Annotated in this window: 50 protein-coding genes and 1 pseudogene (1 of these 51 cut by a window edge); 22 read left to right on the top strand and 29 right to left on the bottom strand. The window is 52.9% G+C overall.

The features are described from left to right. The 4 genes and pseudogenes from KK078_RS09380 to KK078_RS09365 all read right to left on the bottom strand — a co-directional run. Window positions 1-389 (bottom strand): annotated as a pseudogene (locus tag KK078_RS09380) (hypothetical protein); the annotation flags it as partial. A 9-nt stretch (window positions 390-398) separates the two neighbouring features. Beyond that, complete coding sequence (locus tag KK078_RS09375; RefSeq protein WP_254090001.1) at window positions 399-983, bottom strand: adenylate kinase; 585 nt, start codon at window positions 981-983, stop codon at window positions 399-401. Window positions 984-1,064: 81 nt separating this feature from the next. After that, the gene (gene hpt, locus KK078_RS09370) at window positions 1,065-1,592 is read right to left on the bottom strand and encodes a hypoxanthine phosphoribosyltransferase (protein WP_254090000.1); all 528 of its coding nucleotides are present in this window, start codon (window positions 1,590-1,592) and stop codon (window positions 1,065-1,067) included. 73 nt (window positions 1,593-1,665) lie between these two features. Continuing rightward, window positions 1,666-2,589 (bottom strand): M20/M25/M40 family metallo-hydrolase, encoded by a 924-nt coding sequence (locus KK078_RS09365; protein ID WP_254089999.1) that lies wholly within the window; start codon window positions 2,587-2,589, stop codon window positions 1,666-1,668. 66 nt (window positions 2,590-2,655) lie between these two features. Here KK078_RS09365 and upp point away from each other — a divergent pair, with 66 nt between their 5' ends. Continuing rightward, window positions 2,656-3,303, top strand: a complete 648-nt coding sequence (gene upp / locus KK078_RS09360) for a uracil phosphoribosyltransferase (protein ID WP_254089998.1) — start codon at window positions 2,656-2,658, stop codon at window positions 3,301-3,303. 33 nt (window positions 3,304-3,336) lie between these two features. Then, window positions 3,337-3,789, top strand: coding sequence for a hypothetical protein (locus tag KK078_RS09355; RefSeq protein WP_254089997.1), 453 nt, complete (start codon window positions 3,337-3,339; stop codon window positions 3,787-3,789). Between the two features lie 22 nt (window positions 3,790-3,811). On the opposite strand, the gene sdaAA is transcribed toward KK078_RS09355, so the two are convergent. Beyond that, the gene (gene sdaAA / locus KK078_RS09350) at window positions 3,812-4,711 is read right to left on the bottom strand and encodes an L-serine ammonia-lyase, iron-sulfur-dependent, subunit alpha (protein WP_254089996.1); all 900 of its coding nucleotides are present in this window, start codon (window positions 4,709-4,711) and stop codon (window positions 3,812-3,814) included. A gap of 173 nt (window positions 4,712-4,884) precedes the next feature. Between sdaAA and KK078_RS09345 the strand changes: the two genes are divergently transcribed. Together KK078_RS09345 and KK078_RS09340 are read left to right on the top strand one after the other, a co-directional pair. Beyond that, entirely contained in the window at window positions 4,885-5,313 is a 429-nt protein-coding gene (locus KK078_RS09345; RefSeq protein WP_254089995.1) for a hypothetical protein, read from the top strand. Between the two features lie 2 nt (window positions 5,314-5,315). Then, a complete protein-coding gene (locus KK078_RS09340; protein ID WP_254089994.1) occupies window positions 5,316-6,692 on the top strand; it encodes a M28 family peptidase in 1,377 nt (458 codons plus the stop codon). Window positions 6,693-6,752: 60 nt separating this feature from the next. On the opposite strand, the gene KK078_RS09335 is transcribed toward KK078_RS09340, so the two are convergent. Both KK078_RS09335 and gcvP read right to left on the bottom strand, forming a co-directional pair. Then, window positions 6,753-7,262 carry a hypothetical protein gene (locus KK078_RS09335; RefSeq protein WP_254089993.1) on the bottom strand — a complete coding sequence of 170 codons (510 nt, stop codon included), beginning with the start codon at window positions 7,260-7,262 and terminating at the stop codon, window positions 6,753-6,755. Window positions 7,263-7,485: 223 nt separating this feature from the next. Next, the gene (gcvP, locus tag KK078_RS09330; protein ID WP_254089992.1) at window positions 7,486-10,377 is read right to left on the bottom strand and encodes an aminomethyl-transferring glycine dehydrogenase; all 2,892 of its coding nucleotides are present in this window, start codon (window positions 10,375-10,377) and stop codon (window positions 7,486-7,488) included. 437 nt (window positions 10,378-10,814) lie between these two features. Between gcvP and KK078_RS09325 the strand changes: the two genes are divergently transcribed. The 6 genes from KK078_RS09325 (at window position 10,815) to KK078_RS09300 (ending at window position 16,862) form a co-directional block, all read left to right on the top strand. Continuing rightward, entirely contained in the window at window positions 10,815-12,326 is a 1,512-nt protein-coding gene (locus KK078_RS09325) for a M28 family peptidase (RefSeq protein WP_254089991.1), read from the top strand. Between the two features lie 297 nt (window positions 12,327-12,623). Then, entirely contained in the window at window positions 12,624-13,304 is a 681-nt protein-coding gene (locus KK078_RS09320) for a hypothetical protein (protein ID WP_254089990.1), read from the top strand. A gap of 63 nt (window positions 13,305-13,367) precedes the next feature. Next, on the top strand, window positions 13,368-14,033 hold the full coding sequence (locus KK078_RS09315; protein WP_254089989.1) for a collagen-like protein: 666 nt from the start codon (window positions 13,368-13,370) through the stop codon (window positions 14,031-14,033). Window positions 14,034-14,313: 280 nt separating this feature from the next. Further along, a complete protein-coding gene (locus tag KK078_RS09310) occupies window positions 14,314-14,988 on the top strand; it encodes a collagen-like triple helix repeat-containing protein (RefSeq protein ID WP_254089988.1) in 675 nt (224 codons plus the stop codon). A 42-nt stretch (window positions 14,989-15,030) separates the two neighbouring features. Further along, complete coding sequence (locus KK078_RS09305; RefSeq protein ID WP_254089987.1) at window positions 15,031-15,714, top strand: collagen-like triple helix repeat-containing protein; 684 nt, start codon at window positions 15,031-15,033, stop codon at window positions 15,712-15,714. Window positions 15,715-16,175: 461 nt separating this feature from the next. Next, entirely contained in the window at window positions 16,176-16,862 is a 687-nt protein-coding gene (locus KK078_RS09300) for a hypothetical protein (RefSeq protein WP_254089986.1), read from the top strand. Window positions 16,863-16,966: 104 nt separating this feature from the next. On the opposite strand, the gene lipA is transcribed toward KK078_RS09300, so the two are convergent. Together lipA and gcvH are read right to left on the bottom strand one after the other, a co-directional pair. Then, window positions 16,967-17,854: a lipoyl synthase gene (lipA, locus tag KK078_RS09295; protein ID WP_254089985.1), complete on the bottom strand. Its 888-nt coding sequence runs from the start codon at window positions 17,852-17,854 to the stop codon at window positions 16,967-16,969. A gap of 68 nt (window positions 17,855-17,922) precedes the next feature. After that, window positions 17,923-18,297 (bottom strand): glycine cleavage system protein GcvH, encoded by a 375-nt coding sequence (gene gcvH, locus KK078_RS09290; RefSeq protein ID WP_254089984.1) that lies wholly within the window; start codon window positions 18,295-18,297, stop codon window positions 17,923-17,925. Window positions 18,298-18,425: 128 nt separating this feature from the next. Here gcvH and kynU point away from each other — a divergent pair, with 128 nt between their 5' ends. Together kynU and KK078_RS09280 are read left to right on the top strand one after the other, a co-directional pair. Then, a complete protein-coding gene (gene kynU / locus KK078_RS09285) occupies window positions 18,426-19,688 on the top strand; it encodes a kynureninase (protein ID WP_254089983.1) in 1,263 nt (420 codons plus the stop codon). Between the two features lie 11 nt (window positions 19,689-19,699). Then, window positions 19,700-21,037 (top strand): FAD-dependent oxidoreductase, encoded by a 1,338-nt coding sequence (locus KK078_RS09280; RefSeq protein WP_254089982.1) that lies wholly within the window; start codon window positions 19,700-19,702, stop codon window positions 21,035-21,037. Here KK078_RS09280 and KK078_RS09275 read toward each other — a convergent pair. Continuing rightward, the gene (locus KK078_RS09275) at window positions 20,982-22,469 is read right to left on the bottom strand and encodes an MltF family protein (protein WP_254089981.1); all 1,488 of its coding nucleotides are present in this window, start codon (window positions 22,467-22,469) and stop codon (window positions 20,982-20,984) included. The genes KK078_RS09280 and KK078_RS09275 overlap by 56 nt on opposite strands. A 711-nt stretch (window positions 22,470-23,180) precedes the next feature. On the opposite strand from KK078_RS09275, the gene ruvA reads away from it, so the two are divergent. Both ruvA and sov read left to right on the top strand, forming a co-directional pair. Further along, window positions 23,181-23,774, top strand: a complete 594-nt coding sequence (gene ruvA / locus KK078_RS09270; protein ID WP_254089980.1) for a Holliday junction branch migration protein RuvA — start codon at window positions 23,181-23,183, stop codon at window positions 23,772-23,774. A 143-nt stretch (window positions 23,775-23,917) separates the two neighbouring features. Then, entirely contained in the window at window positions 23,918-31,261 is a 7,344-nt protein-coding gene (sov, locus tag KK078_RS09265; protein WP_254089979.1) for a T9SS outer membrane translocon Sov/SprA, read from the top strand. Between the two features lie 144 nt (window positions 31,262-31,405). Here sov and KK078_RS09260 read toward each other — a convergent pair whose 3' ends face one another. Continuing rightward, entirely contained in the window at window positions 31,406-31,936 is a 531-nt protein-coding gene (locus tag KK078_RS09260) for a 3-hydroxyanthranilate 3,4-dioxygenase (RefSeq protein WP_254089978.1), read from the bottom strand. Window positions 31,937-32,003: 67 nt separating this feature from the next. Between KK078_RS09260 and KK078_RS09255 the strand changes: the two genes are divergently transcribed. Further along, the gene (locus KK078_RS09255; protein WP_254089977.1) at window positions 32,004-32,789 is read left to right on the top strand and encodes an SDR family oxidoreductase; all 786 of its coding nucleotides are present in this window, start codon (window positions 32,004-32,006) and stop codon (window positions 32,787-32,789) included. Between the two features lie 2 nt (window positions 32,790-32,791). Then, entirely contained in the window at window positions 32,792-34,234 is a 1,443-nt protein-coding gene (locus tag KK078_RS09250) for an aldehyde dehydrogenase (protein WP_254089976.1), read from the top strand. Between the two features lie 23 nt (window positions 34,235-34,257). Here KK078_RS09250 and KK078_RS09245 read toward each other — a convergent pair whose 3' ends face one another. Then, window positions 34,258-35,022 carry a hypothetical protein gene (locus tag KK078_RS09245; RefSeq protein WP_254089975.1) on the bottom strand — a complete coding sequence of 255 codons (765 nt, stop codon included), beginning with the start codon at window positions 35,020-35,022 and terminating at the stop codon, window positions 34,258-34,260. A gap of 102 nt (window positions 35,023-35,124) precedes the next feature. On the opposite strand from KK078_RS09245, the gene pnuC reads away from it, so the two are divergent. Next, a complete protein-coding gene (gene pnuC / locus KK078_RS09240) occupies window positions 35,125-35,790 on the top strand; it encodes a nicotinamide riboside transporter PnuC (protein WP_254089974.1) in 666 nt (221 codons plus the stop codon). Beyond that, window positions 35,787-36,758 carry an AAA family ATPase gene (locus KK078_RS09235; protein ID WP_254089973.1) on the top strand — a complete coding sequence of 324 codons (972 nt, stop codon included), beginning with the start codon at window positions 35,787-35,789 and terminating at the stop codon, window positions 36,756-36,758. The genes pnuC and KK078_RS09235 overlap by 4 nt, the downstream gene beginning before the upstream one ends. Here KK078_RS09235 and KK078_RS09230 read toward each other — a convergent pair. Then, a complete protein-coding gene (locus tag KK078_RS09230; protein WP_254089972.1) occupies window positions 36,744-38,009 on the bottom strand; it encodes an RNA polymerase sigma factor in 1,266 nt (421 codons plus the stop codon). The genes KK078_RS09235 and KK078_RS09230 overlap by 15 nt on opposite strands. A gap of 107 nt (window positions 38,010-38,116) precedes the next feature. Further along, window positions 38,117-38,458: a YciI family protein gene (locus KK078_RS09225; RefSeq protein ID WP_254089971.1), complete on the bottom strand. Its 342-nt coding sequence runs from the start codon at window positions 38,456-38,458 to the stop codon at window positions 38,117-38,119. A 116-nt stretch (window positions 38,459-38,574) separates the two neighbouring features. Between KK078_RS09225 and KK078_RS09220 the strand changes: the two genes are divergently transcribed. The 3 genes from KK078_RS09220 to KK078_RS09210 all read left to right on the top strand — a co-directional run bounded on the left by KK078_RS09220 (window position 38,575) and on the right by KK078_RS09210 (window position 40,267). Next, the gene (locus KK078_RS09220) at window positions 38,575-38,847 is read left to right on the top strand and encodes an acylphosphatase (protein WP_254089970.1); all 273 of its coding nucleotides are present in this window, start codon (window positions 38,575-38,577) and stop codon (window positions 38,845-38,847) included. A gap of 65 nt (window positions 38,848-38,912) precedes the next feature. After that, the gene (locus tag KK078_RS09215; RefSeq protein ID WP_254089969.1) at window positions 38,913-39,272 is read left to right on the top strand and encodes a four-helix bundle copper-binding protein; all 360 of its coding nucleotides are present in this window, start codon (window positions 38,913-38,915) and stop codon (window positions 39,270-39,272) included. Window positions 39,273-39,409: 137 nt separating this feature from the next. Then, window positions 39,410-40,267 (top strand): methylated-DNA--[protein]-cysteine S-methyltransferase, encoded by an 858-nt coding sequence (locus KK078_RS09210; protein ID WP_254089968.1) that lies wholly within the window; start codon window positions 39,410-39,412, stop codon window positions 40,265-40,267. Window positions 40,268-40,269: 2 nt separating this feature from the next. Here the strand turns inward: KK078_RS09210 and panB are convergent, their stop codons facing one another. The 13 genes from panB to KK078_RS09145 form a co-directional block, all read right to left on the bottom strand. Continuing rightward, window positions 40,270-41,088, bottom strand: coding sequence for a 3-methyl-2-oxobutanoate hydroxymethyltransferase (gene panB, locus KK078_RS09205; protein WP_254089967.1), 819 nt, complete (start codon window positions 41,086-41,088; stop codon window positions 40,270-40,272). Window positions 41,089-41,097: 9 nt separating this feature from the next. After that, window positions 41,098-41,604 (bottom strand): phosphoribosyltransferase family protein, encoded by a 507-nt coding sequence (locus KK078_RS09200; protein WP_254089966.1) that lies wholly within the window; start codon window positions 41,602-41,604, stop codon window positions 41,098-41,100. A gap of 15 nt (window positions 41,605-41,619) precedes the next feature. Further along, a complete protein-coding gene (locus KK078_RS09195) occupies window positions 41,620-42,096 on the bottom strand; it encodes an Lrp/AsnC family transcriptional regulator (RefSeq protein WP_254089965.1) in 477 nt (158 codons plus the stop codon). A 133-nt stretch (window positions 42,097-42,229) separates the two neighbouring features. After that, window positions 42,230-43,399: a glycosyltransferase gene (locus tag KK078_RS09190; RefSeq protein ID WP_254089964.1), complete on the bottom strand. Its 1,170-nt coding sequence runs from the start codon at window positions 43,397-43,399 to the stop codon at window positions 42,230-42,232. A 96-nt stretch (window positions 43,400-43,495) separates the two neighbouring features. Beyond that, a complete protein-coding gene (locus KK078_RS09185) occupies window positions 43,496-44,386 on the bottom strand; it encodes a glycosyltransferase family 2 protein (RefSeq protein WP_254089963.1) in 891 nt (296 codons plus the stop codon). 110 nt (window positions 44,387-44,496) lie between these two features. Further along, a complete protein-coding gene (locus KK078_RS09180) occupies window positions 44,497-45,615 on the bottom strand; it encodes a glycosyltransferase (protein WP_254089962.1) in 1,119 nt (372 codons plus the stop codon). Next, window positions 45,612-46,514 (bottom strand): glycosyltransferase family 2 protein, encoded by a 903-nt coding sequence (locus KK078_RS09175; protein ID WP_254089961.1) that lies wholly within the window; start codon window positions 46,512-46,514, stop codon window positions 45,612-45,614. The genes KK078_RS09180 and KK078_RS09175 overlap by 4 nt, the downstream gene beginning before the upstream one ends. Beyond that, window positions 46,511-47,323, bottom strand: coding sequence for a glycosyltransferase family 2 protein (locus tag KK078_RS09170; RefSeq protein ID WP_254089960.1), 813 nt, complete (start codon window positions 47,321-47,323; stop codon window positions 46,511-46,513). The genes KK078_RS09175 and KK078_RS09170 overlap by 4 nt, the downstream gene beginning before the upstream one ends. Then, the gene (locus tag KK078_RS09165; RefSeq protein ID WP_254089959.1) at window positions 47,320-48,219 is read right to left on the bottom strand and encodes a hypothetical protein; all 900 of its coding nucleotides are present in this window, start codon (window positions 48,217-48,219) and stop codon (window positions 47,320-47,322) included. The genes KK078_RS09170 and KK078_RS09165 overlap by 4 nt, the downstream gene beginning before the upstream one ends. Next, the gene (locus KK078_RS09160; RefSeq protein ID WP_254089958.1) at window positions 48,216-49,175 is read right to left on the bottom strand and encodes a glycosyltransferase family 2 protein; all 960 of its coding nucleotides are present in this window, start codon (window positions 49,173-49,175) and stop codon (window positions 48,216-48,218) included. The genes KK078_RS09165 and KK078_RS09160 overlap by 4 nt, the downstream gene beginning before the upstream one ends. Continuing rightward, window positions 49,175-49,888 (bottom strand): class I SAM-dependent methyltransferase, encoded by a 714-nt coding sequence (locus KK078_RS09155; RefSeq protein WP_254089957.1) that lies wholly within the window; start codon window positions 49,886-49,888, stop codon window positions 49,175-49,177. The genes KK078_RS09160 and KK078_RS09155 overlap by 1 nt, the downstream gene beginning before the upstream one ends. Before the next feature lie 9 nt (window positions 49,889-49,897). Beyond that, window positions 49,898-51,055, bottom strand: a complete 1,158-nt coding sequence (locus KK078_RS09150; protein ID WP_254089956.1) for an ABC transporter ATP-binding protein — start codon at window positions 51,053-51,055, stop codon at window positions 49,898-49,900. Next, entirely contained in the window at window positions 51,052-51,885 is an 834-nt protein-coding gene (locus KK078_RS09145; RefSeq protein ID WP_254089955.1) for an ABC transporter permease, read from the bottom strand. Before KK078_RS09145 ends, KK078_RS09150 begins: the two co-directional genes overlap by 4 nt. A gap of 413 nt (window positions 51,886-52,298) precedes the next feature. On the opposite strand from KK078_RS09145, the gene KK078_RS09140 reads away from it, so the two are divergent. Continuing rightward, the gene (locus KK078_RS09140) at window positions 52,299-53,387 is read left to right on the top strand and encodes a glycosyltransferase family 4 protein (RefSeq protein WP_254089954.1); all 1,089 of its coding nucleotides are present in this window, start codon (window positions 52,299-52,301) and stop codon (window positions 53,385-53,387) included. Here KK078_RS09140 and KK078_RS09135 read toward each other — a convergent pair. Continuing rightward, on the bottom strand, window positions 53,330-54,658 hold the full coding sequence (locus KK078_RS09135) for a hypothetical protein (protein ID WP_254089953.1): 1,329 nt from the start codon (window positions 54,656-54,658) through the stop codon (window positions 53,330-53,332). The genes KK078_RS09140 and KK078_RS09135 overlap by 58 nt on opposite strands. Next, window positions 54,648-54,804, bottom strand: the final stretch of a protein-coding gene (locus KK078_RS09130) for a class I SAM-dependent methyltransferase (protein WP_254089952.1). 782 nt of this gene lie beyond the right edge of the window; only the last 157 of its 939 coding nucleotides appear in the window; its start codon lies off the right edge, out of view — the gene reads right to left on this strand; the stop codon is at window positions 54,648-54,650. The genes KK078_RS09135 and KK078_RS09130 overlap by 11 nt, the downstream gene beginning before the upstream one ends.

The following is a 54,804-nucleotide window of genomic DNA, read 5'->3' as shown; positions in this document are numbered from 1 at the left end:
CCCCCCCCGCGCCCTCTTTTTTGCAAGCCGACGCGGGCATACGCCAGTAGAAGAAGTCTCGGGGGCGCGGAGATGTGTATACGCGACAGGCTCATACCCGTGCCCAGGGGCACGGGTATGATCTCGTCTTTGCCCGAGGCGCCGGTGCGGTCCTGCTCTTCGCCCGGATTACCGTTGCTCGCGATGACGTGCTTGCGGTATTTTAAGTGCAGCAGCGTCCAGTGTTGCGCGTCACCGCGCAGGATAACACTTCCTCCCCGGCCTCCATCGCCTCCGTCGGGCCCACCCTTCTGGATAAATTTCTCGCGGTGGAAGTGCAGGCAGCCTGCGCCCCCCTTTCCGGAGCGTGAGCAAAATTTAACGTAGTCAATGAAGTTCGGTGCAGACACGATGCGGGGTTATTTTGCTAATAAGCTTTTGTCGATCTCGGTGCAGATGTTTTCGAAGATCTCGTCGATCTTGCCCACACCGATAACCGAGGCGTATTTCTTATGATCTTTATAATATTGCGCTACTGCTACCGTCTCGGACTTGTATACGGAGATGCGGTTTTCAATCACTTCCGGTTTGGCGTCGTCGGGGCGGTTCTCTTTGCGGGCGCGGTCGGCCAGGCGTGTACGCAGCTCTTCTTCGGGTACGACAAGCTCTACGAGGACTTTAATGGGCGCTTGCTTGGAGGCCAGCAGTTTGTCGAGTGCCTCGGCTTGGGGAATGGTGCGCGGAAAGCCGTCGAAGATTATACCGGTGATGTTGCCGCTGCTTTTAATCTTATCATCCACCATGTCGATCACCACCTGGTCGGGCACTAAGTTTCCTTTATCCATATACCCCTGGGCCAGCTTGCCGAGCGGCGTGCCTTCCTTCAGGTGTTTACGAAACAGATCGCCGGTAGAAATGTGCGTCAACGAGTACTTTTCGATGAGCTTGGCGCTCTGCGTGCCTTTACCAGCCCCAGGCGGGCCGAAGAGAATGAGATTGATCATGATCTGTGTAGTCGTTTAGAATTTTAGGTTACATAAGCCGCCCAAGATACGGAATGACGCACGAATTACAATCGCTTGCATTTAGTTGGCGGCTTTGTAAATCTCTTTCAGGTTTCGTCCCAGACCGTCGTAGTCCAGGCCATAGCCCACGACGAACTCGTTTTCGATTTCAAACCCCGTATATTTTACGTTGATCATTTTTTCGCGGGCATGCTCTTTGCGCAGCAGCGCGACGACCTCTACGGACTTTGTTCCCAGGCTTTTCAGCTCTTCTACGATCTTCTGCAACGTATGGCCGGTGTCGACAATGTCTTCCACCACGATGACATCCTGGTTAAACAGGCTGGCGTCCATGCCGATGAGTGTCTTGAGCTGGCCGGAGCTTACCGTGCCGGCATACGAAGAAACCTTTACAAATGATACCTTACACGGAATTTCTATCTGCTTTATCAGGTCGGCGGCAAAAATAAAGGAACCATTCAGGATGGGGAGGAATACGGGTGTCTTCTCTTTGTAGTCCGTGTTGATCTGCTGGGCAAGCCCGCGGACCGCTTCCTGGATCTTCGATTTATTGATGAATTGCTTAAATGCCAGATCTTTTATTTGCATAGTGCTCCCGCTAAGGGGGCACAAAGATAGAAGAATTTGTAACACCCAATAGACCAGGTGTTCTGTGCTATTTTTACAGGTCTTTCATAAGCCATTGATAGAGCTCGATCATGGTGCGGATGTCATGCTTATGCACCCGTTCGTCGGGCGTGTGTGGCCCGCTTTCGGGGGCGCCTACAAAGCACCAGTCAAACGGGTAGGGCGACACCTGCAGCTCGCGGCCATCGCTCGAGCCCATGCCTTCTACCTCCAGTTGAAAATCTACCTGTCGCTTGCGGGCGATCGCGATGATGCGGTCGACAAAGCTGCGCCGGGGTATGTTCCGGTCGCGCATGGAGATGGCTACGCCCTTGCCGGGCTCGACGCCGTCTGACACCCAGGTGATGTCTGATATCAATGCCTGGCGCACCTGCCATTGCTCATAAATAAATTTGGCCAGGTAGGGGACGCTGCCGCCGCCGTGCTCTTCCCAGCAGGTGAATACAATGACGCCGTCTTTTAACGTCTCGGCCACTTTCAGCGCATTGTAAATGCCCAGGCGGTCGTCGAGGTACGCCGACTGGATATACATCTTACTGTCGCGGAAGTTTACTTTATAGGTTAGCTCTGTGCCACGGTCGATCTGGCGGCCGAAGGAATAGAAGGCATGATTGTCTTTGTCGAACTCCAGCACGCATTCGATGGCGCCGAGGCTGTCTTCGCCTACCAGTACGGTGCCGGCGTCGGCGTCGGGGCTGCCGATGGGCAGGAGCTGGTTGAAGTAGCGCACGGTAAACCCGATGCTGTCCATGTGGGCAAAGATGGCGGTGCGCGGCTTGCCGAACTTCAGCACGATACAATCCTGAAATTCTTCACCGTGGTATACTTCGGGCTTCACTTTCCACTTCTTGCTTTCTTTGGCGATGTAGCGCAGGAGAAAATCTTTCATGGCCACCTCGCGGCCCGAGGGTGCGTGTACCTCGCACAGCTGCTTTAAAAGCTTGAATTCTTGTATCATTCGCGCACGGTTTAGCGTTTTTATCCACAACTTTATCCTAAATTTTGCTTAGAAAAAAACGCATCCATGGTTTTCAATCTCAGCGAACAGAATTCAATTGCCAATCAGTTCCTGGCCGAACTACGCGACCAGGACATTCAGCGCGACCGGATGCGCTTCCGGAAAAACATGGAGCGCCTAGGCGAGATCATGGCGTACGAGGTTTCTAAAAGGCTGCTGTACGGCACCCGTATCGTTGAAACGCCGCTGAGCAAAACGCGGATCAATGTGCTCAAACAGGAGCCGCTGCTGGTCACAATCCTGCGGGCGGGGTTGCCCTATTTCCAGGGGTTTATCAACGTCTTTGATCGCGCCGACGCCGCTTTTGTGGGCGCCTACCGCGACGAATTCGCCCACGAACTGACTGTACGCACGGAATATATCACCACGCCGCCCCTGACGGGCCGGGAGGTCATTCTCATCGACCCGATGCTGGCCACGGGGCGCTCGGCCACCGATGCCATCAACCTGCTGATCAAAAAGGGCGGCGTGCCCCTGCATCTGCACGTGGTTGCCCTGGTGGCGGCCCCGGAAGGGATCAAGCAGCTGGCCCAGCACGTCAACGTGCCGTACTCTCTGTGGACGTGCGCCATCGACGAAAATCTGAACGATAAGTTTTACATTGTGCCCGGTCTGGGCGATGCGGGCGACCTGAGCTATGGCACAAAATTATAGCACGCGAAACGGCAATCCGGCAACACGGCACGTATGTGGGAATCGATCCTGAAAGTTATACCCATCTATTTTTCCAGCATGTTCAAGTTTATCCTTGGACCGGTGGGCGGCTATGCGGCCGGGCTTACGCTTATGACGACCATTCTCGTAACGGTGGCGGGTATGATGACGGTAGTATTGCTCTTTTCATTCTTCGGCGATTTTATGCGCCGGCAACTTTTGCGGATCCGGACCAAGCGCCGTTTGTTTTCCAAACGCAGCCGTAAGATCGTTGTCATCTGGCAAAAGTACGGGCTGCTGGGCGTGGCTATCTTAACACCTGTTTTTTTAACACCCATCGGCGGTTGCGTGCTGGCGATCAGTTTTGGTACGCCCAAGGAGAAACTGATCTTTTATATGTTTGTCAGCGCAGCGTTCTGGTCGGTGATTTTCAGTAGTTTGATCTACTTTTTTGGGAATGAGGTGTTGCCGGATATAATTCGTTAGGGGGCTGTGGGAGTTATTGCGATTACACTTCATCGGGCAACACTTCGATGTCGTGTATTAGTACGCGCTTGGCAATGGCTTGTCCTGTTTTGGTGGCGGCCAGGCCGCCGAGGGCGGTTTCTTTATAGCGGGTTTCCATGCTGGCGCCGATCTCGCCCATGGCTTCGATCACTTCGTCTACGGGTATAACGCTGCTGACGCTGGCCAGGGCAATTTGCGCGGAGCTGTTGGCGATGGCGGCGGCGCTGGCATTTCGCACTACGCACGGTACCTCTACCAGTCCGGCTACGGGGTCGCACACGAGGCCCAGCATGCACTGTACGGTGATCGCCACGGCGTTGAATACCTGGTCGGTGTCGCCGCCTAGACAATGTACAATGGCTCCGGCGCCCATGGCCGCAGCCGTGCCGGTCTCGGCCTGGCATCCGCCGACGGCCCCCGCGATGGATGCTTTCTGCTCCATGATCAAAGCCACGCCGGCGGAGATCAGCATGGCTTCGAGGATGGTATGATCGTCGATCTTATGTATATCCTGTAATGTATACAGCACGCCGGGCATGATGCCGCTGGCACCCGCGGTGGGCGCCGCCACGATACGGCCCATGCACGAGTTCACTTCTTTTGCGGCCAGGGCGCGTGCGATCAACTGCTGAAACTCTACCGACAATACCGGCGTTGGATACCGGTATACTTTTTTGGCGCCGTTGTTGATCATACCGGATCGCGATACCATCTCGTCTTCCAGGCCCGCGCGCACGGCTTCTTTCATGACACTCCACGCCTGTGCCAGGCCGTCCCACGTTTCTTCTTCCCGGCGGCTCTTTTGCTCGCGTTCATACTCCAGTACCACCTGGTGGAGCGATAATCCCGTCTGTTCGCTATACTGCTTCCAGCCGGCAAACGATTCAAACAAAAATCCCATGCATGTGATGCGCTAAATGCAAGTACGAAGTACGAGGTTTGCCTGAGCCCGAACAAACAAAAACAGATTTTTCGGGTGGAAACACACGTTGTAGAAGCTATACTTTCAGAGATGCGGTATACCGCAACATTTACTTTCGCCAAAACATCAAAAATCCGTATCATTGAAATGTCATGAAGCATTTTATCTTTTCCGTCTTTCTCTTACTGCCCGTTGTGGTGGTGTCGCAGGATCAAAATTTCTGGGATACCCTGGCCAAGGTGCGGTTCGAGAACCGAAAAGATAAAAGCGGATACGACGTGGAGGTACCAGTCTTCAGTCCTCCCCTGCTGGCCTTCCACAACAAGAAGATCACCCTGAAGGGTTATATCATTCCGCTGGAAGAGCTCGGTGGCCAGGGCCGGTTCATGCTTTCGGCGTTGCCGTTCAACCTGTGTTTCTTCTGCGGGGCTGCGGGGCCGGAGACGGTCATTGAAGTGCAGACTCCGCTCAAGATCCCGTTCACGACCAAACCGATCACGCTGGAAGGTACGTTGTTGCTCAACGACAAGGATCCGAATCACCACATGTATATTCTCTCTGCTGCAAAACGATTAAACTAACTATGATAAAATTCTCTTTACGCTTGCTGTTGTTTGCTTGTATAGCCACCCCCGCGGTGGCCCAGTCGCCGGATGCGTCGGCCATCCGCCAGATCTTTGACACGGAGCTCAGCCAGGGCAAAAGCTACGCCGCGCTGGAATACCTTACTACCCGCATCGGCGCACGGCTGAGCGGATCGCCCGGTGCGGCGGCCGGCGTAGAATGGAGCCGTCACGAAATGGAGAACTTCGCCGACAGCGTTTGGCTGCAGCCTGTTATGGTACCACACTGGGTACGCGGCCAGCAGGAGCAGGCCCGGGTATTAAACTCCAAGAAACAGGGCACGATCGAAATGAATGTCTGCGCCCTGGGCATGTCTGTGGGCACGGGGCCGGAAGGCGTTACGGGCCAGGTGATCGAGGTAAAGAGCTTCGAAGAATTAAAACAGCTGGGTGAGAAGAAGATCAAAGGCAAGATCGTTTTCTTTAACCGCCCCATGGACCCGAAACAGATCAATACTTTTGCGGCGTATGGCGGTGCCGTAGAGCAGCGCGCGCTCGGCCCTTCGGAAGCAGCGAAGTATGGTGCGGTGGGTGTGATTGTCCGCTCCATGGGTGTCAACCTGGAAGATTATCCGCACACGGGGTCGCTGCGTTATGCGCTTAATATTCCCAAGATACCGGCGATTGCGATCAGTACGCGCCATGCCGAGCTGCTGAGCAAGTTACTGGTGTCGGAAAAAGATCTTCAATTCTATTTCGAGACGCACTGCGAGACGTTGCCGGATGCTCCGTCTTTTAACGTGATCGGTGAGATCAAGGGCTCGCAGTATCCGAACGAGATCATTGTCGTGGGCGGCCACCTGGACTCGTGGGACCTGGCACAGGGTGCACACGACGATGGTACCGGCTGTGTGCAGTCGATGGAGGTGTTGCGGATCATGAAGATGATGGGTTACAAACCCAAGCGCACGATCCGCGCGGTGATGTTTATGAATGAAGAGAACGGCTTGCGCGGTGGACTGGAGTATGCGCGCCAGGCGGCGCTCAAGCAAGAGAAACACATTGCCGCTATCGAGTCTGACGACGGTGGTTTTACGCCGCGCGGTTTTACGATGAATGCCGCGGAAGGTCCGAAGGCCCGTATTAAAAGCTGGAAGCCACTCTTTGCGCCGTATGGTCTGACCGACTTTGACGAGGAAGGCGCCGGCGCTGACATCGGTCCGCTGGAGCCGCAAGGTGTAACGACGCTTGGCTTCCTGCCCGATTCTCAACGGTACTTTGACTATCACCACACCCGTGCTGATACTTTCGACAAAGTAAGCAAGCGCGAGCTGGAGCTTGGCGCGGCATCAATGGCGGCGATGGTATATCTTATCGACCAGCACGGTCTGAATTAAAAAATAACAGCCCCGGAAAGGTATATACTTTCCGGGGCTGTCTTTTGTGTTGTTTGTTATTTAGAACCCGATCTCTCCTAACACTTCGGCGTTTTCCAGGATATAGATCATCTGGTCGGGGTTGCGCTCGTTCAGCATCAGCTTACCTTTTACTTCGATGGGTTTCTCGGTATAGGTCATGGGCTTCAGGGCAAACACTTCTACTACCGTTTCCGGGCCGCCTACGCCGCAGAAGAAACATGCGTTGATCGGCAGGGATGAAAGCATGAAGTGATTTCCTTTGATGCCGTTTTCAAAGGGCATCATATATCCGGGCAGTGTGACGACTTTGCCTTGCATGGCGCGTACGGCGTCGGAGAAGATGGGTTTATCGTATTCGCCCAGCTCGTCTTTGGCTTTTTCGAAACTGATGGTGTAGAGCTTGGGCCATACTAATGACGGGAAGCCGCTGTAGGTGCTTTTTTGTTTGTAGACGCCTTTTGAGGCCTGGCTGTGGGCGGGGGTGGTGAGGAGTAACAGTGCTGCGAGCGCTGTTGTTGCTAATAAATACATATTTATTCGTGCCATCATATATTTTCATTTAGAGCATGAAGCGTGCCACCTTGCAACGCTGCGTGTTGAGACGGCAGTCACAGACTGCATACAGTTCTGGACACAAGTCACCGCTTCGCTCAGACTTGCGCCAGCAATACGCTTGCGCCAGCAACTTCGTTTGCGCCAGCAATTAGCCGGCAATTACAAAGAAGGCTATCCCTTGTGGAATAGCCTTCTGGATTATTATCGTCGGGCGATATTATGCCTCTACGGTCTCTTCCTTCGTTTCGTACTCGTCCAGTGGTAAGCAGCTGCATACCAGGTTGCGGTCGCCGTAGGCGTTGTCTACGCGGCTGACGCTGGGCCAGAACTTTGCTTCTTTTACGAACGGCAGCGGGTAGGCGGCTTTCTGGCGGCTGTAGGGGCGTGTCCACTCGTCGGCGGTGATAACCGCGGCGGGGTGTGGACCATGCATCCGCACCTTGTGTTCTTTGTCGGCTTTGCCGCTTTCTACTTCGCGGATCTCGTTGCGGATCTCGATGAGCGCTTCGATAAAACGATCCAGCTCTTCTTTGGGTTCGCTTTCGGTGGGCTCGATCATCAGGGTGCCTGCCACGGGGAACGACACGGTCGGTGCGTGGAAGCCATAGTCCATCAAACGCTTGGCGATGTCTTCCACTTCGATGCCTGCTTTCTTGAAGTCGCGGCAGTCTACGATCATCTCGTGTGCGCAACGGCCGTTGGCACCGGTATACAGGATTTTGTAGTGACCTTCGAGACGGCTCTTGATATAGTTTGCGTTCAGGATGGCGTAACGCGTGGCGTTGGTCAGGCCGTCGCCGCCCATCATGGCGATGTACGCATACGGGATGGTCAGGATGCTTGCACTGCCCCAGGGCGCTGCGGAAACGGCTTGGATGGCTTTGTCTCCGCCGGTCTTTACGACGGCGTGGCCGGGCAGGTATGGTTTGAGCTTGTCGTTGCAGCAGATGGGGCCCATGCCAGGGCCGCCGCCGCCGTGCGGGATACAGAACGTTTTGTGCAGGTTCAGGTGGCATACGTCGGCGCCGATGTTGGCGGGTGACGTCAGGCCCACCTGGGCGTTCATGTTCGCGCCGTCCATGTATACCAGGCCGCCGTTGGCGTGGATGGTCTCGCAGATCTCTATGATCGACTCTTCAAACACGCCGTGGGTAGACGGGTACGTTACCATGAGGCACGACAGGCGGTCTTTGTATTGCGCTGCTTTGGCTTTGAGGTCGACTACGTCGATCTTACCATCTTCGTCGGACTTCACGACAACGACATCCATACCCGCCATGACGGCGCTGGCAGGGTTTGTGCCGTGTGCCGACGCGGGGATCAGTGCGATGTCGCGGTGGCTGTCGCCGCGATCGAGGTGATACGCGCGGATGACCATGAGGCCGGCGTATTCGCCCTGGGCGCCGCTGTTCGGTTGCAGGGATACTCCGGTAAAGCCGGTAATTTCTTTCAGCCAGTTTTCGAGGTTGGTCGTCAGGTCGGCATAGCCTGCTGCCTGATCGGCCGGTGCGAAGGGGTGCATGTTGCCAAACTCCGGCCATGTTACCGGGATCATTTCGGCGGTTGCGTTCAGCTTCATGGTACAGGATCCCAGCGAGATCATGGAGTGTACCATCGACAGATCTTTATTTTCGAGGCGCTTGATATAGCGCAGCATTTCGTGCTCGGAGTGGTGCATGTTAAACACCGGGTGTGTGAGGACGGGCGTCTTGCGCAACAGCGCGGCGGGCCAGTTCATCTCCATGCCGTTGGGGGATACGGTGGCGGCTTTCTTGCCTTCGGCCGCGGTAAGGATTTCCAGGAGCAGCGATACATCTTCGGCTGATGTCGTTTCGTCCAGCGAGATACCGATGTGGTTGTCGGCAAAGTAACGCACGTTTACACCGCGTTTCAAGGCTTCGCGTTCGACGGCTTTCTTGTCGGCTACGGCTACTTTCAGTGTATCGAAATATTGTTCGTTGACTTGTTTGAGTCCGGCGGTTTTCAGACCAGCGTCCAGTGCGCGGGTGAGGCCGTGTATGCGGCCGGCGATCTTGCGCAGTCCTTCGGGGCCGTGATACACGGCGTACATGCCGGCCATGACCGACAGTAATACTTGTGCGGTGCAGATGTTGGAGGTTGCCTTTTCGCGGCGGATGTGCTGCTCGCGGGTTTGCAGCGCCATGCGATAGCCGGAGTTTCCGGAGGCATCGATCGAAGCGCCGATGATACGGCCGGGCATCTGGCGTTTGAATTCATCTTTTGTTGCAAAGAACGCTGCGTGCGGGCCGCCAAAGCCCATCGGCACGCCGAAGCGTTGCGAAGATCCTATTGCCACGTCGGCGCCCATTTCGCCGGGCGACTTTGTGAGCAGCAGGCTCATCAGGTCGGCGGCTACGACGGCAAATACGTCTTTTTCGTGCGCGGCGGTGATAAAAGCAGTGTGGTCTTTTACGGCGCCGTTGTTGTCGGGGTTCTGTACGAACACGCCGAAGAGCTCGGGTGACGAAACGTCGAGTGTGCTGATATCACCTACGACCAGGTTTACGCCGATGGGCGTGGCGCGAAGCTGCAATACGTCGATGGTCTGCGGGAAGGTATGCTGGTCTACAAAGAAGGTCGTTGCGTTCTTTTTAGAGGCTTTGCGCGATGCGAACAAGAGGTGCATGGCTTCGGCGGCGGCGGTGCCTTCGTCCAGCAGCGACGCGTTGGCGATCTGCATGCCGGTGAGGTCGATGATCAATGTCTGATAGTTGATCAGCGCTTCGAGGCGACCTTGTGCGATCTCGGCCTGGTACGGGGTGTAGGCGGTGTACCATCCCGGGTTTTCCAGGATGTTGCGGAGGATCACGCCGGGGGTGATGGTGTTGTAGTAGCCGGTGCCGATGTACGACTTATACACTTTATTTTTTGCTGCCAACGCTTTAAATTCCTGCAGAAAGTGAAACTCAGATTTCGCCGCCGGAAGATTGAGTGCCTTCTTCAACCGTATTCCTGCCGGAACTGTCTGGTCGATCAGTGCCTCAATCGATGGCGCTTTGATCACCTTCAACATCTCTTCTACCTGGCGTGCATCGGGACCTATGTGGCGGCTTTCAAACTTCTCGGAGTACTGCGAGTCTATTTTCATCTGAGTTATTGATTTTCAATATTTTAGGTGGATAAACAAAAGACAAACGTCTGTAAGGCTGCAAAGGTAAGGAAAAGACTCGGGAAGTTTTTGAAGCGCATTTCCCCAGGAAGTAAAAAGTTTACACGTTTCAAATACGCTGTTTCACGAGCGGGTATATAGGGTTTTGTGTATCGTTACTATATGTCAGGGATAGCTCAAGTATGGCTTTGGTATAGCTTTGATACGGGTAATCCCCGGCTTTGGCATAGCTTTCCTCTTTTATAACCCTAGCTTACCACTAGTAGTTCCGGGGTTCCGCCGGCGTTTCCCACCCAAAGGGCGTCAAGGAACCCTTCATAAAACCCCATCATCTTTCCTCGCTGACCTCTTTGATCGTTCATCATTACTTTTTGATATTGCAAACTAAAACACCTTTAACAAACTCATTAACCATCATGAAGAAACTGATCCTATTCGTTGTACTGGTGAGCGTCCTGGCGGGCAACAGGCTCCAGGCGCAAGATCCCGTTGCCAAGAAATATGGTGACCTGATAACCCCTTCAGACCTGAAAGAAAATCTTTCGATCCTGGCCTCTGACGCCCTGGAAGGACGCGAGACCGGCAAACGCGGCCAGAAAATGGCAGCTGCTTTTATTAAGGCGCATTTTGAGGAGCTGGGTCTGACCGGCCCTGTAAACGGCAATAGCTACTACCAGCCCGTTGAGCTGTACACCAGCATTCCTGGTGACATCTATATCAAAGCCGGTCAGCAGAAGTTCATGAACTTCGAAGACGTGGTGTTCTATGGCAACGGCGACTCGGGTGGCGAAGTATCGCTTCCGCTGGTGTTTGCCGGCAGGGGGCGCAAGGAAGACTTTGACCAACTGGGTTCGGTCGAAAATAAGGCTGTGGTGATCCTGGTGGAAAGCGAGGAAAACTTCCGCGACCCCATGGCTATTGCCCGCGAGCGCAAGGCCCGTATGGTGCTGCTCTGGAACAACAAAGCTGATGCTTTCAAGGAATTGGTGAACCAGTTTAAGGGCTACCTGGGCGGGGGGGCGTTGTCACTGAAGAAACCCGAGGCTAATTCTGCCAGCTCCGGGATTTTCTTTGTCTCAACGGCCACGGCCACCAAGGCGTTGAACCAGTCCGAAGAGAAACTGCTGAAGGCTACCAACGAGGAGTCTAAGAAAGGCGCGTTGAAAAAGATAAAGCCTACGTCCCTGACTTATAAAACCGCGATGGACGTGAAGGTGCTTAAAACGGACAACGTGTTGGGCTACCTGGAGGGTACGGACAAGAAGGACGAGCTGGTCGTGGTGACAGCGCATTATGACCACATCGGCAAGCGGTCCAGCGGCACCGGCGACCTGATCAACAACGGTGCGGACGACGATGGTTCGGGCACCGTGTCGGTCCTGCAACTGGCCAAAGCCTTTGCTACTGCAAAAAAAGAGGGTAAGGGTCCGCGCCGGAGCATGCTGTTCATGCTGGTAACGGGCGAGGAAAAGGGCTTGCTGGGTTCGGACTACTATACGCAACACCCGGTGTTCCCGTTGGAGAAAACTGTCGTCGATCTGAACATCGACATGGTGGGTCGTCGCGACCCGCAGCACAAGGACAGTGCGCCGTATGTGTATGTCATCGGCTCTGACAAACTTTCTACCGAGCTGCACAACATTAACGAAGCTGCTAACAAGACTTACACCAACCTCCTCTTTGACTACACGTACAACGACCAGAACCACCCGGACCGGTTGTACTACCGTTCCGACCACTGGAACTTTGCGAAAAACAACATTCCGATCGTATTCTATTTTGACGGCATTCACGAGGATTATCACCAGCCTACCGACGAGGTGAGCCGCATCGAATTCGACCTGCTGGCGAAACGCGCGCAGGCCGTATTCTACACCGCGTGGGAAGTGGTAACCCGCGAGCAGCGGATCCAGGCTGACAAGAAATAATAACGAGGAAAAGAATCTACAGAGGCCGTCTCCTGAATGGAGACGGCCTCTTTCATTTAGTAGACTTCTCAACATATGTCGTACGATCAGGGGAAAATCACCCTTGCGGTATTCGTTCAGGGAAGCATCAAAAAAAACTTCCTACCGTTGAATGAATTAGTTAGACCGACGGCCAGGGGATTTGTTGGAACCCTAACCAGAATATTGGATATTCGTACACTAATCCACTGTTTTATGCTATCGAGTCGATCCTTCTGACTTCTATATTTTAAAAAAGAACCTCTTAATCCTCCACACATGAAACCCTCCTTATGCGTTATGCTTGCCACGGTCTCGGTACTGGGCTGCCTGCTCGTAACCGGCTGCTCGGACGGACAGGATGGCGACCCCGGCCCGAAAGGCCCTGGCGGTGTCGACGGCCCCGCGGGTGATCCCGGCAAAGATGGCAGCGGCTTCCAGGAATCAGTCGCGTACGGGAACATTGTTGTCAGCTTCACGGGCCAGCTTCCCGACGGCAAAGACTTCGCCGACACGATCAACTTCAAGTATGCTCCGCTGGGTGTCAACGGCTTTAAACTTGGATCGTTTGCCGAGGTAGCAGATGGTGCATATTCTTTTGCACTGCATCGTTTTTACGGTGCTGTCGATCCCGGCCCCGACCTGCAGGATAATTTTGTGCGCATCGAGATGTTTGTACTACAAACCGATAATGGGTATGAGTTCTTTCCCGGTCAGTGTATAATCTATACGCATATGCCTACCAGCGACACCAGTTTGCTGACTGTGAAGCACGACTTTGCAAGCCTGTTGTCAAGCGACAATTTTACAGCGTTTCAGTATGATCCTGCTACCGGTGATCTGTCGTTTCGCGTCGACTTTGCCGAGTCGCATCAACAAGCCGGTGTCGGTTTGACGGACCTCCAGGTCGCCTTGGTGGCAAGGGTAAAAGTGTTTCAGGAGATCCGGAGGGAGCCGTAACACGCTGTTTGAATCATGTATATCGCTACTAGTTTATTGTCATAGGTCGTAAGCTTTAATTTTATGAAAAACCCCTTAAAATTCTTTACCATGTTGTTGGTGGCATTGGCTGCCTATGTGTTTACAGGTTGCGCCGAAGACGGCGATCCAGGCCCTGCGGGCGAGCAAGGTGAGGCCGGTGGAAAAGGCGAAAATGGAAAAGACGGCGAAGACGGCGTGGGCTTCGAGGAAGCTACGCGGTATGGCAACGTTACCTTGTCCCTGGAGGGACACCGGCCCGACGCCGAAGCATTCAAAAAGGATCTCGACTTCAAATTCACCCCGGTCGGCGTCAACGGCTTTACAACTTCCTCTGTAGTATATACTGAAGGCACTGATCGTATCTTTACCGTACGCCGATTTTACAGCTCGGTAGCCCAGGATTTCCAGGATAATCAAGTCACCATCAATCTCTATGTTTCTTATGATGATGACAAACCCGTGGTGACGGGTGTAGACTTTTATGTGAGAACTGTCATCACCACCGACGATTATAAATTCTTCGTTTTACAAGATAGCTACTCCCAGTTCGCTACGAGTGGTGACAAGGAATACACGTATGATCCCGCCACCGGCAATCTTGAACTGAAGCTGAGCTTTACCGTGCCGGGCGACTTTGAGTTCAATCCGACGGGTCACGATCTGAACGTGATGGCTACTGTAAAAGTAAAGGTTTTTGAGAGCGTGTAAGATTTCCGCGAAAAAGCGCTTCTTCAACTGAACTAATTTTCTCTACCTTCGTACATACTCGTCGTTAAAGACAAGTGTATTGTACGTCCACGTCTCAGGCAACCTATTCATTGTTTTCAAGGTAACCATTCTATACAAGGGATTTTTCCCCTGGCCGGATGAAAATTGTTTTAGGTATTTTGCGACAGTAGTTATCACTACATATTCATGGGGTCTAGCATCCAACCTATTTAGACACAGATTCTTATCATATTAATTTTTAATCCTTAACCATTTATTTATGAAACAACTTCTAACGTTTGGCTTAATCTGTACAATTGCTACTTCGGGATTTCTGTTCACCGCATGTGAAGGCGAGGATGGCGAACCCGGTGCTGCCGGCCCTCAAGGTGAAAAAGGCGATAAAGGTGATGCTGGTGAAGACGGCGTAGGCTTTGACGAAGCCGTTCAATACGGCAACATTGTCGTCCAATTTAAAGGTGCCCGCGCAGATGGTGTGGCGTTCAACAAAACGATCGATTTTAAATTCTCTCCTACGGGACCTGACGCAGCGTATTATTCTTACGCTACCCCATACCAAACAGAAGGTGGTGCTGTAACGGAGTTTCGTATACAGCGCTTCAACTCCGCCGTTGTATCAGACTATTCCGAAGGGGGCTCTAACAGCTCTGTCGCCTTTCATTTTAATAAATACGAAGAGGGAGAATCCTATATTGACCTCGATCTTAACGTAGCGATCGTTTCCGATGACCTGAAGTTCTTTATACTGGGGGACGATTATTATGAAAACACGTTTTCGGAAACGGTTTCAGAATATTCATTCAACTCTGTTACAAGCGAATTGAAGTTTACGTTTCACCTGGTTGTTCCGGAAGAAAACAACAGCACGGGTCATGAGCTTGAAATTACGGCGGACGTAAACACGAAAGTCCTCCAATACATCAATGTTGATTAATCAAAGCGTGTATTGTTTCACTCTTAATCCATGATCTTATCTATGAAACAACTTATAAAGATTGGCTTGATGTTCGCCATCGCCGCCTCGGGGTTCATGTTCACTGCCTGCGAAGATGGTGATCCGGGAATCGCCGGAGCCCAGGGAGAGAAAGGCGAAAAAGGCGACGCTGGAGATACCGGTGAGAATGGTGTGGGCTATAACGAAGCCACACAATATGGCAACATATCCGTACAGTACAAAGGTGTTCGTGCTGACGATGTACCGTTCGACAAAACCATCAACTTTAAATATGCCATTAGCGGTCCGGATGTCATGTATACTTCCGCTGTATGGGATTACAACTATGATGAGACTGACCTTGAGTTTGCCGTATACCGCTTTAGCTCGGCTGTGACAGCGGACAATTATGAAGGTGGCAGCAACAACCGCGTTGGCTTTACACTTCGCGCGTTCAATGATGGAGAGAGAGAGTCCTACATTCAAATTTTTAACAATGTAGCGATCATCTCCGATGACTTCAGGGTCTTTACATTATATACAGGCGAAAATCAATTTCCGACCTCTGAAACGGTATCTGACTATTCCTTCAATTCCGCTACCGGCGCGTTAAAATTTAAGTTTGATGCGACTTTCCCGGCGGATCAAAATCCAACGGGTCATGAACTGACTATATCAGCGGACGTGAACGTAAAGGTTGTCGAAAACGTGGATACTCCCAAGTAGCGGATATCCTAGTGCAGACCAATTGAGAAGCCATCTTTTTCAGATGGCTTCTTTTTTTGGGAGAACCTTTCAGAAAGCTTATATCGGCTGTGCGTTTATTCGCCGATTGACCCGATATCTTACATCCACAAATGAATTGACTGCATTCCTATCGCCCTACATAAACATGCGGGGCATGTTCATCACTACTGCGTTATACGCCGGTCTTATAGCCTGTATCCGGAATTTCCCTGATCTATAAATAACCCTGATCCTGTATATTCTTTAAATACTAACGTTGTGGCTATTGAAAATATGAGTCTTTTCGGAAGGATGTAAGATTTCAAAAAAACTCGTCGTTATTCCAAACCAATTTTCTCTACCTTCGTACATATTCGTCGTTAAAGCGATCTATACGCATCCATTTATCATCTCATAAAATCTCTATAATTCTTTTTTACACTAACCAATTATTTATTTCTATGAAAAAAGTTCTAAAGTTTGGCTTGATGCTTTCCATTGCCTTTTCGGGTATGATGTTCACAGGTTGCGAAGGCGAGGAAGGCGATCCTGGGGCAACGGGAGCGGCAGGCGAAAAAGGCGACAAAGGTGATAAAGGCGATGACGGAGTTGGTCTTGAGGATGAACTGAAATACGGTTCTATTACTGTTACGTATACGGGCACCAGACCTGATGAAGTCGCTTTTACCAAAACGATCACGTATAAATTCGCTCCTATCGGCGCAAACGATCTGATCGAATACTCAGGATCGGGCATCAACGAAGAGACCGGTGCTGACCAATATCGTGTTATGCGTTTTCTGGGTTCTGTAGACGATGTTTATCAGGAGAACTACATTAATCTAAGATTAAATCGCGCGGTAGGTGAAGGCGATGCTATCGTCTATAGCTTCAACGACTTCGAGGTTTATTCAAACATCACGACCGACGACTTCAAGTACTTTATTATCAACGGTGAATTCAACTCGTATGCGTCAGAAGCGGGAGTGACCGGCTTCTCGTATGACCCTGCAACAGGCGCCCTGAAATTTGCATCTGAATTTACGGTGCCTGGCGAAAATAACGACACCGGCTTTGACCTGAATGTATCCACTACTGTGGATGCTAAAGTGTTTCAAAATATCGGCCAGTCCGGCGGCGAAGAATAATCTGTCATTTTCAACGGAATAGAGTATAAAAAAAAGACATCCGGCTAACCGGATGTCTTTTTTTTATACACTGTATCACGGTCCTTCTACAGGGCCGATTCAGTTTAATCCAAGGGCACGTTCACATGCCGCTCTGCATGATAGCTTGAACGCACCAGCGGGCCTGATTCCACATACTTCAAGCCCCGACGTAGTCCTTCTTCGCGGTACATCTCGAATGTGTCGGGATGGATGAATTCGGCTACTTCCAGGTGCATCTTGGTCGGCTGCAGGTATTGGCCCAGCGTCAGGATCATCAGGCCGTTGGTGGCCAGGTCGTCCATCGCTTTGAAGACCTCTTCTTTGGTTTCGCCGATGCCCAGCATGATGCCGGTCTTGGTACGCATGCCTGCTTCGCGAATGCGCCGGATCTGCTCCAGGCTGCGCTCGTATTTGGCTTGTGGCCGTACGATGCGGTACAGGCGTCCTACGGTTTCCATGTTGTGCGATACCACTTCCTGCTTGCCTTCGATCATGCGGTAGAGCGCGTCCCAGTTACCCTTGGTATCGGGTATGAGGGTCTCGATCGTTGTCTCGGGGCTCGCCTTTTTGGTCTCGACCACGGTTTGATACCATACCTCGGCGCCGCGGTCTTTCAGCTCGTCGCGGTTTACGGAGGTGATGACGGCGTGTTTTACGCCCATCAGCTTAATGGCTTCCGCCACGCGTTTAGGCTCTTCCAGGTCGTACTCGGTGGGGCGGCCTGTGGCTACCGCACAGAACGTGCAGCTGCGGGTACAGACGTTGCCCAGGATCATGAACGTTGCCGTACCTGCCCCCCAGCATTCGCCCATGTTGGGGCAATTGCCGCTCTCACAAATCGTATGAAGCTTGTAGTTGTCTACGAGCTTGCGCACTTTGGCATACTCAGGGCCTACCGGCAGTTTTACACGCAGCCAATCGGGCTTGCGCCTGCGGGTTTCCTGAGAAGATATCACGGGTAATTCTATCATGATGGTAGCGTTAGCGCTCGATCGCAGCAGGCTTGGTGGGTCTGGCGGCCGGCATATTATAAAACGCTTTACTTGCCGATAAGTTCCTTGTACTCGGCAGCGGAAAGCAGGCCGCTGGCAGCACCGGTGATCTTTACTTTGATCATCCAGCCGTCGCCATACGGATCTTCGTTTACTTTTTCGGGGCTAGCCTCGAGTACCGGGTTCACTTCCAGCACCTTACCGGCTACTGGCATATACAGGTCGGACACGGTCTTTACGGCTTCAACGGTTCCGAAAATATCGTGTTCGGCTACGTCCTGGCCGACCGTGGTAATGTCTACATACACAATATCACCCAGTTCGCTTTGGGCAAAGTCTGTCACACCAACAGTCGCTATGTCACCTTCGATTTTCACCCACTCGTGGTCTTTGGTGTACTTCAGTCCTTCAGGAATGTTCATGGTTTATGGTTTAATGCGTTATTGTGGGCCAAAAATACGGGAAGTATGGAAGATTGGGAAATAAGGTCAAAAAGATTATAAATTCCCTCCTTTAACGCATTTTAAACGATTGCCCTCATCGCTATACCATGTTTGAAAACTCGCTGAAATTTGCCCGGTCGCTGGACCGCCAGGATGCCCTCGCTTCTTTCCGTAAAAGATTCCTGTTGCCGTCTGCGGCCAACGGCCCTGCCCTATACCTGGCCGGCAACTCGCTTGGCCTGCAACCGAAAGCGACGCAACAGTACTTACAGGCAGAGCTGGCCGACTGGGCCAGCCTGGGCGTAGAGGGCCATGTGCACGCCCGCCGTCCGTGGTTGTACTATCACAAATTTTCCAAGAAGGCGCTGGCGGCACTGGTCGGCGCGCAGGCGAACGAAGTCGTGGCTATGAATCAGCTCACGGTCAACCTGCATTTGCTGCTGGTGTCCTTTTACCGGCCTTCGGCGCGACGTTTTAAGATCATTACCGAGGCGGGCGCATTTTCTTCCGACCAGTATGCGTTCGAGTCGCACCTTAAATACCGCGGCATCGACCCGGCGCTGGCGCTGATCGAGCTGGCGCCGCGCGCGGGAGAGTATACGTTGCGCACGGCAGACATCCTTCATGCTATCCGCGAGCATGCCGACCAACTTGCCCTGGTGATCCTCGGCGGTGTACAATATTATACCGGGCAGTTCTTTGATATACCGCGCATTACCGCTGCGGCGCACCAGGCGGGTGCTTATGCGGGCTTCGACCTTGCGCATGCCGTGGGCAATGTGCCGTTGGCGTTGCATCGCGACGACGTGGACTTTGCCGTGTGGTGCAGCTATAAATACCTCAACGCGGGGCCTGGTGCCATTGCCGGTGCTTTTGTACACAACCGTCATGCCTCCGCGCCACTGCCGCGCTTTGCGGGCTGGTGGGGCCACCACGAGGGCGAGCGGTTTCAAATGAAGAAGGGCTTTAAACCGCAGCCCGGCATCGATGGCTGGCAGCTGTCCAATGTGCCGATCTTTCAAAGCGCTGCGCTGCTGGCTTCCCTGGAGCTCTTCCAGGAGGCTGGCATGAAGAACCTGCGCCAGAAAAGCGTGCGGCTTACGGGCTTCCTGGAGTTCTTGTTGAACCAGGCGGATCCGGAAGGAAAACATTATACTGTCATCACCCCCGAGGATCCCGGGCAGCGCGGCTGCCAGCTTTCCATTCTGATGAAGCGGCAGGGTAAAAAAACGTTCAACGATATTACGCGTGCGGGTGTTATTGCCGATTGGCGCGAACCCGATGTGATTCGGGTGGCTCCTGTGCCTTTGTACAATACTTTCGAAGAGGTATTTCGTTTTGTCACGCTCCTGTCCGATTCTTTATACTAGCTTTATGTAGTATGAAAAAGAATATCGCCATTGCCGGTGCTGGGCTCGTTGGTTCCCTGCTGGCCATTTATCTGCTGCGACGGGGATATCATGTCACGATCTTTGAACGTCGTGCCGACATGCGCAGGAACCCGGTTGGCGCGGGGCGTTCCATCAACCTGGCGCTCAGCAATCGGGGCCTGCACGCTCTCGCGGAAGTGGGGCTTTCGGACGACCTACGCGCCGTGGCCATTCCGATGCACGGCCGCATGGTGCACGATCGCCAGGGCAACACCAACCTGCAGCCTTACGGTAAACAGGGGCAGTTCATCAACTCCATTTCGCGCAGCAACCTCAACATCGTGTTGATGAATAAAGCCGAGGCGATGGGGGCCGTCTTTCACTTCGAACAGCGTGTTACGCACATCGACACGGAGCGTTCGGCCATTACTACTGCCTCTCCCGAAAACCACCTGGCCACGTATCACTTCGACGGCATCGTCGGCGCCGATGGTGCTTTCTCGGCCGTGCGCCTGGGCTTACAGTTGACGGATCGCTTTGATTTTTCGCAAACCTATCTCTCACACGGCTATAAAGAATTGCATATCCCAGCAGCCGCCGGCGGCCAGTTTGCGTTCGAGCGGAACGCGCTGCACATCTGGCCGCGTGAGAGCTTTATGATGATCGCGCTGCCCAATCCCGGTGGCAGCTTTACCGGCACGCTGTTCTTTCCGTTTGAGGGTAAGAACTCATTCGCATCGCTTACAACAGATCACGCTATCCGCAGTTTCCTGGAAGAAACCTTTCCCGACGTCGTCAAGCTGATGCCCGAGGTGCTCCGCGACTTCAACCATAACCCTACGGGCTCTTTGGTTACGGTGCAGTGTTTTCCCTGGGCACGACACAACACCTTGCTTATCGGGGACGCGGCCCATGCTATTGTGCCTTTCTACGGGCAGGGCATGAACGCCGGCTTTGAAGATTGCTCTGTCTTAAACAAATTATTACAACACCACCATGACCACTGGGACGCGGCCATCCGGGACTTTCAACAACAGCGCAAACCCGACACCGACGCCATCGCGCAGCTGGCACTCGACAACTTCATTGAAATGCGCGATTTAGTGGCCGATGAAAAGTTCGTACTTCGTAAAAAGATCGAAGCCCGTATCCATGAGCTGTACCCCGACAAGTGGATACCTTTATATTCCATGGTGACGTTCCATGAAACCATACGTTATGCCGACGCCCTGCATACCGGGCGCAAGCAAAAGGAGATCATGGACGACATCCTGGCGCAGCCCGACATCGCGGCTACCTGGCAGTCACTGAACTTTGAACAGCTTGCAAATCGATTACATCGTCCTTGATGTGGACGCGGTATTCTTCGTAACGGTCTAACACATCCTTGATATAATTCACCGGTTCCTCGCACTTGCAGTAGCCCGCCGACACGAGCGGATCGCGGTAAAACCTGGGATCGGACTTTTTCAGCAGATACACTTGCACATGATCATCCCATTGCGCGGAGTCTTCGCTGTCATCGCTATACTTTTCGGTGAGCTTCTTTGCGTCCTGTATATGGGTGAGGCCCGCATTGTACGACGCGAGCACAAACTTGAGGCGCTCGGATGAGTCGGGTATGGACCTGGACCAATACCGGTCCAGGTATTTTAAGTAGCCTACGCCGGCGTGTATGCTTTGCTGGGGGTCGTTCAGGTCACGCGCGCCAAAGCGGCGGGCAGTCTCGGGCATGAGCTGCATCAGGCCGCGGGCGCCGGCCCACGACTCTCCGCGCGGGTCGAACTTCGACTCCTGATATACCACGGCGGCGAGCAAACGCCAATCCCATCCCAGGCGTGTCGCGCCTTGTTTGATCAGGTAGTCATAGGGCGACAGCCGGTTACCGCCATAGGAGAAATAATCGCTTCGCATGCGGGTGAGTGACGTTCGCGGGCTTTTAAAGTAGCGGTTGTAGATCACCATAAACGTCGGTGCCTTTTTGATTTGATGCAGCCATTCGTCGATGGCCTGTAACAACGTGGGAGAGTTCTTTCGCACGCCCCAGGCAATCTGCTGCGACATGCTTAACACGGTGCGTACATCGAGGTTGGGGTAGTAGGCTGCGTTGACCTGTGCCATGGTATGATCTGCGACTGCGTAGTCGATCTCGCCGGTTGCGACCTGCCGAATGAGCCCTTCGCTTTCGATCGTCAGTGTATCTTCCACCACGTCGATGTCCATGCCGATCTCCTCTGACAGGTTACGCATGCGCATGGCGTGGCTTGTACCCTTCATGACATGCACGCGCTTGCCGCTCAGCGCTGCCGGCGTGCGTACGAGTGATGCATCGATCTTGTCTTGTGTCAATGTGCGCCAGCGCTCTGGCTTGCGTTGTACCAGTACCTGGTAGGTGTTGAAGTGTGGTTGGGTAAATGCGATAAGCTCTTTGCGGGGCTTGTTGATGGTGAGCGGAAATGCGAGTATATCTCCTTCGCCTGCCTGCAACTGCTGAATAGCGTGGTCTACTCCATTCGTGACGGTGATCTTGAGCTTTACCTGGAGATGTTTGGCCAGTAACTGGAGCAGCTCGTATTCATAGCCCATGGCTTTGCCCCTATAGATGAAGTAGCTCGTCGAGTTATTATCCACCAATGCGCGAATATAACCACGACGAACAATGGCCTCGAGATCGAACCGGTACACGGGCTTTATAAGCTCACCCGTTTGGGTTGGGTCGCACGAGATACCCACAGACATAAAGATGCCTATGACAAACACATACCGTAAAAAAGCCAACATAACGACCACGAAGATAAGCCCTTCTCCTGCAAGGAAAAAGTCAGTTGCTTCGCACACGGCACAGCCTAACGCGCGTGTAGCATCACGTGCAGGGTATATCCGGAAATTATGGCATATAAATTTTGAAGCAAACGGCGGCTTCAAGCGCGCTGGTCCACGCAACGTGTTGCAGAGACACGTACTGACACATTGACCTGACGACGTGAAAATATTTAAAAATATTTTTCCTTATACCACGCACTCCTCACCACGTGAGGAAATATCCTTTCACAGATACCGGGAAAATCCTATAGAAATATTCCTTCTGTTGAAATATGCAGGATAAAAAAAGGAGTTCAGTAACCGATAGATCTTTCCGGCAATGCCGGTTTGTACAACGTGCCGGGGCCTCGTTTTTTTCAGTACGAATGAGTCGAACAAATGGTCAGCAGACCAGCCTTGCGGGTACTGCCGATATGGGCCGTTACGGCGATACGATGGGGAGCGATCGTAAGAGGTCGTTTCACGCCGACCCCAATGCCGGCGATCGCGTTTCCAATCGCTCAACCCGACCGCCCAGTCGGTCCCTCCCTCCTCCGGACGCGGCCTGTTACGGCTACGCCAGCACCTGCCGTATTTCCCCGCCGGCCCGCTAATATCCACGCCTTACCTCATGGAATCATATACCTTTTTTGCAATCTTTGTATCCTGAGCAACCCACTTTTTTAACCTATGATCGCTTTCCTGAAGGGCAGACTCGTTCATCGCGAGCCGACCCATGTTATTATCGATGTTAATGGCATTGGCTACCTCGTTACCATCTCGCTGCAAACATTTTCGGAGATCAAAGAACAGGAGAACATCCAGCTTCACACCCACCTGGCCATCCGGGAAGACGCCCACGTTTTGTTTGGATTCAGTAATGAGAGCGAAAAACGGCTTTTCCAGCAGCTTATCACGGTAAACGGCGTCGGCCCCAGCACGGCCATTGTTATGTTGTCTTACATGAACAGCCACGAGCTGAAGACTGCCATTGTACAAGAGGACGCCGCCGCGCTGCAGCGCATCAAGGGTATCGGCGGCAAAACGGCTCAACGGGTTATCATCGACCTAAAGGATAAGCTCAAAAAGGAATCGTGGGAGGAGAGCCAGCCGGCAATTTCCATAGGGGGAAACAATACTTTGCGCAAGGAGGCGTTATCAGCTTTGCTCACGCTGGGGTTGCCCAAGGCCGCCGCGGAGAAAAGTGTGGATGCCGTCCTTAAAAAATCGGGAAATACCATTACATTAGAAGATTTGGTTAAACAATCTTTGAAAAATAGCTAGGAGTTCGGAAGAACGATGTGTCGAGCCGGAACTGCAAAGTCTTTATTGGCTGAAACAAGGGATGGAGGAGGTCGCTGGAACGGGAGGTTCTTTATTTTTTACGCAGCGACAAGCACGAACGGGTTTAAGAGATTTTAAGTAGTTTGAAAGTCTTTACTAGGAAACGTCAGGTTATATCCAAGCTTGGGGGCCTGATCATTGCGTTATCAAGCGTCTTTACCTTTACCGATGAGGCAGTGGCTCAACGGCAGGATACTACGCGCGTAAATGCGCAGGATACGACTTCGAGGCCTTATCGCCCCAACCGCCGCCCTACCTACCGTCCGACCGATCGGTACGGCGACCCGTTCTCCAACACCTCGTCGGCCTCACCCTTCTACCTCAAAGACCCCCAGCAAATGAAGCTCGATGTCGAAATCGACACGGCTGGAAACTATACCATTTACGAAAAGATCGGCGACCTGAACTACCGCCCCACTTCGAGCATGACGTTCGAGGAATTCAAGCAGCACCAGGACCGGCAGGCGTTAAAGAGCTACTGGCAGAGCCGTGCCAAGGCGCAAGACGGTGAGAGCGCCGTCAGCGGCCGAGGTCTCATTCCCAAGATCTTCATCAGCCCGATACTCGATCGCATTTTCGGCGGCAGCTACATCGAGCTGATCCCACGGGGGTTTGTCACCCTCGACTTCGGTGCTTCCTTCCAGCACACGGCCAGTCCTACTTCTACGATCCGGCAGCAACGCAACGGCGGTTTTGAGTTCGATCAGCAGATCAACATGAGCGTAACGGGTAAGGTGGGGGAAAAACTGCAGGTCACGGCCAACTTCGACAACAACAACTCCTTCGACTTTCAGAACAACATGAAGGTTGAATACACGGGCTACAAAGAAGATATTTTACAAAAGCTCGAGATCGGTAATGTGAGCTTGCCGCTGAACAACACGCTGATCCAGGGAGCGCAGAACCTTTTCGGGATCAAGGCGCAGATGCAATTCGGCAAGCTGATGGTGACGACGATCGCCACGACCCAGCGCGGCAAGGCATCCTCCATCGATATCGGTGGCGGCAATGGCGCCGGCCAGGGACGTCCTTTCGAGATCATCGCGTCTAATTACGACGACAACCGGCACTTCTTCCTCGGTCATTTCTTCCGCGACAACTACCGCAAGTGGATCAGCAATATCCCACAGATCATCTCCGGGGTGAACATCACCCGTGTAGAGGTGTATGTTCTCAACCGCAACAACGACACGCAGACGATGCGTAATGCCATTGCGCTGATGGACCTGGGCGAGCCTCGCCGTGTTTACAATAGCGCTGTGGGCGGGCTGCGAAGCGACTTGCCCAATGCCAACCAGGCAAACAATTTGTTCCAAGGTATGCTGGGCCTCTTCCCCAAAACACCAGGATCCCGGCCGGCTGACGGCGCCAACGATAAACTGGAAGCCTATTTTGCCCTTGAGAACAACAATGGCACGGACTTCGAAAAGATCACCGGCGCACGCAAGCTCTCGCCCACGGAGTTTACCTTTCACCCGCAGCTGGGTTACATCACGCTGACCCGCAAGCTGCAAAACGACGAGGCGCTGGCGGTAGCGTATGAGTATACCTATAACGGTGCTGCATACAAGGTCGGCGAGCTGTCGGAAGATTACTCGGCGCTGCAGGACAATGACATCATTCTCCTCAAAATGCTGCGTCCACGAAAAGTAGCGATCCGCGATCAGCAACGCCGCATCATCCCTACCTGGGATCTGATGATGAAAAACATCTATAACCTGAATGTCACGCAACTGAGCCGCGAGGACTTTCAGCTGCGTGTGATCTACCGCGATGCGCGTACCGGCATCGACAACCCGCAGCTGCAGGATGGCGGCGACGAGATACGCAAGCGCCAGCTGCTCGACATTCTGGGCCTCGACCGTCTCAATCCCGTAAACGACCCCGGTTATGACGGTAACTTTGACTATGTCGAAGGCATCACCATCAACAGCTCGACAGGACAAATCATCTTTCCTTACCTGGAGCCCTTCAGTGAAGGATTGCGTGAATCTTTTGCGAGCGACTCCCGGCGGGACTACCTGATCCAGAAATATTCGTATGACACCCTCTACCGAAGTACCAAAGCCGACGCGGAGCTGTATGCTACCAAAAATAAGTTCTGGCTTGTGGGTACGTACAGCGCCGGCTCCGCCAAAGAGATCCTGATTCCCGGTTTTGGCGTGTCACAAGGATCGGTCAAACTGTTCGCCGGGGGCATGCCGTTGGCCGAGGGTACCGATTACGTGGTGGACTACACCTTTGGTAAGGTCACGATCCTGAACGAGTCCATTCTCAGCTCGAATAAAGAGATCCAGGTGCAGTATGAACAGTCCGATCCCTTTGCGTTCCAGACCCGGAGCCTGTTAGGGTCGCGCTTTGACTACAAGCTAAGCGAGGATGTCAACTTTGGTTCCACACTCCTGTATTACAACGAACGGCCCATGATCAGCCGCAACCAGATCGGCACCGAGCCGGCCCGGAACGTTCAATATGGTTTCGACTTCAATGTCAATAAAAAGAGCCGCATGCTCACGAAGCTTGTTGACGCGCTGCCTTTCCTGGAAACCAAGGAGCAGTCTGCCGTGAATTTCACTGGTGAGTTTGCACAGCTGCTGCCGGGTACGTCCAACATCATCGACGGCGAGGGCACGGGCTATCTCGATGACTTCGAGAACACAGCCACGCCCTATACCCTCATGAACCCCGTGGCCTGGAAGCTGGCATCCACACCCAAAACCAATGACAACCGCTTCGGTCCATCCAACATATCACCTACCATGCCTAACATCATCGAGGTGGGGTACAAACGCGCTAAGCTTGCCTGGTACCAGGTGGACAACCAGTTCTACCGCGACAGCGGTCCGGTAAAGCCGGCAAACATTACGAAAGACGATATCAAGAACCACTACGTGCGCCCCGTCGGCCCACAGGAGATCTTTCCGGCCAAGCAGCTTACGCAGGGAGTGTTCTGGGAGCAGATCTTCGACGTGGCGTACTACCCGCGCGAGCGTGGTCCGTATAACTACAATCCCGCCGTGACGGCCGACGGTTTTCTGCAGCGTCCGGAAGAGAATTGGGGGGGTATCACCACGGCCATTAAAACGGAAGTGGACTTTGACAAGGCCAACATCGAGTATGTTGAATTCTGGCTGCTCGATCCGTTCATCAACTCATCATTCGGTGTGATCAACGACGGGATCTCGCCCCCCAAACGCAATGAGACCGGCGGTAAGCTGATCTTCCACCTGGGTAGTATTTCGGAAGACGTGGCCCGCGACGGTAAACACGCTTTTGAGAACGGCTTGCCCCGCGACGGCAACCTGGCAGGGGAAGCTACCAAGAACGCGTGGGGTTATGTTACGTCCAGCCAGTTCGTAACCAATGCCTTCGACCAGGATAACGACGCCCGTCGTCGGCAGGACGTGGGCTTTGACGGTGTCACGGCGGATGATGAGACCACTACTTTCCAGAATTTCCTCGGCCAGCTGGGCGGCCTGAACGCCGAGGGACAGGCACGCGTTCAAAGCGACCCTTCTGCCGATAACTTCCAATACTTCCTGGGTGACGAGCTTGACAACCGCAACGCCAAGATCCTGGAACGTTACAAAAACTTCAACGGCCTTGACGGAAACTCGCCCGTGGCAAACGGCAGTCTTTATACGCCGGCAGGGTCCACGTTGCCCGACAACGAAGACCTGAATGCCGACAATACGCTGAGCGAACTGGAGGAATATTATACCTACAACATCGATCTGGCTCCCGGCGAAATGTCTGTCGGGCGGAAATATATCGTAGACAAGATCACCACCGACAACCGTAACGAAGCCGGTGAGCAGGTAACGTGGTATTTATACCGCATTCCTGTGCGCGAGTTCGAAGATCAATATGGCAACATCGAGGGCTTCAAGTCCGTGCGCTATGCGCGGATGATCCTGACGGGGTTCCGCGAGCCGGTGGTGCTTCGCTTCGCCAACTTCCGCATGGTGGGCAGCCGCTGGCGCCGGTATACCAGCAGCCTGCAGGAAGGCGGCATCGGCCCTACACCCGAGCTTACGCCCGAAGACTTTACCGTTTCGGTGGTGAACCTCGAAGAGAACGGAAAGGGCAACGACAACAAATCGCCCTATGTCATTCCACCGGGCGTTGTGCGTGACCGCGACAATACCTCGTCTGTATCACGCCTTCTGAACGAGCAGTCTGTGCAGCTTTGCGCCGACGCGGTAAAAGACGGCGACGCGCGGGCGATCTACAAAAACGTATCGTTCGACCTGTTCAACTACGGTCGTGTTAAAATGTATTTCCACGCGCACGGCGATGCGAACGATAACGACCTGCATGGGTTCCTCCGCCTGGGTAAAGACCTTGACTCGAACTACTACGAGATCGACCTACCGTTGAAGATGACCAACATCCAGAATACCGACGAGGCATCGATATGGCCGGACGAAAACATGATCGACCTCGCCCTGGATGAACTTTATCGCCTCAAGGCCGACCGTGATCGCGAAGGTGTTTCCATGAACGTATTATACCCGCAGAGCGGCCATCGTGTGGTCGGTCGCCACGGCATTCGCATCTTCGGTCGCCCCGACCTGACGGAGGTACAGTCAATCATGATCGGTGTACGGAACCCGCGTACTTCCGACAAGCGTGCGCACGAGGTGTGTATCTGGGCAAACGAGCTGCGTGTCACGGACTTTAACCGTACCCCCGGCTGGGCGGTTAACGGTACCATGAGCGCCAAGCTTGCCGACTTCGCCACGCTTACGGGCGCGGTGCGGCATACCAGCTTTGGCTTTGGCAGCGTAAGCTCCAAGATCGGTGAGCGTACGCGCGAAGAGACCACAGGCTATGATGTATCGGCGAACGTGAACGTAGACAAGCTGCTGCCGGGTAATACCGGCATCAAGATACCGATGTTCGTCAGCTATGAGAAGACGACGATCACGCCGCTGTACGACCCTGCCAACCCGGACTTAAAGCTGGACGCCGCGTTGCAGTCGCTGAATGAAAACGATCGAAAGAATTACCTCAACATCGCCCGCGACCGGACCGTGGGGCGAAGTATCAACTTCGTCAACGTACGCAAGGTAAAGGTAAACCCCGATGCCAAAACGCACTTGTGGGACATCGAGAACCTCGCCTTCAGTTACTCTTACAGCGACCGCCGCCGTACCAACTTTACCATGGCCGAATTGTTTGAGAAACAATACCGCGGCTCGGTGGCGTATACGTATAGCCCAAAGGCCACCGGCATCGAACCTTTCAAGAATGCGAAAGGGCTTTCATCGCCCTGGCTCAAAGCCATCAAGGATTTTAATATCAGTTTCCTGCCCAGCAGCCTGTCCGCGCGCATGGACCTGGACCGTTCGCTGACGTCCACCACGTATCGCAACTCCAATGGCTATGGTACGTTCATCGAGTCTGATCCGAACTATATGAAGTATTTCACCTTTACGCGTCAGTATAACCTGCGGTGGAATTTTTCGAAAGGCTTGTCGTTGGAATATAGTTCACGGGCGGACGCTGTCATTGATGAACCGGAAAAAATTGTGGATGGTGAAGTCGATACAAAGAAGGAGCGTGACTACATCATCGACAACATCAAGAAGCTGGGTCGTATGAAGAACTTTACACAAAACGTGACTGTGAACTACACCCTGCCGCTGGATAAATTTCCAGTGACTGACTGGATCGGCGCCGATTACCGGCACCAGATAACCTACGGCTGGAAGGCAGGGCCGGTGAACTACCCCGACGACATGCCGGATAAACCCCGCGGTGACATCTCCGACGACTACGACTTCAGGAACACGATCCAGAACAGTCAGGATCAGAACTTCTCGGGCCGCCTGGATATGGTCAAGCTTTATAACAAGGTAAAGATCCTGAAGGATCTCAATACACCCAAAAAGCCGTCGAAACCGATCGTAACAAACCCACGTCTGCAAAAGGCGCCGCCTAAACCCGATACGACAAAAACCAAAACTCCGGCCGAAATACCCGGCGTGGTGAAGGGGCTGTTGCGCACGCTGATGTCTGTGCGCTCCATCAACGGTACGTATACCGTTACGCGCGGCACGATGCTGACCGGCTTCGAGGCAAGTCCGAAACTTTTCGGTATGGATAAAGACTGGGACGCGCCCGGTTGGGATTTTGTCCTCGGCAGCCAGGATCCGAACATCCGCTACAAGGCGGCTAATAAAGGATGGCTTACCCGGAATCAAGCCCTCACTACGCCGTTCAACCAAACACGCACCGAAAACATCAACCTGCGTGCGAACGTCGAGCCTTCACCCGATTTGAAAATTCAGCTTGACGTGAAAAAGGAAACCAGTAGCACGTTCCAATCGATCTTCCGGTTCGATCCCGACAGCGTAAATGACTTCCGAGACTTTAGCCCGAGCCGTGGCGGCAGTTACCGCATCTCGACGATCAACATTAAAACTGCGTTTAACAGCAGCAATGACAAGATCGTATCTGCGGTATTCCAGGATTTCGAGCGCAACCTTGAGGTGGTTCGGCAGCGATTCAACATCATCTCACAAAATAATCCAACACCGGGTCCTACCGAGGCGCAGTACGATACTGCGTCGCAGGATGTATTGATCCCCGCCTTCATCGCCGCGTATACCGGCAGCGACGCCAAGCGGGTAAGCCTCTCGCCGTTCCCCAAAACCCCGTTGCCCAACTGGCGCGTGGACTATACCGGACTCAATAAGCTGGGTATATTCAAAGACGTCTTCCAGTCCATCACGCTATCGCATGCCTACCAGGCCTCTTACTCGGTTGTAAACTATCAGAACTCCCTGGAATTCAGCAATTCCGGAGACGTGCGGGGCCTGCAACTTGACCGCCCCGTGACGGACTATAACTCTTCGTATTATGGCCGGTTCAACAACGCGGATAGCGATGGAAACGGAACACCGGACAACAACCTGATACCTTTCTATATCATCAGCCAGGTGCTGATCAGTGAACAATTCTCGCCGCTGATCGGCGTGAACATGCGCACGAAAGGACGACTCTCGGCCAACTTCCAGTATAAGACCAAGCGCGACCTGGCCCTGACCGTTTCCAACGCACAGATAACCGAGCTGAGCACGAAAGACTTTTCGTTTGAGCTGGGCTATACCAAAAACAACATGAAGCTGCCTTTCAAATCGCAGGGCCGCACGGTGGTATTAAAGAACGATGTCACGTTCCGGATGAACGTAACGGTGGCTGACACCAAGACCATTCAGCGGAAGATCTACGAGACAAATATTATCACCAACGGTAACATCAACTTTCAGTTACGCCCCAACATCAGCTATGTGGTGAACCAGAAGCTCAACATTCAGCTGTACTTCGAACGTACTATTAACGAGCCGTTGGTATCTAATTCTTACCGGCGCGCGACGACGCGCTTCGGTACGCAGATTCGGTTTAGCTTAGCGCAGTAACATCATCACGAACGGTATATAAAATAAAGCTCCTGTTTTTCACAGGAGCTTTATTTTATTATTGAGTATCGCGAAGGCGGTCAGAGACCGCTACCATACGAGGCACCGGTCGGAGACCGGCGCCAGATTACGCCAGAGTACCGATTAAACGAAACGTGGATCTGCCTCCATCACCGTACCACACTTCTTACAGGTGCGTAGCTCAGTGCTTCCGTAGAACTCGCGGAAGCGGGGCAGGAAATCTTTCTCGATGTTATCGAGGTGAAAACGATATTCGTGCAGTTTATTATTGCAGTTCTCACAAAACCACACCAGGCCGTCGAGCACCTCCGGTTCGGGGCGTTTACATTCAATGACAAGGCCGACACTTCCCGCGGGGCGTTCCGGACGGTGCGGCACGCGGGCGGGCAGCAAAAACATTTCTCCTTCTTTCACAGCGATGTCTACCGGCTTGCCGTCTTCCTGGATGCGTACGTTGATGTCGCCTTCCAGCTGATAAAACAGCTCTTCGGTTTCGTTAAAGTGATAGTCTTTGCGGGCATTGGGGCCGCCCACGATCATAACAATATAGTCGCCTGCGTCGGCATACAAATTCTTGTTGCCTACGGGTGGCTTGAGCAGGTCACGGTTTTCCTGTACCCACTGTTTCAGGTGAAAAGGTCTGCGGATGGGCATCGGTGTTTTGGTTAATGTGTAATTACTCCTTTAATTTAACAAAGATTATGATCGATTCAACCACACGATGAACCTCGATTTAAACGGCAAACGGGCCCTGGTGTGCGGCAGCACCCAGGGCATTGGCAAGGCTTCGGCCATCGAGCTGGCCCTTCTTGGCGCCAGCGTGACCCTGGTAGCGCGCGACGAGACCAAGCTGCAGGCCGTCGTGCGCACGCTGCAAGCGCACTCGGGACAGCAGCACGATTATATCGTGGCGGATTTCAGTCAGCCCGAAGCGCTGCAACAGAAGGTTCAGACCTATGTCGCCGCGCATACCATTCACATCCTGGTAAACAATACCGGTGGCCCTCCCGGCGGCCCTGCGCTTGATGCAAAACCCGATGAATTTGTGCAGGCTTTTTCTGCACACTTGCTCTGCAACCACCTGCTTACGCAAACCGTAGTGCCCGGCATGCGTCGCGATGGATACGGACGTATTATTAACATCATCTCCACCTCGGTCAAGATTCCGATCAAAGGTCTCGGTGTTTCCAACACCACGCGCGGTGCGGTAGCCAACTGGGCGAAGACATTATCGGTGGAGTTAGCGCCTTTTGGTATTACCGTCAACAACGTATTACCCGGTGCGACGATGACCGGCCGCCTGGAGGGACTGATCGAAAGCAAAGCGCAAAAGTCCGGAAAGACATTTGAAGAAGCGAAGCAGGAAATGGTCGCCGAGATACCAGCCGGGCGCATCTCTGAACCACACGAAGTAGCTGCTGCCGTCGCCTTTCTGGCGTCGCCGGCCGCGGGATATATCAATGGCATCAACGTACCGGTAGACGGCGGCCGTACCGGCAGCTTATAAGTATGGAAAAGATCCTGAACTATATAAACGGTGTGCTTTGTGAGCCCCGGTCGTATCAATACCTAGACAACGTAAACCCTGCACGCGGCGAAGTATATAGCCTTGTGCCCGACTCCGATCTGGGCGATGTCAAGCAGGCCGCCGGCTCTGCCAAGAAGGCCTTCCCGGCCTGGTCGGGTCTGCCGGTAGAAAAACGATCGGCTATCCTGCTGCGCATCGCCGACCTGATCGACCGGCACCTCGATAAACTCGCGCTGGCCGAGAGCATCGATAATGGTAAGCCCGTGCACCTGGCCCGTTCGCTCGACATTCCGCGCGCCTCGGCTAACATTCGATTCTTCGCCACGGCGGCCATGCATACTTCTACGGAGGCCCACCTGACCGGAGAGGAGGCTGTAAACTATACTGCCCGTACGCCGATCGGTGTCGTGGCGTGTATCTCGCCGTGGAACCTGCCGCTCTATCTTTTCACCTGGAAGATTGCGCCAGCGCTGGCAGCCGGTTGTACCGTCGTGGCGAAACCGTCGGAGCTTACGCCGATGACGGCATATCTTTTCGCGCAGTTATGTATGGAAGCGGGCCTACCGGAGGGTGTGTTAAATATCGTACACGGTCTCGGTGCTAAAGCCGGACAAGCTATTATTGAGCATGCCGATATTGTCGCTATTTCCTTTACTGGCGGCACAGCCACCGGCAGGAAGATCGCTGCCACTGCTGCCCCTCAATTCAAAAAGCTTTCGCTGGAACTAGGGGGCAAGAATCCGAACATCATCTTTGCCGACGCTGACTTTGAGCAGGCCGTCAGCACCTCGGTACGTTCATCGTTTTCGAACCAGGGAGAGATCTGTCTCTGCGGCTCGCGTATTTTTGTCGAGCGTAGTCTCTATGATAAATTCTTGCAAGCTTTCGTCGAGCAAACCAACCGGCTGGTGGTCGGCAATCCGTTGAACGATGGCACACACCTCGGTGCGCTCGTTTCTGAAGCACATTTACAAAAAGTATTATCATACATCGAGCTTGCGAAGAAAGAAGGCGGAACGATCGTTACGGGTGGCACACGTATTCAATTCAAGGGCGAGTGTGCGAATGGTTATTTCATCGGTCCGACGATCATTACCGGCTTGCCGCAGCAGTGCCGTACGAACCAGGAGGAGATCTTTGGGCCCGTTGTTACCGTGATGCCGTTTGATACGGAAGAAGAGGTGATCAAAGCGGCGAACGCAACAGACTATGGTTTGTCTGCTACGATCTGGACGGAAAATCTGAAGAAAGCACACCGCGTGTCGGCACACGTGAAGAGCGGTATCATTTGGGTCAACTGCTGGTTATACCGCGACCTGCGTACGCCGTTTGGCGGTATGAAACAATCGGGTGTGGGCCGCGAGGGTGGTTGGGAAGCGCTGAAGTTTTTTACGGATACGAAGAATATTTGTATACGGCTTTAGCCTGATACCGCGCTTACCGGTGACTATTTTTTTAGCAGGTCCTTGTGGTAGTCCAGGATTTTCAACAGATCGTCCTGTGTTCTAAACTTCAGCTCATTCTCTTGAGCATATGCCGTTAGTTTCGCATACAATTCAGGACCAGTATACTTCTCGAGTAAATCCCGGTCGAGGACTTTGCTCTTTACTCGGTCGTCCTTGCCCGTAAATACAGATCTCATTCCGTTCTGCTCTACTTTATTCTTAAAGTAAGCTTCTATTTCTCCATCCATTCCCATCAGATAGACGGTTTCAATTTGAGAAACCACGGTCTGTTTTACTATCCGATCACTTGCTGGATTAAGGGTGCTCATCGCATTGTCATGCGGATTTAACCACATAACCGCCTTGCGCTCGGTCTGTATTGGATCATACTTGACCAATACCGAAAAGTTCTTAAACTCCCGAAGCAACTCGAAGAATAGTGGTTTGCGAACATTGTCTTCCGGAGATTCATAGTCCAGCGTATAAAATATCCGCTGACGCTGCTTCGATTCATCGAAAAACTCAAATCCCAACACGCTCCGGGGACCAAATGCACGGGTGTTGTCACCATCGTTGTACGAGAGTATTCCCTCGTGATCATTGTACTTTACCATGCCCTTCAACTCGGTATTATCCTCTAACAGAATGCTACCTTCAGACCATTCCGTTCGGTCGTTCAGCAACTCCATTTTAGGACTTTTTTTATCCTGCCCCACGGCCTGGTAAACTGAAAGAACAGTTACCAACAAACAATTCAGATATCTCATATTCTATCGGAAGAAACAACAAAAGAAACAGTCCAAACGCGCAAATATTTGCATATCCCACTATATTGAGCCTTCAAAATTACGATTTTTCCGCACGTCTTCATGTCCCTCTTCAGCATCGATAATGTCTTTTTTGAGTTCCTGGGGTACAAAATGAGCTACCTCGAATTTTTTGGTGCCGTGTTCGGCGCAGTAGCGGTATGGCTATCAGCACGAGCGGATGTCCTCAGCTGGCCGATCGGCATCGTAAACGTTGTATTGTCGTTCTTTCTGTACTACCAAATCCAGCTTTACCCCGACATGTTCCTGCAGGTATTCTTTTTTGTCACCAACGTCATAGGCTGGTGGCAATGGACGCATCCCAAACCGGGAGAGGAAGACCAGAAACAAGAACTAAAAGTGAGCTACATGGGCTGGAAAAAGTTCGTACTCGTTTGCCTGGCTACCCTCGCCGGCACCGCAGCCCTGGGCGCTATGGCGGCCCGCTTGCACGAATGGTTCCCGTTCGTATTTGCGCTCCCCAGTGCATTTCCCTATGCAGATTCGTTCATCCTGGTGATGAGCATCATCACAACCTTCTTTATGATCCGGAAAAAGATCGAGTGCTGGGTGATCTGGATCATCGTAGACGTTGTTGCCACCTATTTGTACTATATAAAAGGTGTCATGCTTTACAGCGTATTATACTTCGCCTTCACCATCATTGCAGCTTTCGGGCTGTGGCATTGGATCCAGGAATACCGCGGTTATAGCCGGACGGCTGCATGAAGCGCGGATTAATCATCGGCAAGTTCATGCCCGTGCATCAAGGCCACCTGGCGTTGATCCGCTTCGCTGCCGAGCGATGCGACGAGCTGATCGTCTCCATGAGCTATACGCCGCACGACCCGATTCCCGCGGCCTTGCGCTTCTCGTGGCTACAAGCCCTTTGCCAGGACAACCCTGCCATCAAACCGGCCCTGGTAGCCGACGACTTTGACGACGAGTCGTTACCGTTGCCACAGCGTACAAAAATATGGAGCGCATTCATTCAGAAGACCTACCCGCCCATCGACGTTGTCTTTAGCTCTGAAGTCTATGGTGAACCTTTTGCTATGAACCTCGGCGCCGCCTATATACCGTTTGACCCTCCACGAACGCAGGTGCCGGTATCGGCCACCTTCATCCGGCAACATCCATTTCGCCACTGGGAATATATACCATCGATCGTGCGACCGTACTTCGTCAGGAAGATCTGCATCTATGGCCCTGAAAGCACGGGTAAGTCTACGCTGACGCAACGGCTGGCAGCTCACTATCAAACGGAGTTCGTACCGGAAGTAGCCCGCGAGCTTATCACGTCCAACGACTTTACTGCCGACGATATCGTTCGCATCGGCCATGCACAGCACGCGCGCATCGAGCAGAAGCTGCAAACCGCTAACAAGCTGCTGTTCTGCGACACCGATGTCATCACAACACAGTTATATAGCAGGCATTACCTGAATATCGTGCCTGAAGTACTTTATGACCTGGAACGTCAGATGACCTACGATCGCTATTTTCTGCTGGATATCGACGTTCCCTGGGTGGCCGACGACCTGCGCGACCTGGGCCATATGCGTGAAAAAATGTTTACGCTGTTCCGACGGGCTCTGGAGCAACGCAATATTCCCTATATTCTTGTGGGAGGTACTTACACCGAGCGGGAAACCACGATCCGAAACGAAATTGACCGGCTACTAGTCGAGGGGTAATGCCGCGAGCTTGCGCTGTAGCAATGCGCGGCCTGCAGTGGTCGGCACGTTTTGCAGGGCCCGCTCGTAACTCGATCGTGCGTCAGCATATTCCCGACCGGCTGCATAGAAATCTCCCAGGGCAGAGAGGCATAGATAATCGTCATTCATATCGGGTATCGCTTCCAGCGCATCGATGCCCGCCATAGGGGTCGAGGCGTGCCCTATGGCAATCGCACGGTTCAATGCTACGATCGGTCCGGGTTTAATCGTTTCCAATACATTGTACAATTGTACGATCCGGTCCCAGGCAGTCTCTTCAAACGTCGCGGCCCCGGCATGGCAGGAGGCAATCGACGCTTCAACATGATAGGCGGAAATCTCGTCACCTGTGGCTGAAGCTTCCAGAAAATACTCGGCCTTTTTTATCAACGCATGGTTCCAGCGGCTCCGGTCCTGTTCTTTCAACAACACCATGCTGCCGTCTTCTGCCGTACGCGCCTCTTCGCGCGATGCGTGAAAACACATGAGCGCCAACAACGCATATACTACAGGCAACGCCGTGAGGGGGTTCTTCAATAGCAGCAAAGCGAGGCGGATGGCCTCTGCGCAAAGCTCGTGACGGATCAGCTTGTCGGGGTGCGCGGAGTGATACCCTTCATTAAAAAGTAAATAGATGGCATGTAGCACTGCTTCCAGGCGGGCGGGCAATGCTGTCGGCGGCGGCACTTCCAGCTCGATCTTCTCTTCCCGTATCTTTTCCCGTGCGCGGTATAAGCGTTTGCCGATGGTCTCGTCGTTGGTACGAAAGCTATGCGCGATCTCGCCGATACTAAGGCCACACAGTGTTTTTAAGATCAGCGCAAGTTGTGCTTCATAGGCTATCGCGGGATGACAGCAGGCAAACATCATCCGGAGCTGACTGTCTTCAATCTCGTTGTCGAGAAAAAGCTGTTGCACGGCCGGTGACAATGTGTACTCTGAGTGAAGCGCGTGACCGATCACGGCATGGTGTTCCTCCTGCATGCGGCGCTGTCGTAATTTGTCGACGGCCTTCCGCCGCGCCACGGTGTATAACCATGCCGAGGGATTGTCGGGCATGCCCTTGAGTTTCCACGAGCTCAAGGCCTGCAACAACGTGTCTTGCACGATGTCCTCGGCCTCCTCCCAGGCCTGTACACCCAGCAGCCGGGTGAGTACGGCGGCCATCCGCCCCGCCTCGTGGCGAAACAGATGGCCTACCTCCTCATGCACACGCTCTGATCCTTGCATCCATAAATCTATGGATTTCCACATCGTAATACGTGGCGTCTTTCACAATACACCGTCCAGAAAGGTGAATATCACTGCCAGGACGGCCAACAGTACCGTCCGCATCGTTACATATCGAATTTCTGCACCTCGCGGATCTCCACCACGCCGCCGGTCTCAAAATCCGGAAAGTCCCTGGCCATCTCGGTAGCCTCGTTCAGGTCTTTGGCATAGACGACAAAAAAGCCTCCGACAACCTCCTTGCCTTCGGCAAACGGCCCGTCGGTCACGGTCTTTTTCGCGCCAGCAATCGTTTTTCCACCCGGCAGCAGCGCCTCGCCGGCTACGTAACGGCCGGCCTTGGTGAGCTTGTCCACCCAGGCAAACCATTTCTGCATGCTGGCTTCCTGTTCTGCGGGCGAGAGGCGGCTGGCGTCGTCGCCCATGAATACGAACATGTACTTTTCCATTGTTTATTGGTTTTTGGTTCAAATGCTCTTATGACGATCCAACTTTCCCGATCCGGACATCCGCACCCGAAATTTAAATTTTATTACATTTAAGATTTGGTGAATGTAAAAAAGTCATGGTTAAGCATGTTTCGATCAAAATAACCGGCCGGGTCCAGGGGGTGTTTTTCAGGGCCTCCACAAAAGAACAGGCCGACACACTGGGCGTAAAGGGTTTCGTCCGTAATGAACCCGACGGCAGCGTGTACATCGAAGCCGAAAGCGACGAAATGACCCTGACCATGTTCCTGACCTGGTGCCGGAAGGGCCCGCCGCAGGCACAGGTAGACCATGTGCACATCAAGCCCGGCGACTGGCAGGGGTTTAAACATTTTGTGATCAACCGCTAGCAAGTGGGTATGGTTTTTTTGGCACCCAGGGATATCCATTGGTGAACTAAAAATCTCATGCTGTTATGAAAGACCAGAAAAAGACTACGGAACGTGCGCATAGCGAGCTGGTACAAATCCTGCTGGACTGCGCTGCGGCCTGCGAAACCTGTGCTGCCGCCTGTTTGTATGAAGAAGACCCGGCCATGATGGCGCGGTGTATCGAAACGGACCGCGACTGTGCAGACATTTGCACACTGGGCGCCCGCCTGCTGTTGCGCGACTCTGAAAACGCAAATCATTACCTCACGGCGTGCGTAGAGGCTTGCCGCTTGTGCGCCGAGGAGTGTAAAAAACATAACAACGACCATTGCCGTCAGTGCGCCGAGGCATGCGATCGCTGTGCCGATGCCTGCATCGATCAGCACACCGTAGCGGTAAAATAGCCCCTTTCAACGTCCTAAATATCTGTAAACAATGCCCGGCAGCCCTGTGCCGGGCTTTTTTATGCGCAAGAAGCGGGTTGAGATCGCGCCGGCCCGCGCCGACCTTTGTGTCATCACAAACCACTAATTTTGTTTTTATGGCGATGACACACGACAACGATATCAACTACCGGCGCATCGAGCAGGCCATTCGCTACCTGGAAGAGCATTTCAAGCGCCAGCCCGAGCTGAGCCAGGTAGCCGACGAAGTGAGCGTAAGCCCGTTTCACTTTCAACGCCTCTTTACCGAGTGGGCGGGTATCAGCCCCAAACGCTTCCTGCAATTCCTCACGATCGATTTTCTGAAAGCACGCCTGCAAGAGTCGCGCAACCTCATAGAAGCCGCCGAGGCGGCGGGCCTCTCCAGCCAGTCGCGCGTATACGATCTGTTCACGACGCTGGAAGCCGTTACGCCGCAGGAGTATAAACAGCACGGCACCGGCATTCAGATCGAATATGGCTTTCACGAAACACCCTTTGGTCTTTGCCTTCTCGGCGTGACGGCCCGCGGCATTTGCTGGATGTCCTTTCTACAGGCAGACGAAGATGTAACGCAAGCCCTGCATGCTATGAAAGAGCATTGGCATAACTCGGTGTTTCATCAGGACCAGGAGCTTACAAAAGCATTTATCGGGCAGATCTTTCCAGCAAAAGATCGGTCCCAGCAAAAGAAGCTGCACGTCTTTGTCAAGGGTACGAATTTTCAGATCAAAGTATGGGAAGCCCTGCTGCGCATTCCCGAAGGGCATGTCACCACGTATCAGCAGATTGCTTCGTCGATCAGCAATCCGCAGGCGTTGCAGGCCGTGGGCTCGGCGGTAGGGTCCAATCACATTGCGTATCTGATACCCTGTCATCGCGTCATTCGCAAAGACGGTGTATTGGGAGAATATCGCTGGGAGCCTACCCGCAAGAAAAGTATCCTGGGCTGGGAAATGGCACGACAGGGACTATAGGACTAATATTTTTCGTCGGCGTTCGGGAAGTCTTTGGCTTTTACATCGGCGACGTACTTTCCTACCGCGCCGGTAACGATGCTGCTCAGGTCTGCGTAGCGGCGCAAAAAACGTGGCTTGAACTCTTGCGTAATGCCCAGCATGTCCTGCATCACCAATACCTGTCCGTCTACATCGGGGCCGGCGCCAATGCCGATAAGGGGTATATGCAACGACGACGCTACCTTGCCCGCCAGTACCGCCGGGATCTTTTCCAGCACGATACCAAAGCAGCCGCATTCTTCCAGCAGGTGGGCATCTTCCAGCAGTTTCTGCGCTTCGGCTTCTTCCTTCGCACGCACCGTGTACGTCCCGAATTTATAGATAGACTGCGGTGTCAGTCCCAGGTGGCCCATGACGGGAATACCGGCACTGAGAATACGTTGAACCGATTCTTTTATTTCACTGCCACCTTCCAGCTTCACGGCATGGGCGCCCGCTTCTTTCATGATGCGGATCGACGAGCGCAGCGCCTCACCCGAGCTGCCCTGGTAAGCCCCGAACGGCAGATCGACCACTACGAGCGCCCGCTTCACCGCGCGCACCACCGAGGCGGCGTGGTAGATCATTTGGTCCAGCGTGATCGGCAGCGTTGTTTCATGCCCCGCCATTACGTTGGAAGCCGAGTCGCCCACTAGGACGACATCGATACCGGCGCCATCGATCAGCTTGGCCATACTATAATCATAGGCCGTCAGCATCGCGATCTTCTCGCCCCGGTTTTTCATTTCCTGTAACTGGTGCGTGGTGATGCGCTTGATATCTTGTTTGTGAACAGACATGGTGGTGGATTAATGTAAGTATACCGCCATCGTATCCTTTGTCAGGTTTACTTCGACGTGATCTTTTATGGTCGTGGAGAGCTCATACCCCACGTATTGGGCGTGAACCGGGAAGAGCGGATGGCTGCGGTTGATCAACACCGCCGTCTCGATCTTTTTTACTTCGATGCTCAGGAACGGCTTCATGCCATAGGTAAACGTGCGCCCGGTATTCAGCACATCGTCTACCAGGATGATACTGCGCTTGCGTATATCCTTCAGGTCGCAGTCCAGCGTGATCTCGCTTTGCTGCGGCGCCGTCTTGTCGATGCTGATCTTCACCAGCTTGATCTCCAGCGGCGAGATACTTTCGAGCTGCTTCGCCAGTAGCCTGGCCAGTACATATCCTTGCCCTTCGATACCCGCGAGCACGACATTCTTTTCTTTGAAATTGTGCTCATAGATCTCAAATGCCATGCGCCGGATCTTCTGCTTTACCTGGTCGGCATCGAGAATAAAACTTTTTTCAGCAAGCATAATCCGTACTCTTGATTATCCCGGTATGGGGAGCGATTTACTGTCTTTGAAGGTAGAGAGGATCACCATCGACTGCAGGCTGTCGACCACTTCAATGTTCGAAACTTTATCGAGCATCAGCTGCTGATACGCCGCAATGTCGGCACACACGATCTTGAGGATGAAGTCGCCCGAGCCGGTGATGTGGTGACATTCCACGACTTCGTCTACTGCTTTGATAGCGGTTATAAATTTGCTGATGTTCTCTTTATTGTGCCCCTTCAACGAAGCCATTACAAACGTGCTTACACCCAAGCCTACGGCGGCAGGGTCGATCACGGCATGATAGCTCTTGATCACTCCGGAAGTTTCCAGCTTATTAACACGCTCCAACGTCGGCGCCGGCGAAAGACCGATCTCCTTGGCTAGCTGTGCATTAGTAATATTCGAATTGCGCTGGAGGATTTCCAGAATCTTACGATCCGTACCGTCTAGTTTAATGTTGTTCTTCATAATATGAGCGAGGGTTCGTTTTCCAAATAAAATTTGGCCAAAAATAAGGGAAAAATGCAATTCTATGGCTAACGGCTGTTAATAATAATTTAAGAGGAATATATTGTAGGTAAGCAGACAAAACCGACGCCGGCTATTGCCGCACTCCCCGGTATACCACGTCGTACTTTCGCACGCCTTCTTCCAACGAGAAAAACCCGGTGAAGAAAGCATTTGATCCCGGTTCTGACGACACCGGAATTATGGGGGTTTGTTGCGCGTACGGATCGGTTACAACCAGGTTGTTCAGCTTGTCGGCCAGGAATGCTACGTCGCCCCACCCGGGATTAGTAATAACCGGCACCCCCATAGCGAGTACTTCGGCCATCTTGGTGGCCGATGATCCCTTTTTTGAAAACGACGGCTTAATAAAACAGACCGAAGCATCCGCCACGCTGATCAGGGTGGGCACTTCCTGGCGGCTCACCGTGCGCACGATAAAGTCAGGGTGAGGTATAACTTTCTCGGGGTCGGGCGTGAGGATCAAAAATTTAGCTTCTGTGTGTTCTTTTTTAAGCCGTTCAAAGAACAAAACCATTTCGTTCCACAGATACCAGGTTCCGATAGACCCCAGGTAAAGCAGCACATAGGCCCGGGGTGATATGCCGAGCCGCGTGCGCCAGGCGGCGGTATCCGCGGCAGCAACAGCGCGCCGATCAAAAAGCTGCAAGTCGACGCAGCACGGTATGACCGTGATCTTATCGGCCACGCCCCAGGAAAGGAGCTCTTCCCGTGCCGCGACGGTCAGAACCGTGACGGCATCGGCATCATTCAGGAACTTATGTTCCTGTCGCTTAAAGAAGTTATATACGCGACGGTATAGGGGGCTGTTTAGATTCCAGAGCCCCCCCTCTACACGCTCGTCCGCCCAGAAGCCGCGCATATCAAACACGAACCGCATGGCGTGCCTGTTCTTTAGCCAGCGCCCGACAAGCGCGGTGATATAACTCCGGCAATGAACAATCGTAAAAGACTCCTGTGCGTGCAGCTTTCGCGCCGATTGGCGCATACACCAAACATCATATACGGTAGAAAATACCGGTGGCCGTTTGTGGTATCGCAGCGGGTGCCACGTTAAATTATTCTGACGGCAAAACTGGCGTATGCGTTCCCCTCCGGTTTCCAGCTTATCGTCTTTCTCGAAACTAATGATCGATATACGATGGCCCGCCCCGGCCAGTCCTGCGAGGTAAGGAAGAATTTGCGACTGTCCCAGTGGATCGGTCAACCCGTCGTATGAAAGGTATAATACTCTTTCTCCCATTGTATTATCCGTTATCGGCGAGCCCCGTGCTCAAAAGGCCCAACATCCGCAAACGATGATATAAATACTGTATAAAACAAATGGTTCCTGTAACGATCATACAAACATGTTTTTCAGCGCTGCTAAAAATCGTCTCGAAAACATAACACCGGGTTTGTATCGTATCGCCATCAACAGATGATTCCACACTTTTTTATGCGACATTTTTGCCATCGCCATATGTAGCGCCATGTAAATTCTGCGATACGCTAAAAAAGTTTTCAAGCGACTTCCATACACGTTCATAAACTTTTCATCCTTTTCAAGATATTCCCGCAACAGCTTCATGCGCAGCAGGAACTTCTCTTCGTTGATATTGATCACGCTTCGTCCGGCATGGTTCACTACCGTAGACGTTACCGTGTTGATGCAGTGAATATCGAAGCGCGACGCCAGGCGCAGCCAAAGCTCGTAATCTTCTGATGCCGACAATCCGCGGTCTTCATTAAACGGATATTGCCGCCAGATGTCCGCACGCACAAAGGTCCCGCCACAGCTCAGGTGATTACCATCGATCAGTGTATCGTTGATTGTCGTCGGCAAGTTGTTGACAAGTCGCAACAGCTTACCGTCCTCACTTCGCACATCATAGCCCAGGTGAAATATTTCCGGCGACCTTAACCGCTGCACGGTTGCCGTTGCAAGCTGGATGTGATGGGGATAGGCCAGATCATCCGAATCAAAAAAATTGACATACTCCCCGCCCGCCATGCGCGCGCCGAAGTTCCGGGCCGCAGCCCGTTCGCCATTTTCCTTTTTGACATAGCGCAGGCGACTGTCTTTCATCAACCCGCCCACAACTTCCGCTGTATTGTCTGTGCTGCCGTCATCTACTACTATAATTTCAAAGTCGGCTGCATCCGTGGTATTCTGCGACAATAAGGAAGTAATGGTTCTGCCAATGTGGTCTGCCCGGTTGTACGTGGGAATAATGATCGAAAAAAGCATCTGGTGAAGGATCCGTGGTCTTAGCAGTCAGCAATGATACAGAACCTTTTCTCAAGGTAATCAGATTGCTCCATGAAAAACTTAAATAGGTGCGTTTTCATCCAAAGCGTTTAATCTTCGCAATATGCTGCGTCCAACCGCCGGATCATCTGCGGCATACCAAACTCGTTTACGACGGCATCATAACCCCGTGTCGCCAGCGTTGCGCGCAACCCGGCATCTTCCAGCAGATCGACTGTGGCCTCCCGGATCGCGTCGGCGTTCTCGTATGGAACGACGCGGGCATGGACGCGGTCCTCCACAAACTCGCGGGCAATACCCGACAGGGTAAATACACTGGGTACTCTCATGGCCAGCGCTTCCACATAAATCTGTCCGAAGGCTTCGCCTTCCGGCGTAATCGGCACATGCACAAAAACATCAAACATTGCGTACAGTGCCCGGACATTTTCCTCAAACAATATCTCTGTATAGGTTTCCGCCGGCAGCCCGGCAAGCTGCTTTGCCAGTACGGGCTTGTAGTCGCCCTGGGCATTTCCCAGTACCAGGTGCGCTTGGGGATACTGTTTGCGTAACGCGGCAAAAGCTTCTATGATATATTGAATGCCTTTCAATTTGATATACCGCGAAATGACTCCGACCACCGGGTATGCGTCCGCCGGAATGTGGTACCGTGTGCGGGCCGCTTCCGCTTCCGCCGGCTGGCGGGTAAAATAGGAAAAGTCAAATCCGTGCGGAATACGTAAGACCTTGGCGGGCGGAACGTGCTCGCGCGCGAGCAGCACCTTCTCGACTACGGGGCTGATCGCCACTACCTTCGTCGACAAAAAATTAATAACCCGGTCTATATATACACCCTTGGGGTAAAAATCGTGATGATACGTACTGTAATGCCGTGTATAAATACGCTTCCGCACACCGGCCATCCAGGCTGCCGGTATGCCAATCATGCCGGCATAAAACAAATGCACATGCACGACCTCCGGCCGCAGACGGCGCAGCAATCGCAGTATCGTGAAAAAACCCGATAACAGATCCTTTTTTGCATTGTACGGCACGACGGTGCACGGCACTTGCTGCGCTTCCAGAAACCGTATAAAGGGAGTATCCTCCTTGCCGATCATAATAAACGACAAGTCGTATCGCGTGCGGTCCAGGTTCATGACAACCCACTCCATCGGCAACGATTTTTCCAAAAAGGAAATGATATATACTACCTTTTGTCTCATGTAAAGTCCATGGTGTTAGCCGTCATGATCGCGTCGTACAGCCGGTAGCGGAGCCGTCTGGGCAGGATGCCGAATACTCCTGCGTCGATCCACCGCACATACCGCGGCGCAGACAAAGCCCGAAATACCAGGCGCTTAAACGTGCTGCCCGCGCCCGGTGGCGGCGAGCTATACTTCAATACCAGCGGGTTCCGTTCACGCAAGACCTTGCGCGCCGCCCGGTACTGCCGCTGCCGCTGTACGTATTCCACCACGCTGCCGTACAGCAGGTGGCCGACCGATGCCGAAGGATCGTAATACAGCTTGATGCCTTTGTCAAACAACCTTACCGCCAGGTCAAAATCTTCTGCGTCGCGCAGGCCGTCGTCAAAGCCGCCCGCTTCCAGGAAGGCATCTTTGCGGATAAACACATTGGCCGTAGACATATACGGGACTTTCATATAACCGGCACCCGAATCGGTAACGCCAGACATCCACTTGGCATCCAGGTATGCGTAATATTTCAGAAAATCGTTTGGCACGTCGCATACCTGACGTATGCCTCCCATCACCATCGCCTTTCCCTGCTCGTAGTGTGTATAGTATGTGGCCACGGTATGATCCGACGCCGTCACGTCATCGTCGAAAAATACGATCGCATTGCTCCGCGTTTCATGGATGCCCGCGTTGCGGGCGCCGGCCCTTCCTTTGTTTTCCTGGATGACCAGGCGAAGGTCTAATGCAAGCGAGGCTTCGCGAATGACAACCTCTGTGTCGTCGGTGCTACCATCGATCACCACCACCACTTCAAAGTTCTGTAGGGTCTGTTTTTCAAGCGAACGAAGCACCGTCAAAATACGACCTGCACCCTGGTAGGTAGGAATGACCACTGACAATACGGGGTGCTGGGATGTTCTCATGGCGCGAGTAAACGGTTTAACTGCCTGATCAGGAAACGCTCCAGGGGTGTATAATACAACTGCATGAACGTTGCCTCATTTTTCTTCATGAGGTCCGTTTTGGCACCTCCGCTTTTTCCCATCAAATGCAGCACGTGGGCGGCCGGCTCATAGGCTATGCGGTAGCCCAGCTTGCGAAACTCCAGGCACCACTGCACATCTTCTCCGTACATAAAAAATGTTTCGGCCAACTTCCCCCCCTTCAGGCGGTTCAACAGTTTCTTTTCAAACATAAAGTACGTGCCCCAGATCCAGTCGGTTTCGACAGGCTCGGCGTGATCAAAGAACCCTCCCAGCAAGATCTTCCCCCCGGTTTTGCGGGGCAAAAACTTCTGGAGCCGAAACAACTCGAAAAGCTTATAGCGAATGGATGGAAACCGCTGGCAGTTATGCTGCCGGGTACCATCGGGATAAAAAAGAGCAGATCCCACCACTGCCACGTCGGGATGGGCCTTCAGGTAATTGAGGCAAACAGCCATAGCGTTGTTCAACAGCACCGTATCACTGTTGAGCAACACAATATACTGTCCTTCGGCCACGGCTATACCCAGGTTATTGCCCCCGGCGAAACCCACATTCTTTTCGCTCCGCACCAGCTTGATCTGCGGATAGCGACGTGCAAACTCCTGGGGGTCCCGCTCGTGCGAGGCATTGTCCACTACGATGATCTCGTAGGACACGTCGTGGGTTTTATCGACAATACTATCGATGCACTGACAGGTCAGCTCGAATGTATTGTAGTTTATGATGACGATCGACAGCTCCATCATCGAAACAGTTTATGATACAGCGCCTTTATCCGGGCCACGGTCCGATTGTTTTTTATCCACAAGGCCCCTGAAGAAAGTGGAAACGGCGGCGGTGTATAGTTGCGCATGAACTCCTCCACCGACTCTGCCGCGCAGAACCCGAGCGCCGGCCAGTCGGTAGCCTTTCCCGGATGGAAGTCCTTTATGTATTGATAGTTGAACGCATCCATCGCCTTCCACAGGTTGTAATAACTCTGTCGTACACGCTGGTCATTCAGCTCATCATCCGAATGGCCCCAGTTGCTGATCTTATACCAGAGCGCGTCGTCCGAACGCGCCCAGGTCTCATGTATCACATAGCTGGGAGCAACCTTGTTGAAATGACCGCTTCTGCGGGCGGCTTTATAGTGAGGCCGGGTGGTGGCCATAGGTGCAACTTCTGGATAGCCCTGAAAGTCTACATATAAGTACCCGCCAGGCACACGCTTAATCAACGGTACCAGGCAGGGACAAACATTCAGCGGTTTCTCTTTGCCGGTCGGCGCCGGGTTTATTTTCAGAAGGAACCGCACAAACGCCTCAAAGTCCAGAAAATATTCATCACTGTCCACCTGTACGTGCCAGCCCCCTTCTCCCAGGCGCTGGGCCATCAACATACGCTGCCGGCTGTCGTTCTGCAAGGCTGTCAATTCAGGGAGTGAAAAGTCGTCTTCGTAGAGGTCGATCTTTTTCTGCGGGTCAGCCTGCTGAAGCCAGGCGGCAAAGGCGGCTTCATCAAACGCGTAAGGTTGCTGACTCCAGCTGCGCCGGTTTTTGTCCAGCGAAAAACAGATCTTATCCGCGTGATCATAGATAGGGGGCAGAGATCTTTTCAGAAACTCCCAGTCGTACGATACGCAAAAGCCCACTTTAATCATATTGTCTTCGGTTTAGAAGCCATCCGCTCGCGCAGTCGCGTAGTATAAAACGCACAGGTTCTGACGGGATAGCGCAGGAAATTCGTCAACAGCGTCGCCAACGCCTGCGGCCATTTTCCCTGCAGGCGATAGGCATACACACGGCTCTTGTCATATTCGTATTGGTTGTCCCGCGTAAACGCCCCGTGCTCCGCCGACGTGATCAGTCCCTGCTGCCGGTAATAATCGAGGATCAGCGCACGTACCTCGTACAGGTTTCGATCCCGCTTCCCCTGTTTCAGCACCTGTGTGCGCGTGAAATTATCGGGCCATATCCGGTATGAATAATACACGGCATCGATTCCATAAATGCGATAGTGCGCGGCAATGCGAAACCACATTTCGGTATCGCCGGCATCGTGCAACGAGAAAGGTCCCAGCTCGTCAAAGAGGCGACGGCGGATCAGACCGATACCCTGTTTCATCACATTGTCGGCCAGCATTCCGTAAGTACCGCGCTTCACCAGGTCCACACCGCAAAAAGAAGTATTGCGGGCAAACGCCGGCAGGGGCTCGTCCACGGCAGGCAAGTCCACGCCGTGCTCGTCGATCAGGCGATAGCGCGAGAACACCATGCCCACCGACGCCTCCTGCTCCAGCACGGTATAGCAGGTTTGCAACATCGCCGGGTGCCACAGATCATCGGCGTCCAGCTTGGCAAAATACCGGCCGGTGCAGTACGGCAGACCGTTGTTCCAATTACGCATCATCCCCAGGTTGGCGCTGTTGCGGTATAGTTTCACGCGAGTATCCTGCTGAACATAGCGCTCGACAACCGCCACGGTATCATCGGTAGAACAGTCGTCTACGACGATCAGCTCCCAGTCCCCGAAGGTTTGATGCAGCACCGACTCGATCGTCGCGCCGATATATTTTCCCGCGTTGTACACGGGGATCATCACAGAAACCGCCGCCATTATTTTGTACCTTCCATCACCATCGTCTCCAGCGCATTGTTCTGTTCGCCGATCTCCTTCGCATGCTGCTCGATGTTCTGCAGTGCCGGGTCGTCGCTCTGGCCTACCGAACACCGCCGCACATTTTTAAAGCCTGCTTGTTTCAGCACATGCGAAAGCGTGGCTTCATTGTAAATAAACCGGTGTCCAAACTGGTAGAACAATGTATTGATCATATAGGCCGGATCGTACGGAATCCCCGCTCCCACAAACCGGTCGATATAAAACCGGATATACCCTTGCACCGCGGGGTCGCCGGGATGGGACAACACCCGCACGAGGGTTTGCATGTCGGGCGTGGCGATCCGGATCTTGCCGCCCGGCTTCAGCGTGCGGTAACACTCTTTCAGCATGGCCGTACCGCCTTCGAGTGTCACGTGCTCGATCATGTGCTCGCTAAAAACATAATCCAGTGAATTGTCAGGCAACGGAAACGTTTCTGTTGCATCCATATAGGCCACTGCGTTATCCTTTGGATGGATATCCACATTGAGCCATCCGTCGATCGAGTTGCATTGTGCCCCGATCTGAAGCTTTCGTACAGCATGCTTTTCCAGGTAAGCATCCAGCAGCATTTGCCGTCGATTCTTGTGATATTTTATATATTCCTTATCCCGGGTTGTAAAAACACCGTACTTAACCTTCCGGTATATTTTCTTTAATGGTTCAAGCATAGCAAGTCGTCAGAAAAAGTTCCACTGGCATTCAGGAATTATATAGCCGTCAAGCTTGGCATTGCGGCCTTGTCCGGTACTCATCTTCGTTACCTGAAACAGGATGGGGTCTTTCGTTTCAAAGAAATTCCGGCGGCTGTCGCCAAACCACACGTACAGCTGATACGTTCCTTCCATCAGCTTCGGCGACGAAATGACCACCTCGATGTGTCCCGCGCGCGCGGGCTTATACGGACGCATATCCACTTGGGACTTCATGGGGTTGGTGCCGGCCAGCGGGTGGCCGAACATATCGCGGATCGAAAAACCCAGGTTCGGAAAATCGATCACCGCATCGTGCTCGTACGAGACGCTGAGCACAAGCTTGTCATCCTGCTGTACAATCCCGATCGCGCGCACCGCTCCTTTCTCCAGCGTCATGCTGTTGTGATGCGTTTCATCATAGTAGTCCCGTACGATCTCGTGAATGTCGCCATACCCCTCCACGCGTCCCTGCTTCAAAAAGACACCCTTCTTACACAGCGAAGTTACCGCATCCATGTTATGGCTTACAAACAAGATCGTCCGGCCTTGCCCGGCCACATCTTCCATTTTCTTCAGACACTTCTTCTGAAACTCTGCGTCGCCCACCGCCAATACTTCATCGATAATCAATATCTCCGGCTCCAGGTGCGCGGCTACGGCAAACGCCAGGCGCAATTGCATGCCGCTGGAGTAATGCTTTATGGGCGTATCGAGAAAGTTCTCGACGCCGCTGAAGTCTACGATCTGATCGAAACTTGCGGCGATCTCCGCACGACGCATGCCCAGGATCGACCCGTTCATATAGATGTTTTCCCGGCCCGTCAGCTCCAGGTGAAAGCCTGTGCCCACTTCCAGCAAGCTGGCGATACGCCCACGGCTCACGATGCGGCCACTGGTAGGCGTCGTAATGCGCGAAAGGATCTTCAACAAGGTCGACTTACCGGCGCCGTTCTTACCGATAATACCGAGCGATTCGCCCGGCGCCACCGAAAACGATATGTCTTGTAAAGCCCAGAACGGTTCTTGTTTTTCGCGGCCACGCAAAAGTCCCGTAAGACGCTCACGCAAACTTAAATAGGGAAGCCCTTGATGACTGATCAGAAAGAGCTTGGAGATATGCTCAATGTCTAAGATTGATTTCACGCGATGTCAGCAAAATATGCTTCCGTTCTTCTAAAATAATATAATCCGAGCATCAGAAAAATAACTGTCGATACCATACTTATAAACAACAACGGCATATCAAACGTCATCGGCATCAACCCGGCGCGGAACAGGGTAATGGCCGCATACATGGGGTTGACAGCCAGGCAATAGCCGACCCACGCGTGGCCGGTGACGGTGGCGGGATAGATCACAGGGCTGACGAACAGCGCCAGCTGCAGACCAAAGGGCACCACATAGCGGAAGTCGCGATACTTTACCGTGAGCGCCGACAGCAGACTGCCAAGCCCCAGCGTACCTATCACCGTAATGAGCAACGCCAGCGGCCAGAAGATCAGCATCGACAGTAACGATACGTCTACAGCATAGTACATCAGCATACCGAGAAAGACCACAAAGGCAATGGACAGATCGATGAAAGATACAAGTAGCGACGAGGTTGGAATGATGATCCGCGGAAAATATATCTTCTTAATGATGGAGGCGTTGTTCAGCATGCTGTTCCCCGCAGTGATGATACTGGAAGAGAAAAAATTCCACAACAACAAGCCCGAAAAGACGAACAATGGGTATGGCAGGGGAGCCGTGTTGATCTTCAGCGTGCGCCCGAAGAACAATGTAAAAATGACCACCATGAGCAACGGCTGCATGACGACCCAGACCACACCGAGGGCCGTTTGTTTGTATTTCACCTTGACGTCGCGCCAGGTAAAAAAATAGAACAGCTCGCGGTATTGCCAGATCTCCGTAAGATTCAGGGAAAACTTACGCGGGGGTTCTATGATCAATACATCCTTCAGATCCTTCATGGTACGACTATTTTCCAGGGTGTCTTCGCCGTTATCGCATCGTCCTGAACGCTTGCACCGGCAAAGGATAAACGAGATTTGCAACATGGGCGACCACCGGCATAGCAGACCGGAAGCAGGCAAAGCAACACGACAAAAATAACGACCGTCATGCAGGGGATGTTCAACAAAACAAAGGAATACTTACGCGCGTAGGCCAGTACCAAAAGCGCGGATATCGCCGGGGGCCAATTACCTCGAGGCTTTGCTCCACGCGTTCTGCCAACGCATTGATCCGTTGGATAAGCTTCTGAAATACCTGCGCCTCGTTGTAAAGCGGTATGATGAATGATATTTGCGGACTCATTCGGAAAGTTCCTGGGGTAGAAAGACGCTAAATTCTAGCTAATTCCCGACTTTTAGGTGAATTTAGAATGAAATTATTTTTGCTCATACCGTATCCGGTAAAAGAATCGCCCTCCCAGCGCTTTCGGTTTGAACAGTATTTTTCCCTGTTGGCCACCACCGGCATCTCCTACCGGTACCAATCGTTTTGGGACCTCCAGGCCTGGAGAATCCTGTACAAGAAAGGCCATACCGTTCAAAAGGCCATGGGATTTCTACGAGGCCTGGTGCGAAGGACATGGGTGCCTTTCCTGCTTCTTTCATACGACCTGGTCTTTATTCACCGTGAAACCATGCCCGTCGGTCCCCCCGTATTCGAGTGGTTCATCGCGAAGATCTTACGGAAAAAAATCATCTATGACTTCGACGATGCCATCTGGCTGGCCAATACATCCGATGCCAACAGCATCGCTGCTCGCATCAAGTGGCACAGCAAAGTGGCGTCGATCTGCCGCTGGAGCCACAAGGTGAGTTGCGGCAATGCCTATCTGGCCGATTATGCCCGGCAATTCAATCCACACGTGGTGATCAATCCCACCACCATCGACACCGACCACCTGCACAACCCGGCCCTCTACCCGCCGCAGCCGCGCAAAGCCGTTACTACCCTGGGCTGGACAGGGTCGCACTCCACTTTGAAATACCTTGACGACATCGTGCCGGTACTGCAAACACTGGAAGCACGTCATGGCGACAGCATCGAGTTTGTGGTCATTGCCGACAAGGCGCCCACCCTGGCCTTGAAGAACTTCCGTTTTGTGCCCTGGCGCAAAGAGCAGGAAGCAGAAGACTTGTTGCAGATCGACATTGGCATCATGCCCCTGACCGACGACATCTGGGCTAAAGGCAAGTGTGGATTCAAGGCCTTGCAATACATGGCGCTGAAAATACCGGCCGTCATTTCGCCGGTCGGCGTCAACACCGAGATCGTAGACCATGGCCGGAATGGATTTTTGTGTGACACCCCACAAGCGTGGCTTAGCGCGCTGGAAGAGCTCATTCAACGCCCTGACATGCGTCAAGCCTTTGGAGAAAACGGACGCGAAAAGATCATCCGCGCTTATTCCGTGCGTTCAAATTCTTCTACGGTGCTGGGGCTTTTCAAAAAATATAACTGAATCAACGCCAGCGTGTAGAATGGCAGCGACGGTATCTTATAGCGGCTCAGCGTACCAAAGTTGAACGTCGACACACCCACGGCAAAGGCAAAGGTGATGCTGAACACCAAACAGAAGACCACGTGCGGGTTGGTCAGGACGGACAGGATCCGCGTCCAGCGTGCCCGCAGAACATAGAGCGTCAACGCCAGCAAGATCATCGCTTCCATGGCAGACATTAGCATCAGGGGATTGCGTACTTCCCACAGATACGGGCGGAAAAGCGACACGTTCACGGCTTGCGGCGCCAACTTTATCATACTCCCAAAAGAGCCGTCAAGCTCGCCTAGCGTATACGTACTACCAGCATCACGACCGGTCTGGTAGGCAATGTCGTATGCCGTGACCTTGGCCGTGTTACTCAGCTTGTTCAACGCGTAACGCGGGTCGTCCTTGCTTACCTGTTGCACGGCATAATATCCCGCCACCACGACCAGCGCCGAAATAAAAGGGAACAGCAGGATCTTAAAAACCATCGAACGTATATGCGCCAGGTTGGCTGTGTAGATCCATAAAATCGCCGCGGGCAGATAATTTATAAGGATATACTTTTTGATCAGGAACATGCCATAGAGCGACACCAACAAGAGTAGACCGTACGACACGCGCACGCGCCGGTCCAGAAAAAGGCGCTTAACACAAAATGTCGCCATTCCCAAACAAGCCAACGTAATGGTATCCTTCAGCAATCCCGATCCCCAAAAAACGACAGACGGTATAAACAAGGTCGCCGCGGCAATATACTTGTGCCGTTCCGGCATAATTTCATAAAAACTCTGAAAGAGCATCCACAAGCCGATAAAACTAATGACCGAAAAAAGAACCGCCGTGGCGGAATATGCCGAAAAGGTAAAAAGATCAAAAAAAGCCGCCAGTCGTATGACGGTATAGGATGTCGGATCACGAAAGAAAGGAATACGGCGCGCATACTCGTATATACCCCGATAATCTGTACCATCGGAGAACATCAGCTTTAAACCTTTCTCCGGGCTATCCCAGAAAGCTTCCCAAATATGCCGGCTGCCGTGTGTATGAAAGTTGAACGTATCGCCGCCACCGTAGTAAAACTGGTACAGTATGCCCAACGCCAACGCACCGATGATCTTACACGTTAAGGCCGGAATGAAATACCGTCGCGTGATCCCGTCGGTTACGCGGCCACGCAACAGGTATGCGCTGATGTACACCAGCACGATCACAAGCGGTGTTACGATCAGATCTCTAAGATCCACGGTGCGTATTCATATCATTTTTTTTCAGCCATACTGCCAGCTGCATGCCCGTGCCGGTCTTCTTCATGATATACGACAGCAGCGGATGTAAGAATCGTGGGAAGGGCGCCATCGAGCACACATAGTATTCGCGCAAGACAATCGTA

Source organism: Dawidia soli, from assembly GCF_018598185.1.
GTDB lineage: Bacteria > Bacteroidota > Bacteroidia > Cytophagales > Cyclobacteriaceae > Ohtaekwangia > Ohtaekwangia soli.
Note: the sequence above shows the minus strand (reverse complement) of the source record. Positions and strands in the feature narration are given on the sequence as shown.

What these genes read in the sequence shown, in the direction of transcription:
- KK078_RS09375 (WP_254090001.1), bottom strand. Translation starts at nt 983, where the DNA reads ATGATCAATCTCATTCTCTTCGGCCCGCCTGGGGCTGGTAAAGGCACG.
- hpt (WP_254090000.1), bottom strand. Translation starts at nt 1,592, where the DNA reads ATGCAAATAAAAGATCTGGCATTTAAGCAATTCATCAATAAATCGAAG.
- KK078_RS09365 (WP_254089999.1), bottom strand. Translation starts at nt 2,589, where the DNA reads ATGATACAAGAATTCAAGCTTTTAAAGCAGCTGTGCGAGGTACACGCA.
- upp (WP_254089998.1), top strand. Translation starts at nt 2,656, where the DNA reads ATGGTTTTCAATCTCAGCGAACAGAATTCAATTGCCAATCAGTTCCTG.
- KK078_RS09355 (WP_254089997.1), top strand. Translation starts at nt 3,337, where the DNA reads ATGTGGGAATCGATCCTGAAAGTTATACCCATCTATTTTTCCAGCATG.
- sdaAA (WP_254089996.1), bottom strand. Translation starts at nt 4,711, where the DNA reads ATGGGATTTTTGTTTGAATCGTTTGCCGGCTGGAAGCAGTATAGCGAA.
- KK078_RS09345 (WP_254089995.1), top strand. Translation starts at nt 4,885, where the DNA reads ATGAAGCATTTTATCTTTTCCGTCTTTCTCTTACTGCCCGTTGTGGTG.
- KK078_RS09340 (WP_254089994.1), top strand. Translation starts at nt 5,316, where the DNA reads ATGATAAAATTCTCTTTACGCTTGCTGTTGTTTGCTTGTATAGCCACC.
- KK078_RS09335 (WP_254089993.1), bottom strand. Translation starts at nt 7,262, where the DNA reads ATGATGGCACGAATAAATATGTATTTATTAGCAACAACAGCGCTCGCA.
- gcvP (WP_254089992.1), bottom strand. Translation starts at nt 10,377, where the DNA reads ATGAAAATAGACTCGCAGTACTCCGAGAAGTTTGAAAGCCGCCACATA.
- KK078_RS09325 (WP_254089991.1), top strand. Translation starts at nt 10,815, where the DNA reads ATGAAGAAACTGATCCTATTCGTTGTACTGGTGAGCGTCCTGGCGGGC.
- KK078_RS09320 (WP_254089990.1), top strand. Translation starts at nt 12,624, where the DNA reads ATGAAACCCTCCTTATGCGTTATGCTTGCCACGGTCTCGGTACTGGGC.
- KK078_RS09315 (WP_254089989.1), top strand. Translation starts at nt 13,368, where the DNA reads ATGAAAAACCCCTTAAAATTCTTTACCATGTTGTTGGTGGCATTGGCT.
- KK078_RS09310 (WP_254089988.1), top strand. Translation starts at nt 14,314, where the DNA reads ATGAAACAACTTCTAACGTTTGGCTTAATCTGTACAATTGCTACTTCG.
- KK078_RS09305 (WP_254089987.1), top strand. Translation starts at nt 15,031, where the DNA reads ATGAAACAACTTATAAAGATTGGCTTGATGTTCGCCATCGCCGCCTCG.
- KK078_RS09300 (WP_254089986.1), top strand. Translation starts at nt 16,176, where the DNA reads ATGAAAAAAGTTCTAAAGTTTGGCTTGATGCTTTCCATTGCCTTTTCG.
- lipA (WP_254089985.1), bottom strand. Translation starts at nt 17,854, where the DNA reads ATGATAGAATTACCCGTGATATCTTCTCAGGAAACCCGCAGGCGCAAG.
- gcvH (WP_254089984.1), bottom strand. Translation starts at nt 18,297, where the DNA reads ATGAACATTCCTGAAGGACTGAAGTACACCAAAGACCACGAGTGGGTG.
- kynU (WP_254089983.1), top strand. Translation starts at nt 18,426, where the DNA reads ATGTTTGAAAACTCGCTGAAATTTGCCCGGTCGCTGGACCGCCAGGAT.
- KK078_RS09280 (WP_254089982.1), top strand. Translation starts at nt 19,700, where the DNA reads ATGAAAAAGAATATCGCCATTGCCGGTGCTGGGCTCGTTGGTTCCCTG.
- KK078_RS09275 (WP_254089981.1), bottom strand. Translation starts at nt 22,469, where the DNA reads ATGTTGGCTTTTTTACGGTATGTGTTTGTCATAGGCATCTTTATGTCT.
- ruvA (WP_254089980.1), top strand. Translation starts at nt 23,181, where the DNA reads ATGATCGCTTTCCTGAAGGGCAGACTCGTTCATCGCGAGCCGACCCAT.
- KK078_RS09260 (WP_254089978.1), bottom strand. Translation starts at nt 31,936, where the DNA reads ATGCCCATCCGCAGACCTTTTCACCTGAAACAGTGGGTACAGGAAAAC.
- KK078_RS09255 (WP_254089977.1), top strand. Translation starts at nt 32,004, where the DNA reads ATGAACCTCGATTTAAACGGCAAACGGGCCCTGGTGTGCGGCAGCACC.
- KK078_RS09250 (WP_254089976.1), top strand. Translation starts at nt 32,792, where the DNA reads ATGGAAAAGATCCTGAACTATATAAACGGTGTGCTTTGTGAGCCCCGG.
- KK078_RS09245 (WP_254089975.1), bottom strand. Translation starts at nt 35,022, where the DNA reads ATGAGATATCTGAATTGTTTGTTGGTAACTGTTCTTTCAGTTTACCAG.
- pnuC (WP_254089974.1), top strand. Translation starts at nt 35,125, where the DNA reads ATGTCCCTCTTCAGCATCGATAATGTCTTTTTTGAGTTCCTGGGGTAC.
- KK078_RS09235 (WP_254089973.1), top strand. Translation starts at nt 35,787, where the DNA reads ATGAAGCGCGGATTAATCATCGGCAAGTTCATGCCCGTGCATCAAGGC.
- KK078_RS09230 (WP_254089972.1), bottom strand. Translation starts at nt 38,009, where the DNA reads ATGCAAGGATCAGAGCGTGTGCATGAGGAGGTAGGCCATCTGTTTCGC.
- KK078_RS09225 (WP_254089971.1), bottom strand. Translation starts at nt 38,458, where the DNA reads ATGGAAAAGTACATGTTCGTATTCATGGGCGACGACGCCAGCCGCCTC.
- KK078_RS09220 (WP_254089970.1), top strand. Translation starts at nt 38,575, where the DNA reads ATGGTTAAGCATGTTTCGATCAAAATAACCGGCCGGGTCCAGGGGGTG.
- KK078_RS09215 (WP_254089969.1), top strand. Translation starts at nt 38,913, where the DNA reads ATGAAAGACCAGAAAAAGACTACGGAACGTGCGCATAGCGAGCTGGTA.
- KK078_RS09210 (WP_254089968.1), top strand. Translation starts at nt 39,410, where the DNA reads ATGGCGATGACACACGACAACGATATCAACTACCGGCGCATCGAGCAG.
- panB (WP_254089967.1), bottom strand. Translation starts at nt 41,088, where the DNA reads ATGTCTGTTCACAAACAAGATATCAAGCGCATCACCACGCACCAGTTA.
- KK078_RS09200 (WP_254089966.1), bottom strand. Translation starts at nt 41,604, where the DNA reads ATGCTTGCTGAAAAAAGTTTTATTCTCGATGCCGACCAGGTAAAGCAG.
- KK078_RS09195 (WP_254089965.1), bottom strand. Translation starts at nt 42,096, where the DNA reads ATGAAGAACAACATTAAACTAGACGGTACGGATCGTAAGATTCTGGAA.
- KK078_RS09190 (WP_254089964.1), bottom strand. Translation starts at nt 43,399, where the DNA reads ATGGGAGAAAGAGTATTATACCTTTCATACGACGGGTTGACCGATCCA.
- KK078_RS09185 (WP_254089963.1), bottom strand. Translation starts at nt 44,386, where the DNA reads ATGCTTTTTTCGATCATTATTCCCACGTACAACCGGGCAGACCACATT.
- KK078_RS09180 (WP_254089962.1), bottom strand. Translation starts at nt 45,615, where the DNA reads ATGAGACAAAAGGTAGTATATATCATTTCCTTTTTGGAAAAATCGTTG.
- KK078_RS09175 (WP_254089961.1), bottom strand. Translation starts at nt 46,514, where the DNA reads ATGAGAACATCCCAGCACCCCGTATTGTCAGTGGTCATTCCTACCTAC.
- KK078_RS09170 (WP_254089960.1), bottom strand. Translation starts at nt 47,323, where the DNA reads ATGATGGAGCTGTCGATCGTCATCATAAACTACAATACATTCGAGCTG.
- KK078_RS09165 (WP_254089959.1), bottom strand. Translation starts at nt 48,219, where the DNA reads ATGATTAAAGTGGGCTTTTGCGTATCGTACGACTGGGAGTTTCTGAAA.
- KK078_RS09160 (WP_254089958.1), bottom strand. Translation starts at nt 49,175, where the DNA reads ATGGCGGCGGTTTCTGTGATGATCCCCGTGTACAACGCGGGAAAATAT.
- KK078_RS09155 (WP_254089957.1), bottom strand. Translation starts at nt 49,888, where the DNA reads ATGCTTGAACCATTAAAGAAAATATACCGGAAGGTTAAGTACGGTGTT.
- KK078_RS09145 (WP_254089955.1), bottom strand. Translation starts at nt 51,885, where the DNA reads ATGAAGGATCTGAAGGATGTATTGATCATAGAACCCCCGCGTAAGTTT.
- KK078_RS09140 (WP_254089954.1), top strand. Translation starts at nt 52,299, where the DNA reads ATGAAATTATTTTTGCTCATACCGTATCCGGTAAAAGAATCGCCCTCC.